Consider the following 40,502-nt stretch of genomic DNA (forward strand, 5'->3'; position numbering starts at 1 on the left):
GGCCGCCCCCGCCTCCGCCGTCGTCCCCGCCCCCACCTCCCCCCGTCCCACCGTCAGCCGCACCGGCAGCACCGCGATGACCTCCCTCGAACGCTGACCGGGACGCGCCCCGGGCCACGGCTCACGCCCCTGCCCGCGCCCCCGGCCCCGCGGCCCCGGCCGGAAACCCGCCCCGAACCGGCGCACACACCTGTGGCGCCGCCCACACCCTCGGTGTGATGGTTTTCGCATACGGCCCCGCACGGGCAGCCCCTAGGGTTGCGCGGGAAACGGCAGGGCAGGGCGTGTCTTGACCACCATGACGTTCGTCGCCGCCAGGCAGCTGAAGGGATTCCAGGATGTTCCGTAAGGTGCTGGTCGCCAACCGCGGAGAGATCGCGATCCGCGCGTTCCGGGCGGGCTACGAACTCGGCGCGCGCACCGTCGCCGTGTTCCCCCACGAGGACCGCAACTCGCTCCACCGGCTCAAGGCCGACGAGGCCTACGAGATCGGGGAGCCGGGGCACCCGGTGCGCGCCTACCTCTCCGTCGAGGAGATCGTGTCCGCCGCCCGCCGGGCCGGGGCGGACGCCGTCTACCCCGGCTACGGCTTCCTGTCCGAGAACCCGGAGCTGGCCCGCGCCTGCGAGGAGGCGGGCATCACCTTCGTCGGCCCCGCCACGGCCACGCTGGAGCTGACCGGCAACAAGGCGCGCGCGGTCGCCGCCGCCCGCGCGGCCGGCGTACCGGTGCTCGGTTCCTCCCAGCCCTCCACCGACGTGGACGAACTGGTGCGGGCCGCCGAGGAGATCGGCTTCCCCGTGTTCGTGAAGGCGGTCGCGGGCGGCGGCGGTCGCGGCATGCGCCGGGTCGAGGACCCCGCCCAGCTGCGCGAGTCCATCGAGGCCGCCTCCCGGGAGGCGGCGTCCGCGTTCGGCGACCCGACCGTGTTCCTGGAGCGGGCCGTGGTCGACCCGCGCCACATCGAGGTACAGATCCTCGCCGACGGCGAGGGCGATGTCGTCCACCTCTTCGAGCGCGACTGCTCGCTCCAGCGCCGCCACCAGAAGGTCATCGAGCTGGCGCCCGCCCCGAACCTCGACCCCGGGCTGCGCGAGCGGATCTGCGCCGACGCCGTACGCTTCGCCCGCGAGATCGGCTACCGCAACGCGGGCACCGTGGAGTTCCTGCTCGACCGGGACGGCAACCACGTCTTCATCGAGATGAACCCGCGCATCCAGGTCGAGCACACCGTCACCGAGGAGGTCACGGACGTCGACCTGGTCCAGGCACAGCTGCGGATCGCCGCCGGCGAGACCCTCGCCGACCTCGGCCTCGCCCAGGAGACGATCACCCTGCACGGGGCCGCGCTGCAGTGCCGTATCACCACCGAGGACCCCGCCAACGGCTTCCGGCCGGACACCGGCAGGATCAGCGCCTACCGCTCGCCGGGCGGCTCCGGCATCCGGCTCGACGGCGGAACCACCCACGCCGGTACGGAGATCAGCGCCCACTTCGACTCCATGCTGGTCAAACTCACCTGCCGGGGGAGGGACTTCAAGGCCGCCATCGGCCGCGCCCGGCGTGCCGTCGCCGAGTTCCGCATCCGCGGAGTGTCCACCAACATCCCCTTCCTCCAGGCGGTGCTGGACGACCCGGACTTCCAGGCCGGGCGGATCACCACCTCGTTCATCGAGGAGCGCCCGCACCTGCTCACGGCCCGCTCCTCCGCGGACCGCGGCACCAAGCTGCTCACCTACCTCGCCGATGTGACCGTGAACAAGCCGCACGGCGAACGGCCCGACCTCCTCGACCCGTCGACCAAGCTGCCGGTGCCGGCCGCCGCCGAGCCGCCCGCCGGATCGCGGCAGCTCCTCGTGGAGCTCGGCCCCGAGGGCTTCGCCCGGCGGCTGCGCGAGTCGCCGACGATCGGTGTCACCGACACCACCTTCCGCGACGCCCACCAGTCGCTGCTCGCCACCCGGGTGCGCACCAAGGACCTGCTGGCCGTCGCCCCCGTCGTCGCCCGCACCCTGCCCGAACTGCTGTCCCTGGAGTGCTGGGGCGGCGCCACCTACGACGTCGCCCTGCGCTTCCTCGCCGAGGACCCCTGGGAGCGGCTGGCCGCCCTGCGCGAGGCCGTGCCCAACATCTGCCTCCAGATGCTGCTGCGCGGCCGCAACACCGTGGGCTACACGCCGTACCCGACGGAGGTCACCGACGCCTTCGTGCAGGAGGCCGCCGCCACCGGCATCGACATCTTCCGCATCTTCGACGCCCTCAACGACGTCGGCCAGATGCGCCCCGCCATCGAGGCCGTGCGCGAGACCGGCACGGCGGTCGCCGAGGTCGCCCTCTGCTACACCGGCGACCTGAGCGACCCCGCGGAGCGGCTCTACACCCTCGACTACTACCTGCGGCTCGCCGAGCAGATCGTCGACGCCGGCGCCCATGTCCTCGCCATCAAGGACATGGCCGGACTGCTGCGCGCCCCGGCCGCCGCCACCCTGGTCTCGGCGCTGCGCCGCGAGTTCGACCTGCCCGTGCACCTGCACACCCACGACACCGCGGGCGGCCAGCTCGCCACCTACCTCGCCGCGATCCAGGCGGGCGCGGACGCGGTGGACGGCGCGGTCGCCTCGATGGCCGGGACGACCTCCCAGCCGTCGCTGTCCGCGATCGTGGCCGCCACCGACCACTCCGAGCGGCCCACCGGCCTCGACCTCCAGGCGGTCGGCGACCTGGAGCCGTACTGGGAGGGCGTGCGCCGGATCTACGCTCCGTTCGAGGCGGGCCTCGCCGCGCCGACCGGACGCGTCTACCACCACGAGATCCCCGGCGGCCAGCTGTCCAACCTGCGCACCCAGGCGGTCGCCCTCGGCCTCGGTGACCGCTTCGAGGACATCGAGGCGATGTACGCCGCCGCCGACCGCATCCTCGGGCACCTGGTCAAGGTCACCCCGTCCTCGAAGGTGGTCGGCGACCTCGCCCTGCACCTGGTGGGCGCCGGGGTCTCCCCCAAGGACTTCGAACAGACCCCCGAGAGGTTCGACATCCCCGACTCGGTGATCGGCTTCCTGCGCGGGGAACTGGGCACGCCGCCCGGCGGCTGGCCGGAGCCGTTCCGCACCAAGGCGCTCCAGGGCCGCGCGGCGGCCAAGCCGGTCCCCGAGCTGTCCACCGAGGACCGCGAGGGCCTGGCCAAGGACCGCAGGGCCACCCTCAACCGGCTGCTGTTCCCGGCGCCCACCAGGGAGTTCGAGGGCCACCGGCAGTCGTACGGCGACACGAGCGTCCTGGACAGCAAGGCGTTCTTCTACGGTCTGCGTCCGGGCAAGGAGTACGCCGTCGACCTGGAGCCCGGTGTGCGGCTGCTGATCGAGCTCCAGGCGATCGGCGAGGCCGACGAGCGCGGTATGCGCACGGTGATGTCCACGCTCAACGGCCAGCTGCGGCCCATCCAGGTGCGTGACCGGGCGGCCGCCTCGGACGTGCCGGTGACGGAGAAGGCCGACCGCTCGAACCCGGGCCATGTGGCCGCGCCGTTCGCCGGTGTGGTGACGCTCTCCGTGGCCGAGGGCGACGAGGTGGCGGCCGGCGTCACCGTCGCCACCATCGAGGCGATGAAGATGGAGGCCTCCATCACGGCTCCGAAGGCGGGCCGGGTGTCCCGGCTGGCCATCAACCGGATCCAGCAGGTGGAGGGCGGCGACCTGCTGGTCGAGATCGGCTGAGCCCGCGCGGAAGCGGCTGTGTCCGCACCGGACACGGCCGCTTCCGCGTCATCGGGTCATCAGTCGCGCGGGCTCGCGGGGCCGTCCCAGAGCGGGTACGACATCACGTGCTGGAACCCCTGCGGCCGCGCGCCGGTGTAGGTCAGGGTCAGCTGCGTGAAGCGCTCGAAGGAGGGGTGCTTCTTCCACTGCGTGCCGCCGCTGAGCCGGATGACCACCGGGTAGGGGTGGAAGGTGCCGGCCGCGCAGTACGGCTGGCAGTCGTTCACCCAGTTCGTGCCCGTGCCCGTGGCGCCGCCGGACCCCCAGGAGGTCCAGTGGAGCCCCTTGAGGCGGCTGTTGCCGTCACCGCAGGCCAGGATGAAGTCCGTGGGGCGCACATTGCGGTGGGAGAAGCAGTCCACCAGCACCCGGTTCCCCGCCCCGCCCCGCGCCGTCGCGGCCGGCGACGCGGTCGTGGTCGGCGGACTGGCCGAAGCCGTCGTCGTCCCCGCCGCCAGCAGAGCCGCTGCCGCCAGGGTCACCGCCGTTCCCACCACTGATCCGCGCATGGCCGCTCCCACCGTTCGTGCCGTGTCCGAGCAGGTCACATCGACGCTACGGCCACCTGGCGCATTCCACCAGTCGCGCAGGTCGCACCGCGTGTCACCCGGACGGACCGGTTCCGGACAGGCCCGTGGCCGGGGACGCGGCCGGCGTGACGAACACCGGACGCGTCCCCGGCCACGGGGGGTGGGGGCGGGCTCAGCAGGCGCCCTCGTCCTGCCAGGGACCCCAGGTGGAGGCGCCGGGCACCTCGTTCTGGGTCCACCACTTGGCCTTCCAGTTGTGCTGCGCGTACGACACCTCGGACCCGCCCGTGTACGCGGTGGACGAGTTCCACGCGGGCTCGCAGGAGACCGGGGTCGGCGTCGGGGTGGGGGTCGGAGTGCCGGTCGGCGGGGTGACGCCCGCGAACTTCACCGAGTACTTCGCGAAGTCCCAGTCGCTCTGCGCCACGCTCGAACAAGTCCCGGACGTACGGCCCCCGTTGTCCGGCGGGCTGCACTGCCGGTCGCGGTTGAGTGCCCAGAAGGTGAACCGGTCCATGTGGTGGCTGGTCGCGTAGTCCAGCACGGTCTGGAAGTCGCTCTGGCTGAAGATCTCGCCGGTGTCGCTGCGGCCGTTCATGCCGGAGAAGCCCTCGTGGGCGTAGGCGGTGGCCTCGTCCCAGCCGAAGGTGGACCGGAGGATCGAGTTGAAATTGGTCAGCGCGGCGGTCTGGCTCGCCGCGCCGCTGAAGCCGCCGTCGAAGGGCATGATGGAGAAGTTGTTCGGGATGAACCCCTGCGACTTCGCCTCCAGGAGCATCTGCTTGCCGAACCAGCCGGTGCCGTCCACCGTGCCGGCCGTGGTCACGGAGACGTACAGACCCGGATTGTTCTGCTGGAGGATCCTGGCCGCGCCGATCTCGTTCTTGATGGCCGCGGTGTTCTCGTACTCCGGCTCCTCCAGGTCGAAGTCGATGGCGTGCAGGCCGTACTTGGTGATCACCTGCTGGTACGCCGCCGCCGTGGACGCCGCGTCCGCGCAGGCCTGGCCGAGCTTGGTGCCGCCGTAGCCGCCGATGGAGACGGACACGTCGCCGCCCTTGGCGCGGATGGTGGAGATCGTCGACTGTACGGCGGTGTCCGAGGAGACGGGGGCCGTACCACCCCAGGTGGGGGAGCAGCCACCGCCGTTGGGGGCGAGCACGAAGGCCAGCTGGAACGCCTTGAGACCGGTGGCGTCCATGATGGCGGCCGGGTCGGGCGGGTCGTTGTCCAGCGGCATCAGATAGGGGGCGGCCGCGTACCAGCGGTTGCCCAGGGCGTCCTGGCCGGTGGCGCCCGAGGCGTTGGCCGCGACCAGGCCGGTGGTGCCCGCGGCGGTCAGTACGACGGCGGCCGCCGCGCTCAGACAGGCGTGAAGACGTCTCACTGCGTGCCTCCAGAGGGTGGGGAGAACCCGGGTGGGGGAGGAGCCCCCACCCTCCGGGAGCTGTTGCGGCCACGTCAACAAGTTGGCCTAGACCAACTTGCTCTTTGGACTAGACCATGCGATTGCTTTACCTTTTGTCGACCAATCGCAGACCGAAGCCCCGGTCCAGCGGCAGGCTCGCCGTGGTGATCGTCGTGACGTGGGTCGCCGGGTCGAACGACCAGGCGGAGGCCGGAAGCCGGCGCCCGTCCACCAGCACTTGGGCGGGCGCGGAACCGCCGTGCACGGTGAACCGGTACGTCCGGTCCGTCACCTTGCCCGTGTACGCGCCCTTGCTCGCGCCGACGGAGACGCTCGTGCCGTGCGGGTCCCGGTGCACGGAGACCCGCTGGGTGGCGGCGGCGCCCTTGGCGAAGTCGCGGGTCACGCCGTCGTCCTCGTACAGCGTGTAGTGGCTGGTGCCGTGGGCCGACGGGTACAGGTCCCAGTCCAGCTCGTGCCGGTCCCGGGTCTGCCAACTCGTGGTGCCCTTCGGCCACATGGGGACCACCGCGCCCTCGCGCACGAACAGCGGAAGCGTGTCCAGCGGCGCGTGGTAGCCGTTGACCGTGGTCGGGCCCTGGTAGGTGCGGCCCGTCCAGTAGTCGGTCCAGGTGCCCTTGGGCAGGTAGATGCCGTCACGGGTGTCGGAGTCCTGGTAGACCGGCGCGACCAGGAAGTCGGGGCCGGACAGGAACTCGTACTTGGCGTTCGCGCCCAGGGTGCCCGGGTCGTCCGGGTACTCCAGCCACAGCGGACGCACCGCGCCCACACCGCTCTTCGCCGCGCCGGCGGAGAGGGTGTACATGTACGGCAGCAGCCGCTCCTTCAGCTGGAGGTACTTGCGGTTGATGGAGGTGTACGGCTCGCCGTCCAGCCACGGCTGCTGGTCGGCGGGCTTCTTGGTGGTCAGGTCGGTGGCCCAGCCGTCCATGGTCATGATGGACGGCAGGAACGCCTTCCACTGGAGGTCGCGGGCGTACATCTTGGCGTCGTGGCGGTAGATGCTGCCCACGTCGCCCGTGTCGTAGGCGATGCCGGACATCGTCGCCCCGGCGTAGGTCGGGATCTGCCAGCGGATGTAGTCCCAGGACAGCTGCTGGTCGCCGCTCCACAGCACCCCGCAGCGCTGGGCGCCCGCCCAGGAGACGGGCAGCCAGACGAAGCCGCGCGCGTCGCTGTTGTCCTCGATGCCCTTCTTCGCCGCGTCGCAGGCGTCCAGCGCGAACCGGTAGCCGTCGCCGACCCAGGCCACGTCCAGCTTGGCCACCCGCTGGCCCGCCTTGACCTGGTCGGCCAGCTTGTCGATGCCGTCCTGCGTCCACAGGCCGAGCTGGGCGTGGTGGTCCCGCAGGCCCTGGGCGGTCTGCTGGAGGTCCTCGTAGCCGCAGCCGTAGCCGTCGTTGACCAGCATCCAGCCCAGCGGCATCTGGTGCTCGGTGTAGCCGTCGGCGACCTTCAGCGCGTCCAGGGTGTGCCGCTCGCCCCGGTTGGCGTTGTGCAGATAGCAGTCGGAGTCGCCGGGCTCCAGGCCGTAGACCGGGGGCATGAACGGCTTGCCCACCAGCTTCGTGTACTTGCCGATGACCTGCTTGGCGTCGCCGAGGAAGTAGTAGGCGTCCAGGCGCCGTTCCTGCTGTCCGGTGGTGACCGGCGCGCCGAAGGTGTACACGCCCGGGGCGAAGGTGTTACGGAAGACGCCGTAGCCCGCGCTGGAGAGGTAGAACGGCTGGGAGTTGTTGTAGCCGCCCTCGTCCCAGTCGAAGCTGTTGGACACGTACATCGTCCGCCCGCGGTGCGAGAAGCCGCCGTTCTGCTCGCCGCCGCCGAAGAACTGCTCGTGGGCGCCGCGGTCGAGGCTCTGCCGCATCCCGCCGGTGGACCACCGCAGCGGTTTGTCCTCCTGCCAGATCCGGGTGCGGTCGTCCGCCTTGTACAGACCGAACCGCAGCGGCTTCTTGTACACGCGCAGCACGGCGCCGGAGGCGCGTACACCGTAGTAGTCGCCCGCGTCGAAGGACGAGGTGTGCCGGTCCGCGGCAGGCTCCGCTCGCACGATCTCGGTGCCGGCCGGGTCGCTCAGCGAGCCCGACGGGTCAGCCTGGAGCCGGAGTTGACCACCGGTCAGGAAATCGGCGCGCGCCACGAGCCCGCCGGCCCTGATCGTGTAGCTGCCGTCGCGCCCGGAGAAGGACGTCAGGTCACCGGCGTCCTCGGTCGCGGGCAGGTACGCCGTGCCGGTGAAGGAGTTGTCGTGCACGTCGTACGGCACGACCACCACGTGGTAGGTCCCCGACGCGCGCGGGATCACGGTGGCCTCGGGGTCGGCGGTGCCCGCGCTGGAGGCCACCTGGGCGCCGTGGTCGTCGTACACGTACAGGTCGAAGTCGTCGGTGGGGTGCTCCCATCTGACGGCCAGCGGGACGCCGCCCTCGGGGTTGTCGTCCCAGTAGCCGGCCGGCACCGAGACGGCCAGGTCGAAGCGGTCGCAGACCTCGTTGCCGGGGTCGGTGCCGGGGGCGGGGCAGTCCCCGGGGCCGCCGCCGGTGCCCTTGGCGTAGACGGGGCTCTGCCAGCTGACACTGCTGTGGGCGGGGTCCAGCACGGCGCCGGTGGCGGCGGCCGCGGCGGGCGCCGGGACGACCAGCGCGGTGCCGGCCAGGGCGGTCACCAGCCCCAGCGGCACCCAGGCCGGCCACGGCACCCGATGTCGGAGTCTTCGCACGGCGGAACAGCTCCCCTCGCGTCGGTGCGGAGTACATGAGCTTGCGTGGAAGTGCTTGAAGAAGTGCTCATTCAAGCAACTTCACGCACGAAGACTCGAAGGAGGCACAGGTTCATGTCAATACCGCGGGCTGATCCGGGACGCCTCCCGGGAGGGCGCGGGCGCACACGGCGACGGGCCGGACCCCGCCCCCCGGCGCGGTCCGGCCCGTGCGGCCGCGAGGTCTCAGCCGGCCTGTCCGCGCAGCACGATCTGGGTCTGCGTGGTCTGCCCGACCAGCCGGTCCCGGTCGTCGCGCAGATCCGTCTGCACCACGATCAGCGTGCCGCCGAGGTGCAGTGGCCGGGCCGTGGCGTGGACGTGCCCCGAGGTGAGGGCCCGGAGGAAGTTGGTCTTGGACTCGACCGTGGAGGTGCCGGCCGCCCCCTTTGGCAGGTTGAGGTAGGCGCACACCGCGCCCACGCTGTCCGCCAGCGCCATCAGCGCCCCGCCGTGCAGCGCGCCGCCGGCCGTGCACGCCTCGGGTGACCAGGCGAGTGAGCCCACGGTGCGCTCTGCGGTGGCCTCCCGCAGCTCGATGCCGAGACCGGCCGCGAACGGCATGGTGGCCAGCAGCTCGGCGGGCTCGAAGTGGGACGTCATGACGTACCGCCTTTCATGAGGGCCAGGATGATCAGGAAGTCTGCCAGCCGATGTCCTCCGCCGTGGCGGAACGGGGGGTCCACGAGCGTGCGGCCGCCCCCGCGTCGCCCTGCGCGCCCTTGACAGGGTCCGTCGGTTTCGCCAGTTTTGAGCAGCGGCGCACGGCGGGGAGCGAGCGTCCACGGCGCGGCTGGAAGGCGGGGGAGCCGAGTGGAGATCACCGTCCACGGAACCGGTGAGCTGACACCCGGTCAGCTCCGGTCCTGGCACGAGGCGATGGACGGGTCGCCCGAGTTCGCCAACCCCTTCCTCGCCCCGGAGTTCGCCCTCGCCGTCGGCCGGCACCGGGGCGGGGCCCGGGTGGCCGTGCTGCGCGAGGGCGGGCGTGACGTCGGCTTCCTGCCCTACGAGCGGCGGCCGTTCGGCGTCGGCCGGGCGATCGGACTCGGGCTCTCCGACTGCCAGGCCCTGGTGCACCGGCCCGGAGTCACCTGGGACTCCGGGGAGTTGCTGCGGACCTGCGGGCTGAGCAGCTTCGAGTTCGATCATCTCGTCGCCGGACAGCGGCCGTTCGCGCCCTACGTCACCGGAACCTTCGCCTCCCCCGTCATCGACGTGCGGCCGGGCGACGGCGACTACGCCGCATGGCTGCGCGGCACCTACCCCCGGCAGGCCAAGACGACCCTGAAGAAGGAGCGCCGCCTGGGCCGGGACGTCGGCGAGGTGCGCTTCGTGTTCGACGAGCGGGACCCCGAGGTGCTGCGCACCCTCATGCGCTGGAAGTCCGCGCAGTACCGCAGGACCGGCCGCATGGACCGGTTCGCCCGGCCCTGGATCGTCGCCCTGGTCGAGGAGCTGTTCCGCCTCCGCGCGCAGCACTGCGCGGGTGTGCTGTCCGTCCTCTACGCCGGGGACCGCCCGGTCGCCGCCCACTTCGGGCCCCGGTCGGGCACGGTCCTGGCGGCCTGGTTCACCGCGTACGACCCCGGACTGCACCGCTACTCACCGGGGCTGATGATGCATCTGCGGACCGCCGAGGCCGCCGCCCGGCACGGGGTCGGCACGGTGGATCTCGGGCGCGGCGACAAGGAGTACAAGGACTGGCTGAAGACCCGCGAACTCCGGGTCGGGGAAGGCTTCTTGACCCGGCCGCACCCGGTGGCCCTCGCCCATCGCCTGTGGCGAGGGCCCGCGCGCGGTCTGCGCAACACCGTGCTGGCCCACCCCCGGCTGCGTGAACCCGCCGACCGGCTGCTGCGGACGGCGGGCGCCCTGCGTACCCGAGGGCAGGGCCCGGCGGGGCCCTGAGCCGAAGGGGTCCACGAGGGGCCGCCGGATATTACTGACACGTACGCGTCAAAAGTTTGCCAAGTGGCCCCACGCGGCGCGTGTGTGTGATCAGGTCTCCTGCGTCGGCAGAGTCGAACGCCTCATTCCTGGAGGTCTGGTGTCCGAACCATCCCGCAGACGACGGTGGTTCACCGTCTGTGCGATCACCGCGTCGGCGGCGCTCGTGGCGATACCCCCGTCGTCGGCCGCCGGCCGCTCGGCGAGCCCCTTCGGCGTCCGCACCCTCGACCAGCTCGCCAAGGCGCGGACGCACTCGGTGGGCGCCATGACGCCGCACCTGTCGGGGGACGACGACGGCGGCAACGAGGCGGACGAGATCGCCGAGGGAGCGGACCAGTTCGCCGAGGCCCGCACCTCGCCCGGCGTCGTCGCTCCGGGCGCCTACGGCGCCGCCTGGGGAGACCTGGGCAAACTCAAGAAGACCGGCGGCAGTTGGCACAACATCACCGACCTGCCGTACAACTCGGACGACCCTCGCTACCGCGACTACGACTCCAACTCGAGCGGCGGCTCGGGCAATGTCACCGGCCGCATGGCCGCCGTCGCCGCTGACGACGACGGTTACGTGTACGCGGGCAGCGCGGGCGGCGGCGTCTGGCGCTCGCGCACCGGCGGCGGCAGGTGGCAGCCCATCAGCGACAAGCTGCCCTCCCAGTCCACCGGAGCCCTCGCCCTCGACCCGCGTGGCAGGCTGTGGCTGGGCACCGGCGAGGCCACCACCAACGCCGACGCCTACCTCGGCAGCGGCGTCTACGTCCTCGCCCACCCGCACCACGGCACATTCTCCCAGCGCACCCGGGTCGGCGGCGACGAGCTGGAGAGCACCAGCATCCACGAGCTGCGCTTCGCCGGCGACACGGTGTGGGCGGCCACCAGCGAGGGCGTGTGGAGCCACTCCACCAGGCATCTGAAGGGCCCCTGGAAGCTGGAGTTCGCGCCCAACCCGGACTATCTGCCGAACGGTCCGAAGGCCCACGACCCGGACGCGGCGTACAAGAACATCGCCAACGACATCGCCATCGACCCCAAGGACCCCTCCAAGGTGGTCCTCGCGATCGGCTGGCGCAGCGGCGACGACTACAACGGCTTCTACACCAGGAGCGACGGCGCCTGGAAGCGGATCACCGACGGACTCGGCGACCTCCCGGCCGACCCGGACGACGTCGGCAACGTGACCTTCGCCCGCTCCGCCGACGGCTCCCGCTACTACGCCATCGACCAGTCGCCGCAGCAGCTCGAAACCAACCCGGACAGCGGTCTGGAGGGCATCTACGTCTCCAAGTCCGGTTCGCCGACCGGCCCCTGGACGAAGATCGCCGACTACAAGGGCCTGGCCGCCGACAACTCGGCGCTGGACTCGGCGGGTTACATGCCCGGGGTGCAGGCCTGGTACAACCAGTTCCTCGCCGTCGACCCGAAGAACCCGGAGCACCTGTACGCCGGCCTGGAGGAGGTCTACGAGACCGAGGACGGCGGCAGCACCTGGTCCACCGTCGGCCCGTACTGGAACTTCACCTTCTCCTGCTGGAACATCGACCCCTCCAAGCAGACCGGTGACTGCAACCCGACCACCCACTCCGACCAGCACGGCGTCGCCATCGGTACCTACCACGGCAAGCCGTACGTGTACGTCGGCAACGACGGCGGCATCTACAAGCGTCCGGTGAACGGCTCCCAGGACGCCGACGGCCACGCCACCGACTGGACCTCGCTGAACGACGGCACCATCGACGCCCTTCAGTACTACTCGGTGGGCATCGGCAAGGACCTCGACAACGGGGGCGTCTCCGTCACCGGCGGTCTCCAGGACAACGGCCAGTCCATCCTGCGCGGCGACGACAAGGTGATGGGCTCCAACTTCGGCGGCGACGGCGGCGACACCCTCACCGATCCCGCCAACGGGTGCGACATCGCCCAGGAGTACGTCTACCTCGCCATCCAGGTCACCCAGAACTGCGCGGTGAACGACGGCGGCTGGGTCGACGATCCGAGCAAGATCACGTCGTACTCGGTCGCCCCGCCCGACAACGCCACCGACGAGGCCCGCTTCATCGCCCCGCTCGCAGCCGACCTCAAGGACGGCGACACCTGGGTCGCGGGTGGCCGCCACGTCTGGGTGCAGCACCACGGTTACGCCATCCGCAGCGGCTCCGAGTGGACCAGCGCCCACGACCTCGGCGCGGGCCGTACCGCCACCGCCGTCGCCGCCTCCGGGGGCAAGGTCTACGCCGCCTGGTGCGGCCCCTGCAACAACCAGGGCTTCGCCCGCGGCATCGCCGTCGGCAACGCGGACGGCACCGGCTGGCACGACATCAACCTGCCCGTGGACGGCACGGTGCCCAACCGCTACCTCAGCGGCTTCGCCATCGACCCGCACGACGCCGACCACGTCTATCTGACGGTCAACGGCTTCTCCCGGCAGTGGACCGAGGGCCCCGGCGCCGGCGTCGGCCACGTGTTCGAGTCCATGGACGGCGGTACCACCTGGAAGGACATCTCCGGCAATCTGCCGGACGTGCCCACCGACTCCGCGCTGGTGACCGCGAACGGCGGCCTCGCCGTCGGCACCGACCTCGGCGTCGTCTACCGGGCGCCGGGCAGCACCACCTGGAAGCGCGCCGGCGACCTGCCGGCCGTCGCCGTGCTCCAGCTGAAGACCAGCCCCGACGGCCGCACGCTGTACGCCGCCACGCACGGCCGGGGCATCTACACCCTCAAGGTCGGCAAGCTGCGCTGACCGGGGCCGGGGGAGGGGCGGCCCGGCCGCCCCTCCCGCGCGCTAGGCGGAGGGCCCCGCGACGCTCCGCAGCGACACCGCCGGGGACGGCGCCGCAGTGGGACAGGCCTGCGTGGTCCGCGTCCACCAGTCGGCGCCGTCCTCGACGTACCGCAGCAGGATGCCCTCGCGGATCGCCCACGGGCAGACCACGGCCCGGCGCAGCCCCATCAGCTTCAGGGCCGTGTGCCCGACCACGGCACCGGCCAGGCTCTGCGCGGCACGCGGCGCGGAGATGCCGGGCAACTGGGCCCGCTCGGCGGCGGGCAGCGCTGCCAGGGTGTGCGTCGCCTCGCGCAGGTCCCGGCGCCGCAGCGCGCGCGGCTCGAACGGGCCGAACCGTCCCGGCGCGGCCCCGCACAGCCGGGCCAGCTGCTGGAACGTACGGGAGCTGACCGCCGCGGTGCGCGGTGACTCCCACCGGATCCGCGCCGCCACGTCCCGCAGTTCGTGCCGGATCCGGCGGCGCAGTTCCTTCAGCTCGCCCGCCCCGGGCGGGTCCTGGACGTCCAGGTACTCACGGGTCAGCCGGTTCGCGCCCAGCGGGAGCGAGGCCGCGAAGTCGGGCAGCCGGCCCCGCCCGAAGGCCACCTCCAGCGAGCCCCCGCCGATGTCGAGCAGCGCGAGCGGGCCCGCCTTCCAGCCGAGCCAGCGGCGGGCCGCGAGGAACGTCAGCTCGGCCTCGGTCTCACCCGGCAGGGTGCACATCCGGATCCCGGTCCCGGCCGCCACCCGCTCCAGCACCTCCGCCCGGTTCGGCGCGCCCCGGACCACCGCGGTGGCGAACGCCAGCGGGCCCGCGGCCTTCCAGCGCAGCGCCGTCTCGCCCGCCTCGGCCACCGCCCCCACCAGCCGCTCCACCGCCTCCTCGGCGATCGTGCCGTCCGCGGCGACCTGCTCGGACAGGCGCAGCTTCCACTTGACGGTGTGCACCGGCAGCGGAACACCCCCCTCCACATCCGCGATCACCAGTCGGACCGTGTTCGAACCCGCGTCCACCACGCTCACCCGCATGGCCGGGTCCGTACCCACTCCGCCCGCCGGAACGCCTGCCCCCGAGGGGCGGTCGCGCGCACACCGCGCCCTCGAGGTCGGCGCCCGGGGGCACACGGGCACCCACCGGCGCGCGACGGCGGGGTGCCCGCTCCTGTCCGGATCCGGGCCCCACCCGGCACCCCCGGTCCATGGCTGTACTTGGATGGTCGTCACCACTGTCGGCATGGGGAGCGGCACATGACCGGTACGGCAGCGACCAGAGTCCTGGTGATCGGCGGCGGCATCGCGGGCAGCGCCGCCGCCCTGGGCCTGCGCCGCGCGGGCTTCGACGTGCGCGTGTACGAGGCGCACTCCGGCGCGGACCAGGACGTCGGCGCCTTCCTCACCCTGGCCAGCACCGGCATGCGCGCCCTGGCCCAGCTGGACGCCACCCGGGCCGTGACGGCCATCGGTTTTCCGCTGACTTCACTGCGCCTGCTGGACGCGGAGGGCACCGAACTGGCCCACGTGCCGCTCGGCGAGGTCGCCGAACCCGATCTGCGCTACCGCTGTCTGCGCCGGGGCGAGCTGAACTCGGCTCTCCAGCGGGAGGTCTCGGGCCGCGGCGTCCGCCTCGTCCACGGCGCCCGGCTGACCTCGGTGACGGACGGCCCGTACGGGGTCACCGCGCGCTTCGGCGACGGCACCACCGCCACCGGCGACCTGCTCATCGGAGCCGACGGCCTGAACTCCGCCGTCCGCCGCGCCCTCACGCCCGGCATCCGGCCCGTCCACGCGGGACAGCGGGTCTTCTACGGCCGCACGCCCGGCGCCCCGGGCGCGGTCGGCGACGGTGTCATCACCATGGTGCGCGGCAGCGAGAGCGCCTTCGGATACGCGACGGCGCCGACGGGGGAGGCGTACTGGTTCGCCCGCGTCGGCGGCGACCCGCTGCCCGAGCGGGGGCCGGGCGCGCGAAATGCCGTACCGCGCGCGGAACTGCTGCCCCTGCTGCGCAAGGACGCCACGCCCGCCGCCGCACTCGTCGCGGCCTGCCCGGACCCCGTGATGGCCACCAACGCCACCGAGATGCCGCTCGGCGCCCGCTGGCACACCGGCAGGGTGCTGCTCATCGGCGACGCGGCCCACGCGGCCTCCCCGGCCACCGGGCGGGGCGCGTCGACGGCGCTGGAGGACGCGGTCGTCCTCGCCAAGGCGCTGCGCGATCTGCCGGACGCCGCCAAGGCGTTCGAGGCGTACGAGCGGCACCGGCGCCCGCGTGCGGAGCACAACATCATCGTCAGCGGCGGCATCTCCCGCGGCACCCGTGAACCCGCCCGCCCCGCCGGACCGGACCACCGCCCCGATCACCTGGACGAGGAGCTGATCCGCCAACTCGACTGGCACACAGCGCTGTCCGAGAGAGCCTGACCGGACGGCCCGCGCGCGAAAGTGCAAGAGGCGGCGCACGGGAGTCCATTGCCGGGACACCGTCGGGGGCTGATCGTTCCGTGGGACCGGTCCTTCGGCATCACCTCCGGCAACGAGGAGCATCCGTGCGACTGTTGAGCAGAGCGGGCGGCGCCGTGGCCGCGGCCGTCGCCCTCGTCCTGGGCGGCGCCACCGCGTCCCCGGCGTCCCCCGCCCCCGCCTACACCGTGACCGTGGGCAGCCCGGTGCCCTTCCCGTACCCGACGGACACCCCCGCGAGCCCCTTCCTCGACCGGGACGGCACCTTCCACTACCAGCAGTCCGCCGCCCTGTACGGCGCGAGTGACCCGCGCAGCTGGGACTTCTACACCGGCACCGACTTCGACACCGCCGTCTTCGACAGCGCGCTGAGCACCGCGGTGAACCCCGCCGACCCCGCCGACCGCAACGACGACACCACCCGTCGGTGCGACGAGAGCCCCACCGGCCGCGAGGCGAGCTACCCGCCGGCCGGTTCCGGCTACTCGCAGAAGAACTACTGCGACCTGTCCGGGGTGTGGATCGACCCCGACACCGGCGACTGGTACGGCCTGGTCCACAACGAGTTCACCCCCCAACCCTTCGGCGACGGGCTGCACTTCGACGCCGTCGACTACGCGGTCTCCACCGACCGGGGCCGCACCTGGACCATCGAGGACCACGTCATCACGTCCCCGTTCAGCACCGTGCGCGGGGACACGGCCGCCTTCCCGAACCAGACGTACGACTACGGCGACGGCGACCAGCGCCTGTTCGTGGACACCGCCTCCGGCTACTTCTACGTCTATTACGGCTCCCGGATCGTGGACAAGAAGGGCGGCTGGAAGGCCTTCTACGAGCACGTCGCCCGCGCCCCGATCGCCGCGAAGATGGCCCCCGGCTCCTGGCGCAAGTGGTACGACGGCGCATGGTCGCAGCCCGGCACCGGCGGCAAGGAGAGCGACATCGTCCCCGTCGACGCCGACCACCCCACCGGCCGCGTCCCCGCCGCCGACGAGTACGACCCGGCCAGCACCGGCACCACGGCCGAGCAGATCGCGGCCGGCAAGACGCCCCCGACCTCCCCGCTGTTCGTGATGAACATCGCCTACGACGCCTACCTGGGGCTGTACATCGGCGAACCGCAGGCCGTCGACCAGAGCGGGAACTCGCCGCAGCACCTCTACGCCACCGACGACCTCGCCACCCAGAAGTGGCACCTGATCGGCGACACCGGCGACTACACGAACGCCTCCTGGTACCGCTGGTTCCTCGACGGCGCGAACCGCACCGGCTCCTCGATCGTCGGCAGGACCGTCCGCTCGTACTGCGCCTACGGCTGCGCGCACGGTGCCGACGGCGAGTACGTCGACCTCACCCTCGACCCCGCCACGCCCGCGGCCCCGCCGGTGGCCGCCGGGCACCGCTACCGGATCGCCGCGGGCACCGGCCGCGTCCTCGCCCAGAACCCCGGCGCCGCCACCACCGCGGCGGTCCGGCCCACCCCCACCGCCCGCGCCACCTGGACCTTCCGGCCCACCGGCGACGGCGCCTACACGGTGACCAACACCGCCACCGGCGCCCTGCTGGGCGTCGACTCCACCAGGACCCGGGACCGTGCCTGGGGCACCCGGCCGACCGCCACCCGGCGACGGGGGAAGAGCCCGGCCGTCGGACAGCAGTGGTTCCTGGTCCGGGACGCCTCCCCGGCCGGCACCTGTCACCTCGTCAACCGCTACAGCGGCCTCGTCCTCGGCCTGTCCGCCGATCCCGGCCGCGGCGCGGAGACGGTCCCGCTGCGCACCTGGACCGACACCGGTCGCGGCGCCGTCGGCCGCGGCCGCACCGCCGCCGAGCAGACCCTCACGCTCATTCCGGCGAGGGGCTGAACTCCCAGGTACCGCAGGCAGGTTGTGCATAGGCTGCCCGCATGAACACCACCGACGGGGAATCCGACGCCCGCCTGGCCGTGACCGCGGTCCGGGCGGGCGCCGTCGTCGTACGCGACCTGTACGGCGACCGGCTCGCGCGCTACGCAAAGGGCGCGGGCGACTTCGCCACCGAGGCGGACCTCGCCGCCGAGCGGGCCATCCTGGACGTGCTGCGCACCGCCCGCCCGGACGACGCGGTCACCGGCGAGGAGAGCGGCAGCGGCGGCGCCGCCGGGGCCCGGCGCCGCTGGCTGGTCGACCCGCTGTGCGGCACCCTCAACTACGCGGTGCGGAACATGCTCGTCGGCGTCAACGTCGCGCTGCGGGTGGACGGCGAGACCACGGCGGCGGCCACCGCCGACCCGTTCACCGGCGAGGTGTTCTGGACCGACGGCACCCGGGCCCGGCTGAGCACCGGCGACGGGGACGAGGGGCTGACCCCGTCCGCCGCCTCCGCGCTGGTGGACGTCAACCTCGACCCGCCCTTCCCCAACGCCCCGGGTTTCCGGGCCCCGCTGCTGCTCGCCGACCCCGACTTCACCGAGTGTTATCGGCCCCGGGTGATCTCCAGCACCCTCGCCCTCGCCTGGGTCGCCGCGGGGCGCCGCGCCGCCTATGTCACCGACGGCCACCTCGTCGACAGCGTGCACTTCGCCGCCGGCATCGCCCTGTGCGAGGCCGCGGGCTGCACGGTCACCGGCCTGTACGGCGAGCCGCCGTTCACCGGCCGGGGCGGACTGGTCGCCGCCGCCGACCCCGGCACCCATGCCGCACTCCTCGCGATGGTTCGACGGCAGGCGCGAAAAGGGGCTTGACGTGACGCCCTGAGCGGCACGCGCCGAAAGGTCCGGCCCCGAAGGCTTGTGCGGCATCCGTCTCGCCACTTAAATCAAAACGTGAACTAAGTAGTGAGCGATCGATGTTCACCCACCGGTCTTCAGGGAGCCGCACATGAGATTCCGATCCGCGGGTGTCGCGCTGGCCGCCATGGCCGCGCTGATCACCCTGCCACTCGGCGCCGGCCGCGCCGCGGCGGCCGAGACCCCCCTGTCCCAGGGGAGGACGGCTACCGCCTCCTCCGAGGAGAACTACGGCACCACCGCGGCCGACGCCGTCGACGGCGACACGGGAACCCGCTGGTCCTCCGCCGCCACCGACGACCAGTGGCTCCAGGCCGACCTGGGCGCCACCGCCTCCGTCACCCGCGTCGTCCTCGACTGGGAGGCCGCGTACGCGAAGGACTACAAGGTCCAGATATCCGAGGACGCCGTCAACTGGACCGATCTGAAATCGGTCACCGGATCGGACGGCGGGACCGACACCCTCGACGTCTCGGGCCAGGGCCGCTACGTCCGGATGCTCGGCGTGCACCGCGCCACCCCATGGGGCTACTCCCTGTGGGAGTTCCAGGTCTACGGCAGCACGGACACCGCACAGCCCGGCTGCGGCCCGGCCGACGCCGCCCAGGGCAGGCCCGCCACCGCCTCCTCCACCGAGAACGCCGGCACCCCCGCCTCCGCCGCCTTCGACGGCGACACCGGCACCCGCTGGTCCAGCCAGGCGTCCGACCCGCAGTGGGTCCAGGTCGACCTCGGCTCGGTGCAGGACCTGTGCAAGGTGGACCTGAGCTGGGAGACCGCCTACGGCAAGGACTTCCAGATCCAGACCTCCACCGACGGCCGGAACTGGAGCACCCTCAAGAGCGTCACCGGCGCCACCGGCGGCACCGCGTCCTACGACGTCAGCGGCTCCGGCCGGTACGTACGCGTCTACGGCACCGCCCGCGGCACCGGCTACGGCTACTCCCTGTGGGAGGTCGCCGTGCACACCGGCACCACCGGCACGCCGCCCGTGCAGGGCGGCGGCGACCTCGGGCCGAACGTCATCGTCGTCGACCCCTCCACGCCGAACCTCCAGCAGAAGTTCGACGACGTCTTCGACCGGCAGGAATCCGCCCAGTTCGGCACCGGCCGCTACCAGTTCCTGCTCAAGCCCGGCACCTACGACGGCATCAACGCCCAGATCGGCTTCTACACCTCGGTCTCCGGACTCGGCCGCAACCCCGACGACACCCGGATCAACGGCGACGTCACCGTGGACGCGGGCTGGTTCAACGGCAACGCCACCCAGAACTTCTGGCGTTCGGCCGAGAACCTCGCCATCAAGCCCTCAGGCGGGGACGACCGCTGGGCCGTCGCCCAGGCCGCGCCCTTCCGCCGCATCCACGTCGAGGGCGGCCTCGACCTCGCCCCGAACGGCTACGGCTGGGCCTCCGGCGGCTACATCGCCGACTCGAAGATCGACGGCACGGTCGGCCCTTACTCCCAGCAGCAGTGGTACACCCGCGACAGCTCGGTCGGCGGCTGGACCAACGGTGTGTGGAACATGGCCTTCTCCGGTGTCCAGGGCGCGCCCGCCACCGACTTCGACAGCGGCCCGTACACCACCCTGGACCGCACGCCCGTCTCCCGCGAGAAGCCGTTCCTCTACCTGGACGGCTCCACGTACAAGGTGTTCGTCCCCGCCGAACGCACCGACGCCCGCGGTGTCTCCTGGCCGGACACACCCGGCACCTCCCTCCCGCTCGACCAGTTCTACGTCGTCAAGCCGGGCGCGACCGCGGCCACCATCGACGCGGCCCTCGCCCAGGGCCTCAACCTCCTGTTCACCCCGGGCGTCTACCACCTCGACAGGACCATCGACGTGAACCGCCCGAACACCGTCGTCCTCGGGCTCGGGCTCGCCACCCTGGTCCCGGACAACGGCGTCGACGCCATGCACGTCGCCGACGTCGACGGGGTCAGGCTGGCCGGACTCCTGATCGACGCCGGATCCGTCAACTCCGACACCCTCCTGCGCATCGGCGCCCCCGGTCCGAGCGCCGACCACTCCGCGAACCCCACCACCGTGCAGGACGTGTTCTTCCGGATCGGGGGCGCCGGACCCGGCCTCGCCACCAACTCGCTGGTGGTCGACAGCGACGACACGATCATCGACCACACCTGGATCTGGCGCGCCGACCACGGCAGCGGCGTCGGCTGGACCACCAACCGCGCGGACTACGGCCTGCGGGTCAACGGCGACGACGTCCTCGCCACCGGCCTGTTCGTCGAACACTTCAACAAGTACGACGTCTACTGGAGCGGAGAACGCGGCCGGACCATCTTCTTCCAGAACGAGAAGGCGTACGACGCCCCGAACGCCGCAGCCGTCACCCACGACGGCATCACCGGCTACGCGGCCTACAAGGTCGACGACTCGGTCACCACGCACGAGGCATGGGGCTTGGGCAGCTACTGCAACTACACCGCCGACCCCACGATCGTGCAGGCCCACGGCTTCCAGGTGCCGACGGGACCCGGCATCAAGCTGCACGACCTCCTGGTGATCTCCCTCGGCGGCAACGGCCAGTACGCCCACGTCGTCGACGACACCGGAGCGGCCACCTCGGGAACCAGCACCGTCCCCTCCAAGGTGACGTCCTTCCCGTGACCCGCCCCACCCCGGGAGCGGACCGGTCTCACCGGTCCGCTCCCGGGCTCCCGCGAACCAGACGTACCCTGCCGGACTGCGCCGACCCGGGGCACCCCCTAGGGTGTCGTACACGGGCGGCCGGCCGCCGCCCCGCCCCGGGTCAAGGCAGCGGCCCCGCCGAAGGAGTCCCCGGCGAGGAGACCTGACCCAGCCCGAGCGGTCCCCGGGACCGGACCAGCGCGTCCGGCGGGCCAGCTGCCCCGGCAACTCTACGGGAGACGGCCCGACTTCACCCCGGCCGGGAGATCCCCCGATTCCCGGTTCCGGACGCCCCGGCCCGGGGACCTCGGCGGACGGTCCGCTCGACCCGCCGCCGCATGTCCGGCCGGAACCACTCGGCCCACCGCGCCCCGCCGTCCCGGGCCCGACCCCCACGACCTGTGGTCGGCCGCGGGCGGTTCCCCCCGAAGGGGGCCACCCCGTCGGCGTACCCGGAGAGGCGGACCCCCTCCCGGCCGGGTGTGATGGTGCTGTCCCTCAGTCAACCAGTGAGGCAGTTTCATGCGCATTCGCAGCATCGCCACAACGGCCGTACTCGCAGGTGTCTTTGCGCTGGGCGGCACCGCCGGCGCCTTCGCGGCCGACCCCGACCCGACGACCGGCGTGGCCATGGACAGCCCGGGTGTCCTGTCCGGGGACGTCGTCCAGGTCCCGATCGACATTCCCGTCAACCTCTGCGGTGACTCCGTCGACATCATCGGACTGCTGAACCCGGCCGCCGGCAACACCTGCGTCAACCAGTGACGGCACGCCCGTGCGCCGGCCCTGTCCCGGGTCCGGCGCACGGGCACGTCAGACGGCGGTGCGGCACAGCAACAGGCAGATGTCGTCGTCGTGTTCGGAGTCCCGCAGCATCGGCTCCAACAGCGCGTCGGCCGCCGCGTCCAGCCGTTCCAGCTGCGCCACGCCGAGGGCGTCCAGGGCTCGCGCCAGCCGCTCTATGCCCGCGTCGATCCCCGCGGACCGGCGCTCCACCAGGCCGTCCGTGTAGAGCGCGAGCGTGGCCCCGTCCGGCAACTCCTCGCGGTGCTCCTCGTACTCGTAGGGCACCGGAACCCCGAGCACGCCCTGGTTGGTCTGGTGCAGCTCCTCGCGGTGGAACCGGACCAGCTCCTCCGCCTCGTCCAGACCCGCCAGTACGACGGCGGTGTCCTCGCCCGCGCCGAGCAGCGCCTCGGCGAGGTCCGCCTCGGCCAGGTCGTCCGGCCGGGGCAGGGGCCTGGGCGGGGGAGCGGGGCAGGCCAGCGTGTGCCGCCAGGGCCCGGAACCGTCCAGGGCGATGTGGAGGTCCTCGTCGGCGGTCACGGTCAGCCGCTGCCGCCGCCCCTCCCGGCAGGGCCGCAGCAGTGCGGTCAGCACGGCCAGGAATCGGGCGCGGTCCCGGGCCGGCACCCCCGCGTCCGCCGTGAGCCGCGCCAGCAGGGCACGGGCACGGGCCGCGTCGACGGGGCCGGTCAGGGTCCAGGTCTCGGAGATCTGGGTCATGGGCGCCGGTCCGGGGCCAGTACGGCGACGCCGGTGTCGTCGCGTGGGGGGCGGGCGGCACTGCCGGCGTCCCGCAGGACGGTCGCGGCCAGCACCGACGGATCGTGGGCGAGCAGCCGGGGGTCCTCGGGCGGGGTCCAGCGGCTGGGCAGCCCGTCACTGTGCGGCACGAGCAGACTGTCGCGGTGCCACGGCGCCCGGCGCGAGGGGACGTGCGCCGGGAAGTACGCCCCGACGATCCCCGGGTGCGACACCAGCGACGTCCACCCGTCCGGGGTGCGCAGCCGGGCGCCGATGTTGCCGGCCCCGGCGAAGCCGAGTTCCCCCTTCGCCGAGTCCACCTGGGCCACGGCGATCGCGGCCCCCGGGTGGGGCGCAGGGCGGTGTACAGCCGCCGCAGGATCTCCCGGGGCGGCGACTGCGCGGCCCGCCGCAGCTCCGTGACCGCCGCGCCGGACGCCTGCCCGGCCTCGGGCCCGTGCCCGAGCCCGTCCGCGAGCAGCAGCGTCACCAGCCCCGCGTGGCGCACGCACGCCCAGGCGTCACCGGAGGTCTCCGCCCGGTCGAGCGACACGACGACGCCGCCGGCCGAGGGCCCGCCGGGAGTACGCCCGCCCTCCGCGCGCTCCGGATCGATCCGTGCCGTCGCCACCGTGCCCCGGCCCGGGGCGCCGTACAGCCGGAAGACGTCGGCATTGCGCAGGCAGCTGCCCAGGCCCGCGCCGAGGGAGGAGCCGGCGGTGGTGCGGCCGTCGCGCAGGGCCGCGCTGACGTCGGCGATGCCCGGCCCGTGGTCCAGCGCGAACAGCCGTACCGAGGTCCCGGTGCCGGACGGCGGTGTCTCCAGGTTGACCACCAGGGTGCCGCCGCCCGCGTGCCGGAGCAGATTGGTGGCCAGCTCGGTGGCCACCAGTTCGCCGGCCGCCGTGCGCTCCGGCCCCAGTCCGGCCCCTGCGCACGCCTCGCGGACCGCCGTACGGGCGTCCGGCACGCGCGTGGAGTCGTGCACCGGTACCTCCCACACGCGGCTCATCCCAGCCCCGATCGCGAGGAGGGCACCTGGGACACCCAGGCGACGGCCGTGACGGTCGTACCCCGGCCCGGCTCGGTGTCCACGCTGAACTCCTGCACCAGCCGCCTGGCACCGCTGAGCCCGAGCCCGAGGCCGCCACCGGAGGTGTAGCCGTCGGTCATGGCCAGCTCCAGATCGTGGATCCCGGGGCCGCTGTCGACGAAGCGCATCCTCAGGCCGCGGGCGCGGCCGTCGTCCAGCGGCGTGATCTCCGCGTGCCCGCCACCGCCGTGCACCAGGGTGTTGCGGGCCAGCTCGCTCGCCGCCGTGACCAGTTTCGTCTGCTGCACCAGACCGAATCCGAGGGCCGCCGCGCACTGCCGCACCTGCTGCCGCGCCCAGGCCAGATCCGCGTCCGAACCGATCGGCACGCTGGTCGCGGACGCCTGGCCGGACGGCCGCATCAGCTGACGTGCCAACTCTCCGTTCCGCATGGCGAGTTCACGCCGACAGTCGACCCGGTGGCGACCGTCCCGGCGCGGACTCCGCTCCGATCCGGCGCGGGTGCCGGGTGGCCGACTACCCCGGATCGCGCGAGGGTCTCCCGGCTGTTGCGAATGTCACCCCTGTGGGTGCACATCCCGCACGTCCCGGACCGGTCGGCGGAACAGGGCCGTCCACAGGAACGGCTCCCCGAAGAGCGCGGAGCCCGGCGGCTGGGGCCGCATCGCGCGCAGCTCGATCTCCTCCAGCCCGGCGAAGACATGGCGCAGCGCCTCGGGAGTGTACGCGAGACCGCCGCCCAGACTCCCGGCGCGGTAGAGGTCCGCGTCCGAGAGCTCCGACCCCATCCGCCCGGCGGCGAAGCAGGTCAGCGAGAAGTGACCGCCGGGCGCCAGGAGGCGCTCCAGCAGGGCGAGATGGCTGATCCGGCGGTGCGGCGGCAGATGGTGGAAGCAGCCCGAGTCATGGATCAGCCGGTAGGGGCCCAGCGGGGCGTCGGCCGCGAGCGCGAACACGTCACCGTGCAGGAGACGGACGTCGAGGCCCGCCGCCCGCGCCCGCCGCCCGGCCAGGCCGAGTGCGGTGGGGGAGAGGTCGACGGCGTCCACCTCGAAGCCGCGCTCGGCGAGCAGCAGCGCGTTGCGGCCGAGCCCGCAGCCGAGGTCCAGCGCCCGCCCGGGTGCGATCAGACCGCGGTCCAGGTAGGACACCAGGCTCTCGTCCGGCTTCGCCGCGAAGAACGGGACGGGTCTGTCCGGGTCCGCGTAGAAGTCGTCCCACCAGCCGGCCGCCCCGCCCGTCCAGCGATCGGTCTCCGGCGCGAACAGCCCGTCCAGGAGCCGCAGTACGTCCTCCACTGTGCGAATGCCCCGGTCCATCCGGCCCTCCCTCCGATACGGAGAACCTAGGGACCTACGAGGCTCCGCACCAGGTCACCGGAGACGGGCCGAGGGCGTGGACGGGTGCCCCAGCAGGCGCCGGGGAGCGGGGCGGGGACTTCCACCGGGCCTTCGCCGTTCGCGGTCGACGCCCCCGGCCGGCACCCCTGGAAAGGTTGCTGAGGACGGGCCGGGGAGCACTTCTTCGACTGTTCCCACATGTCCCTCCTCCCACCCCGCCGCCTCTCCTCCTCAGCCCGAAGCGCCCGCGGGGGGCTCGCGCCTCGCGGGCACGGGATCCGGCTGCGGCTGCCGCTTTTCCACGGGCCGCCGACGGCGCAGCAGCAGTCGCCTGGCCGGGCACTCGACCGCCTCGTACAGCACCCAGGACAGCCCGAGCGAGACGGCGAACGCGGTGGCGGTGACGGCGAACCCGGCGAGGAGGCCGAAGTGGGGCTTGGTGCCCAGCAGATTGGTGGTGGCGCGCAGCACCAGCAGATGGATCATGTAGAAGGCGAACGACAGTTCGCCGAGCCGCACCAGACGCCGGTGCCGCCACAGCGACGGCTGCCCGTTCAGATCGGCGACGGCGGCCGCGGGGATGAGCAGGGCGAACCCGGTGAGGGTGCACACCGTGGCGGAGTAGCCGGGGGTGACCTGCGGTACCAGGAAGTAGCCGATGATCGCCAGCGCGAGGGACGCCTCCAGCCCCGGCCCGCGCCACCGGTCGAGCAGCACCAGCCGGGCGGTGACCGCGCCGAGCACGAACTCGGGCAGCCGGGCGGCGGGGAAGGTGTAGAGCGTGTACGTCCACCAGTGGTGTGCGTCCGACCAGGCCAGCACCAGCACCGATGCCGCCGACAGGGCGCCCAGCGCGGCCGACGCGCGGGCGCCGAGGCGGCGCAGCAGCACGATCAGCAGCGGGAAGGCGGCGTAGAAGAAGGCCTCGCAGGCGAGGGACCAGCTGACCGGGTTGAGCGTCTGCCACCAGGGGTGCCACCAGGAGTGCAGCAGCAGCGCGTTGGCGAGCGCCGGCTCCGGCGCGGGGTTGCCCTGGTGCGCCAGGGTGAGGGCCATCAGCAGCGCCACCGCGAGGGTGACGAGGTGCACCGGGTAGATCCGGGCGACGCGCCGCCGCCAGAAGGCGAGGGGCCGGTCACCGGGCCGGGCCGACCAGGTCAGGACGAAACCCGACAGCACGAAGAAGAACGACACGCCGGTGGCACCGGCACCGAATCCCCAGCCGACCAGATGGCCGGCGGTGCCGCCGAAGTAGCCGAAGTTGTTGACGTGCAGTCCGAACACCAGCAGCGCCGCCATCCACCGCAGCCCGGTCAGGGACGGCAGGGAGGGGTTGGCGGCGGGCGGAACACGGGTGTTCGCCGTGCCGGTCGGGGCGAGCGGCGTCGTCCGGAGCGCCCGGGTCGTCGCCGTGGTCATCGAATCACCTGCCGCTGAGGGTTGGCGTGGGCAATGAAGGGCACTGCTGCCCGCTGCTCCCCGTTCCATCACGTCACATGCGGAACATCACACAGATGCCGAACGAGGCAACCCCTCACGCGCCACGGACATCACCCCCCGGTGCACCCGTACGAGCGACATCGCCTCCACCGCTTGGCGGCGGCGCCGCTACGAGGCCAGGGGCGCGGCAAGGCGACCGGGTGGCCGGAAACCGTTCGCTCGACCGGCCCCGGCGATGCCGACGTGCCGTGCGCGTACGGGAGAAGGGGGCGCGGTTCCCTGAACCGTGCCCCCTACGAACGCCGGAGGTCAGTCGGTGTCCTGGTGGGCCACGTCGAGGTCCACCACGCAGGACCTGCCCTCGCCCAGGGTCACGTCCGCGAGGACGGGGCCGAAGCCGGAGGTGACGACGGTGTAGGCGCCGGGGGCCAGGTTCTGGAGGGTGTAGGTGCCGTCGGCTCCGGTCGCGGCCGAGGCGACCACCTCGCCCGAGGCGCCGAGCAGGGTGATGCGCGCGTCCGGGACCGGCCGGCCGGTGTGCTCGTGGCGCACCGTGCCGCGCACGTTGCCGAGGCCCGCGAGGGTGACGTCCGGTACGGCCGGACCGGCGCCGGCGTCGAGCCGCACGGCCCGCGGGTGATGCCCGGCGGCCGAGACGACCAGGGTGTACGACGAGGCTTCCCGAGGCGCCAGTTCGTACGTGCCGTCCTCACCGGTGCTGGCGCGGGCCCGCTGCCGGCCGGAACGGTCGACGAGGGTGAGGGCCGCCCGTGCGATGGGCCGGCCGGCGCTGTCGTACACCCCGCCGCGCAGCACCTCAGTGGGCGGGGTGGGCGTCGTCGCCGTGCTCTCCGCCCCGGCGGCCGGACCCGGGTCCGGTGCCGGGGACGGTGGGCCCGCCGGCACCGTCCCCGTCCGGCGGCCGCGGATCAGCGAGGCGCCCGCCGCCGCGAGGGACATCGCGATGGCGAGGGAGAACACCACGACCAGGCCGTCGTGGAACGGCTGGGAGATCAGGTGGGGGAAGAACTCGCGGCCGGTGAGATGCGCGGCGGCGGACGGGGACAGACGGCTCAGGATGTCCGGGCCGAGCAGGTGCTGGATGGGGTTGTAGCCGAGGAAGGCCGCGAACAGGACCCCGACCGGCGGCAGCTGGGACACCGTGTGCGCGGCGCCCGCGGGCACGCCCTGGGCCGTCAGGCCGGTGGTGAGGGTGTCGGGGAGGGTCCCGGCGAGCCCCGCGACCATGAGCGAGAAGAACACGCCCATGGACAGCACCATGCCCGCGTTCTGGAAGGTGGCGCGCATGCCGGAGGCCGCGCCGCGGGCGTCGGCCGGCACGCTGGACATGATGATCGCCGTGTTGGGGGCGGCGAACAGACCACCGCCGAGCCCGTTGAGGAAGATCAGCGCGGCGAACACCCAGTACGAGAAGTCGCTCGGCAGGACCAGCAGCCCGGCGAACGACACCGCCATCACCAGGAAGCCGCACGCCGCGAACAGCCGCGCCCCGAACTTGTCCGACAGGGCTCCGGACAGCGGCCCGGCGAGCAGGAAGCCGATGGTGAGCGGGAGCATGTAGATGCCCGCCCACAGGGGCGTGTCGGCGTAGTCGTACCCGTGCAGCGGCAGCCAGATGCCCTGGAGCCAGATGATCAGCATGAACTGGAGCCCGCCGCGGGCGATCGCGCCGAGCAGGGTGGCGGCGTTGCCGCCGGCGAAGGCCGCGTCGCGGAACAGCCGCAGCGGGAACATCGGTTCCGGGACCTTGGCCTCCACGAGGCAGAAGACCACGAGCATCACGGCGCCGCCGATCAGGCCCGCCAGCACCCAGGGGTTGGTCCAGCCCATGGTGTGGCCGCCGTACGGCTGGATGCCGTAGGTGATCCCCGCGAGCAGCGCGGTCAGGCCGATGGCGAAGGTGACGTTGCCCCACCAGTCCATCCGCCCCGGCCTGCGGATGCCGGTCTCGTGCAGCGACTTGTACGCCCACACCGTGCCGATCAGGCCGATGGGCACGTTGACCCAGAAGATCGAGCGCCAGTTCCAGGTGACCAGCACACCGCCGAGCACCAGGCCGAGGAACGAACCGGCGATGCCGGCCACCATGTTGACGCCGAGCGCCATACCGCGCTGGCGTGCCGGGAACGCGTCGGTGAGGATCGCCGCCGAGTTGGCCATCAGCATCGAACCGCCGACGGCCTGCACGATGCGCCAGCCGATCAGCCAGAGCGCGCCGCCGCCGCCGTGGAAGGGGTCGAGCGAGAGGATCACCGAGGTGATCGTGAAGATGAGGAAGCCCGCGTTGTAGATGCGGACCCGGCCCATCATGTCACCGAGCCTGCCGAGCGCCACGACCAGCACCGCCGTGACGAGCATGTAGCCCATCAGCATCCACAGCAGGTAGCTGACGTTGGCGGGCTCCAGCGGGTCCAGGCGGATGCCGGTGAAGATGCCGGGCAGCGAGATCAGCACGATCGAGCTGTTGATCGTGGCGATCAGCATGCCCACCGTGGTGTTGGTCAGTGCCACCCACTTGTAGCCGGGATGGTCCGCGCCGATCCATCCGCGTCCGCGGTGCTGCCCGGCGCCGGAGGCGCCGGGTATGCGGTCGGTCTCCCTGGACGTCATCGGTCGCTCCCGGTGTCGGGCCGTTCGGGCCGTTCGGGCTGGAGGGCGGGCTGGACGGGCTGGGCTGTCCGGGTGCTCCCGGCGGCGTCGCTGAGCATGCGCCGCACGAGCGGGGCGACGACGCGCATGGCCTCGGCGAGCGCGCGCCTGTCGTCGTCCGCAAGGCCGGCCATCAGGTCGGCCAGGCGTGCGTCGCGCGAGCGCCGGCGGGCGGCGAGCACCGCCCGTCCGGCGTCCGTGACGGCGATCAGCGCCACCCGGCCGTCCACCGCGTCACCGACGCGCATGACCAGGTCCTGGCGTTCCAGCCGCTGCACCAACTGGGTCATGGACGGCTGGGCCACGCCCTCCGCCGCCGCGAGGAGGGTGAGCCGGACCGGGCCCTCGCGTTCCAGCCGCGCCAGGGTGGAGGCCGCGGTGAAACTGAGGTCCCGGTGATCCGTCACGACCCTGATCACGGCGGATGCCGTCTCCGCCAGTGACTGTGCGGTCCGCTGCACGTCCGCATCTCTGTGAGAGTGATCCACACTCTTTAAGTATCACCCGCCTATATAGGAACCCTATGAAAATCTTCGTAAGGATTTTCGCGCCGGGCCGGGCGAGGTCGGGCGGCACAGTCGGAGGGGACCGGACATGCCGGTGCCGGGACGGAGGGATCCGTCCCGGCACCGGTGTTCCAAGGCTGGAGCGTGCGCGGAAAGCGGTCAGCTGACCGTGACCCGGAAGACCGGCGACGCCGTGCTGCCGCTGACCATGCGCAGGTCGTTCTTGCCCTTCAGGCCCAGCTCGACGCGCAGCGCGTAGGACCCGCCGCTGTTGACGGGCGTGGACGCCGGCAGGGTGACCCACTTGCCGTGCTGCTTCTGCTGGAGCGTCACCTTGGTGCCCGCCTTGATGCCGGTGGTCTTGCCGGTGACCCGGAACAGCGTCCAGGCGCGCACCGAGGACACCGACGGCGTGGCCGTGATGGCGGGCTTGGCGGCCGCGGCCGAACGGGCGCCGGCGGGAGCCGCGGTGTGCGCGGCCGGGGTGGCGGCCATCGCGGTGCCCGCGAGGGCGAGGGAGGCCGCGCCCAGGACGCCGACGACGGCAACGCGCAGGGAACGCCGCTTCGTGACCATCATGAATCTGTCCTTTTCTGTGGTGAGTTCAACTGTTCACGCCAAAGGAGAGGAACATGCCGATTGGCGCGGTCACTTGGAACGACGTCACCACGAGTGCGGGCGTTCACTGACGTTTTGTCCCCGTCTTGTAACAGCCGGTCCGGCGTCACTCACGGGGTCCGATCTTCCTCCCGTCGGCGTTTTGGACGCTGATGGCCCGCATCGGGCAGATGTCGGCCGCGTCCAGGGCGCGTTCGTCGCCCTCCGGGATGTGCTCGCGCACCGGACGCGAGCGGTCGCCGTCGAGGGCGAACAGGTCCGGCGCGGTCCCGGCGCACATGCCCGAGCCCATGCACTCGCCGGGGTCCACACTGAGTCGCCAGCTCATCGCCGCCTCACCAGCCCACCGGCATGACGCGGGGCCCGCGTACCAGCATCTCGGTCTTCCAGGTGATGTCGCCCGCGATGTGCAGCCGGGGGAAGCGGGCCACCAACGCCCCGATGGCCTCCTGGAGTTCGAGCCGGGCGAGCGGCGCGCCGAGGCAGTGGTGCACGCCGTGGCCGAAGCCGAGGTGCGCGTTGCCGCCGCGGGTGATGTCGAGCGCCCCGGCCTCGGTGAAGCGCAGCGCGTCCCGGTTGGCCGCCCCGATGGCGACCAGCACCGGCTCCCCGGCCCGCACCAGGGTGCCGCCGACCTCGACGTCCTCCCTGGCGTACCGGGCCTGCCCGGCCCCGCTGCCCAGCGGGACGAACCGCAGCAGCTCCTCGATCGCCTCTGTGATCAGCGTCGGCTCCGCACGCAGCCGCGCCAGCGCCTGCGGGTGATCGAGCAGGGTGAGCACGAAGTTGGGGATCTGGGTGGCGGTGGTCTCGTGACCGGCCACGAGGATGCCGACGCACAGGTCGACCAGTTCCAGCTCCGACAGCCGGTCGCCGTGGTCGCGCGCCTCGATCAGTGCCGTCATCAGGTCGTCCCGGGGTCCGGCTCGATGTACGGCGATCAAATCGGCCATGTAGGAACGGAGTTCCTCGCGGTTACGGTCGAACTCCTCGGCCGTCAGTGAGCTGGTGGACAGGGCCGCGTCGCTCCACGCGCGGAACTGCGGGCGGTCCCGCTCCGGTACCCCGAGCAGGCGGCAGATCACCGCGACCGGGATGGGCAGCGCGTAGCTGTCGACCAGGTCGACGGGCGGGCCCGCCGCCTCCATCGCGTCCAGCAGGGATGTCGTCAACTCCCTGATCTGGGGCCGGAGTTTCTCGACCTGGCGAACGGTGAACGCCTTCGCCACCAGCGAGCGCAGCCGGGTGTGGTCGGGCGGGTCCATGCTGAGGATCCCGCTGTCCCGACGGCCCTCGGAGGCCCGCGGCTCGTCGTGTTCGAGACTCAGCGCACGGCTGAACCGCTGGTCGCCGAGGACCAGCCGGGCGTCCGCGTACCGGGTGGCGAGCCAGGCCGGCTCGCCGTACTGCATCCGCACGCGCAGCAGCCCGGGGGTGTCACGGGCGCGCTCGTACGCCTCGGACAGATCCAGGTCCTGGCCGGAGTTGAAGGGGTAGGCGAGGGGTGCGTGGTCCGTTGCCGTCACAGCTGTCTCCCTTGTGTAAGCACACGCTTACAACGCTAGGAGCTGCGCACCGGGCGCGCAACGACGCTAATCGGCCGTTACTCTGCGGGTCCTCGGCAGACGCGCGTCGGGCGCGGGGCGGCAAAGGAGCAGCGGGTGGACGGCGGCGAGTACACGCGGGACCAGCACCGGAGCGCCGGGGGCGCCCTGGAGGGGGAGTCGCCGCAGCGTCCGCGCGATGCCCGGGAGACCCGCGCGCGCATCCTGCGGGCCGCCGGAGCGGTCTTCGCCGGGCGGGGTTACGAGGCGGCGACCGTCCGGGACATCGCCGCCCGCGCCGGGGTGAACCAGGCGCTGATATTCCGCTACTTCGGCTCGAAGAAGGCCCTGCTCACCGAGGTGATGGCTCAGGACGGCAAGGAGCAGGTGAGCACCACGCCCCCCGAGCTGCTGTTCGAGACCGCGCTGCGCGGCGTCCTCGCGGAGGGCGGCGGTGCCGAGGCGGACCGGCTGGCCGTCTACCTCCGCTCCATCGGCAGCGCCGACGCCGCCCCCGAGACGGTGCGCGCCCTCGGCGAGGAGTACGCCACCGCGCTCGCCGCCCTCTCCGGGGCCGAGGACGGCACCCTGCGCGCCCAGCTCGCCATGGCCTGGCTGCTCGGCATCGGCCTGATGCGCGTCGTCGTACGCCAGGAACCCCTGGCCACCGCCGAACCGGACGCGGTCTGCGCGCATGTCCTCGCGGCACTGGACCGGCTGCTCCCGGTGCTGCCCGGTGGGGAGCCGGGGCGGGGAACGGGGCAGGAGCGGCCCGGCGGGCGGCCGTAGGCCGGGCCGGCGACGCGCGCGGGCGCGGCCCGGTCCGCCCCGGCTCAGCCGGCCTCCGCCGTCCTCGCGCCGGCCCCCGTGAGATACGCGCCGAGCACCCGGTTCAGCCGCGGTTCCACCTCCACCACCGCGTGGCCGAGCCGGGGATCGCTCGTGTACAGCTCGCGCAGGCGCGGGCCGGGCGTGGCCATCTGCCACAGGGCGCCGGCGAGGCTGGTCGCCGTGGCGATCGCGTCGACGCTCCGCAACTCGTCGAGGCCGAGAAGCCGGCCCAGTTCGCCGCCGATCAGCTCGACCTCCTTCAGGGTGGCGAGCTTGAAGGAGCGCACCGACTCGATCGACACGTTCCGCTCCAGGTTCAGCGGTGCCTGCGCCAGCAGGTCGCAGAACAGGGGCCGTGCCGCCAGCGAGCCCGCGAGGGCGGCCGCGACCTCCGCGGCCGTCGCCTCGGTCCGTCGTCCCAGGTCGGCGCGGAGTTCGGCGGACCACTCCCGCCAGCCCTCGGCGGTCAGCGCGAGGAAGATCTGCTCCCGCGTCTCGAAATAGCGCAGCAACGCGGACTTGTGCACGCCCACGGCCGAGGCGATGTCCGTGAGGGTGACGTCCCGCACCCCTCGTGCCCGGCCGAGTGTCCGGGCGGCGTCCAGGATCGCGGCTTCCCGCGCCTGTTTGGCCTCGGCGCTGCGCGCACGCTGAAAGGCAGGCTCACTCATGCGGGACATCATAGAAAGAGTTAACACAACGGTGTTGCGTTAATAAGAGAACGGTGTTGTACTAATGACATGAGTGCACAGGAATCCCAGGTCTGGTTCATCACCGGTTCGTCGCGCGGCTTCGGCCGCGCCCTGGTCGACGCCGCGCTGGAGGCCGGTGACCGGGTCGTCGCCACCGCTCGCCGTCCCGAGGCCCTCGCGGCGGACCTCGCCGGGTACGGCGACCGCGTACTGCCCCTCGCCCTGGACGTCACCGATCCGGACGCGGCACGGGCGGCCGTCGAGGCGGCCGTCGCCCGCTTCGGGCGCCTCGACGTGCTCGTGAACAACGCGGGGTACGCGAACGTGTCGCCCGTCGAGACGGGTGCGGACGGCGACTTCCGGGCCCAGTTCGAGACCAATTTCTGGGGCGTCTACCACGTCACCAAGGCCGCGCTCCCCGTTCTGCGCCGGCAGGGAGCGGGCACCGTCGTGCAGTTCTCCTCGATCGGCGGCCGGGTCGGCGGCTCGCCGGGCATCGCGTCGTACCAGGCGGCCAAGTTCGCCGTGGACGGCTTCAGCCGGGTGCTGGCCGCGGAGACCGCGCCCTTCGGCGTACGGGTGATGGTGGTCGAGCCGAGCGGCTTCGCCACCGACTGGGCCGGCTCCTCGATGACCGTCCACGACGTCCCCGACGCCTACGACGCGACGGTGGGCGCGATGAACCGGCTGATGCGGCAGAACACGGCCGGCGCGGCCGGGGACCCGCGCCGCGCCGCGGAGATCATCGTCCGCACGGTACGGCGCGGCGAGGTCCCGGGCCACCTCCCGCTCGGGGTGAACGCCGCGACCATGGCTCTGGACCACGCCCACCGCCGGCTCGCCGAGGCGAGCGCCTGGGCGGAGGTGAGCCGTTCGGCCGACTTCGGCGAGCCCTACCCCGTCCCGCTCCCGTCGCAGGCGGCCGGGTGAGCCCGGGGCCGGTCCCGCCCGGGGCGGATCACTTGCCGAGGAGCATCCCCGCCCCGCTGACGTAGACATGGATCCCGTCCTTCTCCACCGCGACGCGCTGGAGCCGCAGGTCGCCGGAGGGCGGGGCCGGGATCCGGAAGGCGAGTCGGAACCGGTCGGCGATCTGCGGGCGGGTCAGCCTGGTCAGGGAGGTCAGCATGGAGAGGTCGACCCCGAGCCGCTTGAGCACCTCGGGGTGGGCGAGCGCCAGGTCCACGAGGTTCACCCGGGTCAGCCGGTGCGGGAAGCGCGGCGCCCCGGTGAGCCGGTGGAGCTTGTCCTCGTCGTGCAGCGCGGCGTTCACGGTGCCCTCCGGCACGCCCATGCGACGCACGATCTCCGGCACGCCCAGCTGTGCCTTGACCTCGTCCGCCTCCCGGGTGACCCGGCGCGCGGCGGCGCGGGTCAGGTGCAGCCCCTCGGTACGGCCGGTACCGGGCCGGTAGGTGGCGAGGTCGCCGATGTCCAGCCGCATCCCGTCCACCGAGGTGCTGATGCCGCGGTCCCCGTCACGCCGGACGCGGGCATCGGCACGCACCCGCACGTCGTGCCCGGCCAGCCGCAGTGAGCCCGGCGCCCTGATCCGGGCGGGGCCCTGGGCGCCGAACGCCACCTGGGAGGCGCCCAGTTCACGGTCCATGTCGGCGAAGGAGAGCAGTATCTGGCCGTGCATCCGCCGAGCGAGGGCTCCCCGTACGGCCGTCGGTCCGTCGCCGTCGATGCGTATGTCGCGTGCGGTGGCGGTGACCTGCGTCAGGGTGACCCGGTCGGCCGGCACGTCCGGGACCGTGACCTGCACCGAGTCCAGCCGCTGGGAGAGCAGTTGGGTCAGGAACGGGAAGCCGCCGATCCGTACCTCGGGCGCGGCGGTCAGGTGCAGCCGGTCCTTGAGGCGGTCGGCGGCCTGCCGCTCGACGTAGAGCAGGGCCCATCGGTCGGCCAGGGTGAGGAGGCAGGCGAAGGTGAGCACCCAGACGGTCAGCCTGAGCATGGTGGGCAGTCCGGTGGCCCGGTCGCGGCGGCGGCCGCGGCGCCTGTGGTTGGGGGGTGCCCAGGACTCGTCGGTGTCGTCGTCCTGCTGCTCAGGGGCATCGTGCACGCGGAGGAAGTCGTCCGGTGGGCCCTCCTGCGGGCGGTCCGCCGGATCGTCCGCGAGTGCGGCCAGCTCGTCGTACGGACTTCGCGCGGGCGGAACCCGGTCAGGGCCGGGTCCGTCGGAGTGAGCGGTGTGATGCGTCGATGTGTGGGGGGTACGCATCGGCAGATTTGATCACATAACCCCACCGGGCTCGCAACCTTGACGAGATGCCGGCCCGGCAATGGCCCGATTCGCACGCGCTATCGAGTCACTGGCAACTCGCCTGTGCTCGGCCGCCGTTGGACACGTGCGGCGACGGGGCCGTGAAGCACGGAAAGGATGACCTCCATGACGGCAAGGGACACCGGGCGTTTCGTGGACAGGACCGCGGTGGTGACCGGCGGCAGCAGGGGGATCGGGGCGGCGGTGGCCAGGCGCCTGGCGGCCGAGGGGGCGGCCGTCGTCATCGGCTACCGGAGCAACCGCGCGGCGGCCGACGCGCTGGTCTCCGCGATCGAGGCGGACGGCGGCAAGGCCCTCGCCCTCGGCGCGGACGTGGCCGACCCGGGCCGGAGCGAGGCGCTGATCGAGCGCGCGGTCGCGGAGTTCGGCCGGCTGGACGTGCTGGCCTCCTGCGCCGGCATCGAGCACTTCGGAGCCCTGGAGGATCTCACCCCGGCCGACTTCGACCGCGTCTTCGCCGTGAACACCCGCGGCCAGCTGTTCGCGGCCAAGCACGCCGCCGCCCGGATGGGGGAGGGCGGCCGGATCGTGCTCACCTCCTCGGTCAGCGCGTCCCGCGCGGTCTTCGAGCACACCCTGTACGCCGCGTCCAAGGCCGCCGTGGAGTCCATGGTCCTCAACCTCTCCGCCGAACTGGGGCAGCGCGGCATCACCATCAACGCCATCGCCCCCGGCGGCACCGCCACAGACATGGCCACCGAGAACTCGGCCGGATACCAGCACCCCCGGCTGCGCGGCGAGATGCCGCTCGGGCAGTGGCTGTCCGTGCACGGCGCGCTCGGCCGGCTGGCCACGCCGGAGGAGATCGCCGCGGGCTACGCCTACCTGGCCAGCGACGACGCCGCGTACATGACCGGCCGCACGCTCCCCGTGGACGGCGGGTTCTTCTGAGCCGCGCCGGACGGCCGTCCGAGGGGGGCGACCGCGACGACCCGGTGGGCGCCGGACGACCGCGGCCCCGGGGCCGCCGGTCAGGACTGCCCGGAGCGCACCGGATCGTCGGACGTCTCCCGCGGCCGCCCCCCGCCCCCGGAGCGCTTCCGCCGGTCCCGCCGCCAGTCGAACGTGGCGAGCGCGAGGGACGCCACCATGCCGATGAGCCCCGCGCCCAGTGCCACGACGACGGCGGCACGGTAGTCCTGGTGCCGCCCGAGCACCAGGTAGAAGAGACCGGGCAGCGCGGCCGTACCCACCGCCGCGCCGAGCCGCTGCCCGGTCTGGAGCGCGCCGCCCGCCGCGCCCGCCATGCGGACCGGCACGTCCCGCAGCGTCATCGTGAAGTTGGGCGAGACCACGAAGCCACCGCCGATGCCGCCGACGAGCAGCACCGGCGCGGCGACCCAGGGGGCGATGCCGAGGTCCACGTAGCGCAGCAGCAGCGCCGTGCCGCCCAGGCCGAGGATCACACCCGCCAGCCCGCACACGGTGAGCAGCCGGCCCAGCCGCTCGACCATCCGCCCCGCGACCACGGCAGCGAACGCCGAGCCCACGGCGAACGGGGTCACGGCGAGCCCTGAGCGCAGCGGGGAGAAGCCGAGACCGTGCTGGTAGAAGAGCGCGAAGACCAGCCACACCCCGCTGAAGCCGATGAAGTACAGCGTGCCGACGCCCGCGCCGACCGCGTAGCCGCGCACGGTGCTGAACAGCCGCGGATCGAGCAGCGGCTGATCGCCCTTCGCCACCAGGCGCCGCTGCCACTGGGCGAAGACGAGGAGCACGGCGACACCGACCGGGAACAGCCACCACAACCGGTCGATCCCGCCGGAGTCCGCCTGGACCAGCGGGTACATCAGCGCGAGCACACCGAGGCCGAGGAGCACGACACCGGTGCCGTCCACCCGGCCCCGCCCGGACCCCTGGACGCGGGGCAGCAGCCTGCGCCCGAGCAGCACGGCGAGGATGCCGATGGGCACATTGACGTAGAAGATCCACCGCCAGCCGTCGGCACCGGAGGCCAACGCCAGGATGACACCGCCGGTGATGGGTCCGACGGCGGAGGAGATGCCGACGGTCGCGCCGAAGAAGCCGAAGGCCCGGCCGCGTTCCGCACCCCGGAACAGCTGCTGGATGAGCGCGGAGTTCTGGGGCGCCATGAAGCCGGCCGCGAGACCCTGCGCGAGGCGGGCCACCACCAGCAGCGTGATGTCCGGGGCCGCCCCGCAGGCCGCGCTGAACAGCACGAAGGCGCTGAGCGCGAGCAGGAATATGCGGCGCCGGTCCAGGGCGTCGCCGAGCCGCCCGGCGGTGACGAGGGCGAGGGCGAAGCTGAGCGCGTATCCGGACACCACCCACTGCACCTGGGCGGGGGAGGCCCCCAGATCGCGCTGGACCGTGGGCAGGGCGACCGCCACGATCGTGACGTCCAGCAGGCTCATGAACCCGGCCACGAGCGTCACCCACAGGGCCCGCCACCGGCGCGGATCCGGCTGGTAGCCGGTGTCCTGAGCCCCCTGGCCGCGGCCGCCCGCCGCCGACGTCGACGTAGTCACCTGGGCTCCTCTCCGCTGGGGCCCCGCCTGAAGGATTCAGGTTCCCCCGCCGGGGCACGTGCACACACCTATAGCTGCAACCGCAAAGGGTCCGGGGAAAGTCCGTCCGGGCGCGCGTTCGCGACGGCACCGGCAAGATCCCGGGTGTCAGTGGCGGCTGCGAGGCTTGGACCATGAACGGCGACGACGAGCAGCTGCTGCGCGGCCGGGTCTACGGCCACGACCACGACGACCCCGGCCCGCGCCCCGACCGCAGGTATGCCCAGCTGGTCGGCGGACCCCTGGACGGCCTGCTCCTGGACATCACCGACCGGCCCTGCCACGCCCCCGCGACGGGCGTTCCGCTGCGCACCGAACTGGGGCGGTTCGGCGCCGGCGGCCGGGCCGTGTACAGCCCGCGCCCCGGTGACCGCACCCACCTCGACTGGAGCGGCGACATCCCCTGAGGACCACCGGACCGGAGCTCCATCCACTCAGAGTAGCCGAGTGAGCGCCCTACGGAGCGGTTGGTTTGAGCGTGCGAGATCTGTACATGCGTTGGCTTGTGCAATGTGACCGGCGAAAGGAACACCGCGATGACGGCGACTGACCATGAGAACCCGGTGGATCCGGCGGATCCCGCCGCGGTCAGGCGCCATCGGACACTCTTTCGCGCCATCGAGAAACGGCGCCACCCGAAGCTGCGGCGCAGCGACATCACGGTGACCGACGAACCGGCCGTCAAACGCGCCACGAAGGCGGCCGCCCTCGGCAACGCGATGGAGTGGTACGACTTCGGTATCTACAGCTATCTGGCCGCGACCCTGGGGAAGGTCTTCTTCCCCTCGGGCAGTCACACCGCCCAGTTGCTGAGCACCTTCGCCACCTTCGCGGTGGCCTTCCTGGTGCGGCCCGTCGGCGGCATGGTCCTCGGGCCGCTCGGCGACAAGATCGGCCGCAAGACGATCCTCGCCCTCACCATGATCATGATGGCGATCGGTACCTTCGCCATCGGCCTGATCCCCTCGCACGCCACGATCGGCGTCTGGGCCCCCGCCCTGCTGATCTTCTTCCGCCTGGTGCAGGGCTTCTCGACCGGCGGGGAGTACGGCGGCGCCTCCACCTTCATCGCGGAGTACGCGCCCGACAAACGGCGCGGATACTTCGGCAGCTTCCTGGAGTTCGGCACGCTCGCCGGGTACGTCGGGGCGTCCGGCCTCGTCGTCGCCCTGACCAGCCTGCTCAGCGACGACCAGATGCTGCACTGGGGCTGGCGCGTCCCCTTCCTGGTCGCGGCCCCGCTCGGATTCATCGGTCTGTACCTGCGGCTCAAGCTGGACGAGACGCCCGCCTTCCAGAAGCTGGAGGGCGGCCAGGCCACGGCCACCGAGGCCGCCGACGCGGTCGAGACCTCGGCCGCCGCCGACCTCGGCAAGATCTTCACCCGCTACTGGCGGCCGCTGCTGCTGTGCGTCGCCCTCGTGGCGGCGTACAACATCACCGACTACATGCTGCTGTCGTACATGCCGACCTATCTCTCCGACGAGCTCGGCTACGACACCAACCACGGGCTGCTGATCCTGCTCATCGTGATGGTCCTCCAGATGTGCGTCATCAACCAGGTCGGCCGCCTCTCGGACCGATTCGGCCGCAAACCGCTGCTGATGGCGGGAATGCTCGGCTTCCTGGTCCTGTCCGTGCCGTCGTTCCTGCTCATCCGGCAGGGCGACATCGTCCTGATCACCCTGGGCCTGCTGCTGATGGGCCTGTCCCTGGTGGCCATGCTCGGCACGATGTCGGCGGCCCTCCCGGCGATCTTCCCGACGCATGTCCGCTACGGCTCCCTCTCGGTCGCCTACAACTTCTCCGCCTCGCTCTTCGGCGGCACCACCCCGCTGGTGATCACGGCCCTGATCGGCGTCTTCCACACCAATCTGGTGCCGGCCTTCTACGCCGTGGGCGCGGCGGCCGTAGGCGTCATCGCCGTCCTGTGCATGACGGAGACGGCGAACAAGCCGCTGGACGGCTCCCCGCCGTCCGTGGAGTCGGAGGCAGAGGCCGTCGAACTGGTCAGGGCCCAGTCACCCGACCCGAAGTTCTGACCGCCCCACGACTCCCGGACCGCCGGGCGCCTCGCCGCGCCCGGCGGTCCCGCGCGCGGCGCGAGCCGCGTGGCCTCGGCGTCGCGCCATACCGGGGAGAGGACCCGCCGTCCGCCGTACGGACCTTCTGGTCAGAGGCTGCGCAGGCGGGCCAGTGTGGCGTCCAGGTCGGCTTTGCGGGGCCGGTTGTGGGGCAGTTTGCCGAGCATGGCGGCCATGCCGCAGGTGTTGGTGACGGCGGAGAACACCAGGCCGCCCGCGATGCCCGCGGACAGCAGCCTGAAGGCGGGGTGGACGGCCTCGCCGAGGGCGAGGCCGAGCAGGACGAGGGAGCCGGCGGTGAGGCGG

General features: G+C 72.6%; 31 protein-coding genes and 1 pseudogene. 13 read left to right on the plus strand and 19 right to left on the minus strand.

Translation table 11 applies throughout. From position 1 onward, the window contains the following. Window positions 1–338: 338 nt before the first annotated feature. The gene (locus tag VT52_RS31885; RefSeq protein ID WP_046428133.1) at window positions 339–3,713 is read left to right on the plus strand and encodes a pyruvate carboxylase; all 3,375 of its coding nucleotides are present in this window, start codon (window positions 339–341) and stop codon (window positions 3,711–3,713) included. 59 nt (window positions 3,714–3,772) lie between these two features. On the opposite strand, the gene VT52_RS31890 is transcribed toward VT52_RS31885, so the two are convergent. The 4 genes from VT52_RS31890 to VT52_RS31905 form a co-directional block, all read right to left on the minus strand. Further along, window positions 3,773–4,264 (minus strand): hypothetical protein, encoded by a 492-nt coding sequence (locus tag VT52_RS31890; protein ID WP_046428131.1) that lies wholly within the window; start codon window positions 4,262–4,264, stop codon window positions 3,773–3,775. A gap of 193 nt (window positions 4,265–4,457) precedes the next feature. Next, window positions 4,458–5,672 (minus strand): carbohydrate-binding protein, encoded by a 1,215-nt coding sequence (locus tag VT52_RS31895; protein ID WP_079175412.1) that lies wholly within the window; start codon window positions 5,670–5,672, stop codon window positions 4,458–4,460. A 127-nt stretch (window positions 5,673–5,799) separates the two neighbouring features. Beyond that, window positions 5,800–7,971 (minus strand): glycoside hydrolase family 31 protein, encoded by a 2,172-nt coding sequence (locus VT52_RS31900; RefSeq protein ID WP_420856320.1) that lies wholly within the window; start codon window positions 7,969–7,971, stop codon window positions 5,800–5,802. A 690-nt stretch (window positions 7,972–8,661) separates the two neighbouring features. Further along, a complete protein-coding gene (locus VT52_RS31905; RefSeq protein ID WP_046428128.1) occupies window positions 8,662–9,078 on the minus strand; it encodes a PaaI family thioesterase in 417 nt (138 codons plus the stop codon). Between the two features lie 210 nt (window positions 9,079–9,288). On the opposite strand from VT52_RS31905, the gene VT52_RS31910 reads away from it, so the two are divergent. Further along, window positions 9,289–10,386, plus strand: a complete 1,098-nt coding sequence (locus tag VT52_RS31910) for a GNAT family N-acetyltransferase (protein ID WP_046428127.1) — start codon at window positions 9,289–9,291, stop codon at window positions 10,384–10,386. A 139-nt stretch (window positions 10,387–10,525) separates the two neighbouring features. Beyond that, window positions 10,526–13,165, plus strand: a complete 2,640-nt coding sequence (locus tag VT52_RS31915) for a beta propeller repeat protein (protein ID WP_046428124.1) — start codon at window positions 10,526–10,528, stop codon at window positions 13,163–13,165. A gap of 42 nt (window positions 13,166–13,207) precedes the next feature. Here VT52_RS31915 and VT52_RS31920 read toward each other — a convergent pair whose 3' ends face one another. Beyond that, the gene (locus VT52_RS31920; protein WP_046428120.1) at window positions 13,208–14,218 is read right to left on the minus strand and encodes a Ppx/GppA family phosphatase; all 1,011 of its coding nucleotides are present in this window, start codon (window positions 14,216–14,218) and stop codon (window positions 13,208–13,210) included. 219 nt (window positions 14,219–14,437) lie between these two features. Between VT52_RS31920 and VT52_RS31925 the strand changes: the two genes are divergently transcribed. The 5 genes from VT52_RS31925 to VT52_RS31945 all read left to right on the plus strand — a co-directional run bounded on the left by VT52_RS31925 (window position 14,438) and on the right by VT52_RS31945 (window position 21,837). Further along, complete coding sequence (locus VT52_RS31925) at window positions 14,438–15,610, plus strand: FAD-dependent oxidoreductase (RefSeq protein ID WP_046428117.1); 1,173 nt, start codon at window positions 14,438–14,440, stop codon at window positions 15,608–15,610. Window positions 15,611–15,735: 125 nt separating this feature from the next. Further along, complete coding sequence (locus tag VT52_RS31930; RefSeq protein ID WP_079175413.1) at window positions 15,736–17,517, plus strand: RICIN domain-containing protein; 1,782 nt, start codon at window positions 15,736–15,738, stop codon at window positions 17,515–17,517. A 41-nt stretch (window positions 17,518–17,558) separates the two neighbouring features. Beyond that, on the plus strand, window positions 17,559–18,374 hold the full coding sequence (locus VT52_RS31935) for an inositol monophosphatase family protein (RefSeq protein ID WP_046428115.1): 816 nt from the start codon (window positions 17,559–17,561) through the stop codon (window positions 18,372–18,374). Window positions 18,375–18,510: 136 nt separating this feature from the next. After that, a complete protein-coding gene (locus VT52_RS31940; protein WP_046428112.1) occupies window positions 18,511–21,051 on the plus strand; it encodes a discoidin domain-containing protein in 2,541 nt (846 codons plus the stop codon). Between the two features lie 549 nt (window positions 21,052–21,600). Further along, entirely contained in the window at window positions 21,601–21,837 is a 237-nt protein-coding gene (locus VT52_RS31945; protein WP_420856321.1) for a chaplin family protein, read from the plus strand. A gap of 48 nt (window positions 21,838–21,885) precedes the next feature. On the opposite strand, the gene VT52_RS31950 is transcribed toward VT52_RS31945, so the two are convergent. From VT52_RS31950 to VT52_RS31995, 10 genes and pseudogenes are all read right to left on the minus strand, one after another. After that, window positions 21,886–22,578, minus strand: a complete 693-nt coding sequence (locus tag VT52_RS31950) for a SpoIIE family protein phosphatase (protein WP_046428106.1) — start codon at window positions 22,576–22,578, stop codon at window positions 21,886–21,888. Then, window positions 22,575–23,611 (minus strand): annotated as a pseudogene (locus tag VT52_RS31955) (SpoIIE family protein phosphatase). Before VT52_RS31955 ends, VT52_RS31950 begins: the two are co-directional and overlap by 4 nt. Further along, window positions 23,608–24,054 (minus strand): anti-sigma regulatory factor, encoded by a 447-nt coding sequence (locus VT52_RS31960; RefSeq protein ID WP_046428103.1) that lies wholly within the window; start codon window positions 24,052–24,054, stop codon window positions 23,608–23,610. Before VT52_RS31960 ends, VT52_RS31955 begins: the two are co-directional and overlap by 4 nt. A gap of 156 nt (window positions 24,055–24,210) precedes the next feature. After that, a complete protein-coding gene (locus tag VT52_RS31965; protein ID WP_046428100.1) occupies window positions 24,211–24,972 on the minus strand; it encodes a class I SAM-dependent methyltransferase in 762 nt (253 codons plus the stop codon). 252 nt (window positions 24,973–25,224) lie between these two features. Continuing rightward, a complete protein-coding gene (locus tag VT52_RS31970; RefSeq protein WP_046428097.1) occupies window positions 25,225–26,412 on the minus strand; it encodes an acyltransferase family protein in 1,188 nt (395 codons plus the stop codon). 330 nt (window positions 26,413–26,742) lie between these two features. Then, window positions 26,743–28,938, minus strand: a complete 2,196-nt coding sequence (locus tag VT52_RS31975) for an MFS transporter (RefSeq protein WP_420856322.1) — start codon at window positions 28,936–28,938, stop codon at window positions 26,743–26,745. Window positions 28,939–29,060: 122 nt separating this feature from the next. After that, a complete protein-coding gene (locus VT52_RS31980; protein ID WP_046428094.1) occupies window positions 29,061–29,564 on the minus strand; it encodes a MarR family winged helix-turn-helix transcriptional regulator in 504 nt (167 codons plus the stop codon). Window positions 29,565–29,768: 204 nt separating this feature from the next. Next, complete coding sequence (locus tag VT52_RS31985) at window positions 29,769–30,188, minus strand: hypothetical protein (protein WP_046428092.1); 420 nt, start codon at window positions 30,186–30,188, stop codon at window positions 29,769–29,771. Window positions 30,189–30,333: 145 nt separating this feature from the next. Beyond that, window positions 30,334–30,555 (minus strand): ferredoxin, encoded by a 222-nt coding sequence (locus tag VT52_RS31990; protein ID WP_046428090.1) that lies wholly within the window; start codon window positions 30,553–30,555, stop codon window positions 30,334–30,336. Window positions 30,556–30,562: 7 nt separating this feature from the next. After that, complete coding sequence (locus tag VT52_RS31995) at window positions 30,563–31,753, minus strand: cytochrome P450 (protein ID WP_046428086.1); 1,191 nt, start codon at window positions 31,751–31,753, stop codon at window positions 30,563–30,565. Window positions 31,754–31,888: 135 nt separating this feature from the next. Here VT52_RS31995 and VT52_RS32000 point away from each other — a divergent pair, with 135 nt between their 5' ends. After that, entirely contained in the window at window positions 31,889–32,560 is a 672-nt protein-coding gene (locus VT52_RS32000) for a TetR/AcrR family transcriptional regulator (RefSeq protein WP_338059211.1), read from the plus strand. A gap of 44 nt (window positions 32,561–32,604) precedes the next feature. On the opposite strand, the gene VT52_RS32005 is transcribed toward VT52_RS32000, so the two are convergent. After that, window positions 32,605–33,273: a TetR/AcrR family transcriptional regulator gene (locus tag VT52_RS32005; RefSeq protein WP_046428084.1), complete on the minus strand. Its 669-nt coding sequence runs from the start codon at window positions 33,271–33,273 to the stop codon at window positions 32,605–32,607. A gap of 69 nt (window positions 33,274–33,342) precedes the next feature. On the opposite strand from VT52_RS32005, the gene VT52_RS32010 reads away from it, so the two are divergent. Continuing rightward, on the plus strand, window positions 33,343–34,224 hold the full coding sequence (locus VT52_RS32010) for an SDR family NAD(P)-dependent oxidoreductase (protein ID WP_046428083.1): 882 nt from the start codon (window positions 33,343–33,345) through the stop codon (window positions 34,222–34,224). A 28-nt stretch (window positions 34,225–34,252) separates the two neighbouring features. Here the strand turns inward: VT52_RS32010 and VT52_RS32015 are convergent, their stop codons facing one another. Next, entirely contained in the window at window positions 34,253–35,362 is a 1,110-nt protein-coding gene (locus VT52_RS32015; RefSeq protein WP_240509960.1) for an LmeA family phospholipid-binding protein, read from the minus strand. A 327-nt stretch (window positions 35,363–35,689) separates the two neighbouring features. Here VT52_RS32015 and VT52_RS32020 point away from each other — a divergent pair, with 327 nt between their 5' ends. Next, window positions 35,690–36,475, plus strand: coding sequence for an SDR family NAD(P)-dependent oxidoreductase (locus VT52_RS32020; RefSeq protein WP_046428135.1), 786 nt, complete (start codon window positions 35,690–35,692; stop codon window positions 36,473–36,475). Between the two features lie 80 nt (window positions 36,476–36,555). Here VT52_RS32020 and VT52_RS32025 read toward each other — a convergent pair whose 3' ends face one another. Further along, complete coding sequence (locus VT52_RS32025) at window positions 36,556–38,073, minus strand: MFS transporter (RefSeq protein WP_046428079.1); 1,518 nt, start codon at window positions 38,071–38,073, stop codon at window positions 36,556–36,558. A 173-nt stretch (window positions 38,074–38,246) separates the two neighbouring features. Between VT52_RS32025 and VT52_RS32030 the strand changes: the two genes are divergently transcribed. Then, window positions 38,247–38,519 (plus strand): hypothetical protein, encoded by a 273-nt coding sequence (locus VT52_RS32030; protein WP_046428076.1) that lies wholly within the window; start codon window positions 38,247–38,249, stop codon window positions 38,517–38,519. 129 nt (window positions 38,520–38,648) lie between these two features. Beyond that, entirely contained in the window at window positions 38,649–40,154 is a 1,506-nt protein-coding gene (locus VT52_RS32035; protein ID WP_046428073.1) for an MFS transporter, read from the plus strand. Between the two features lie 131 nt (window positions 40,155–40,285). Here the strand turns inward: VT52_RS32035 and VT52_RS32040 are convergent. Then, a partial coding sequence (locus VT52_RS32040) for a YgaP family membrane protein (protein ID WP_143070878.1) occupies window positions 40,286–40,502 on the minus strand: 217 nt, incomplete at its 5' end.

The sequence above is a fragment of the Streptomyces malaysiense genome (assembly GCF_000980885.2).
GTDB classification, from domain to species: Bacteria; Actinomycetota; Actinomycetes; order Streptomycetales; family Streptomycetaceae; genus Streptomyces; species Streptomyces malaysiense.

Coding starts and splice junctions, on each gene's coding strand:
- VT52_RS31885 (WP_046428133.1), top strand. CDS start 339: ATGTTCCGTAAGGTGCTGGTCGCCAACCGCGGAGAGATCGCGATCCGC.
- VT52_RS31890 (WP_046428131.1), bottom strand. CDS start 4,264: ATGCGCGGATCAGTGGTGGGAACGGCGGTGACCCTGGCGGCAGCGGCT.
- VT52_RS31905 (WP_046428128.1), bottom strand. CDS start 9,078: ATGACGTCCCACTTCGAGCCCGCCGAGCTGCTGGCCACCATGCCGTTC.
- VT52_RS31920 (WP_046428120.1), bottom strand. CDS start 14,218: ATGCGGGTGAGCGTGGTGGACGCGGGTTCGAACACGGTCCGACTGGTG.
- VT52_RS31925 (WP_046428117.1), top strand. CDS start 14,438: ATGACCGGTACGGCAGCGACCAGAGTCCTGGTGATCGGCGGCGGCATC.
- VT52_RS31935 (WP_046428115.1), top strand. CDS start 17,559: ATGAACACCACCGACGGGGAATCCGACGCCCGCCTGGCCGTGACCGCG.
- VT52_RS31940 (WP_046428112.1), top strand. CDS start 18,511: ATGAGATTCCGATCCGCGGGTGTCGCGCTGGCCGCCATGGCCGCGCTG.
- VT52_RS31950 (WP_046428106.1), bottom strand. CDS start 22,578: ATGACCCAGATCTCCGAGACCTGGACCCTGACCGGCCCCGTCGACGCG.
- VT52_RS31960 (WP_046428103.1), bottom strand. CDS start 24,054: ATGCGGCCGTCCGGCCAGGCGTCCGCGACCAGCGTGCCGATCGGTTCG.
- VT52_RS31965 (WP_046428100.1), bottom strand. CDS start 24,972: ATGGACCGGGGCATTCGCACAGTGGAGGACGTACTGCGGCTCCTGGAC.
- VT52_RS31970 (WP_046428097.1), bottom strand. CDS start 26,412: ATGACCACGGCGACGACCCGGGCGCTCCGGACGACGCCGCTCGCCCCG.
- VT52_RS31975 (WP_420856322.1), bottom strand. CDS start 28,938: ATGCTGATCGCCACGATCAACAGCTCGATCGTGCTGATCTCGCTGCCC.
- VT52_RS31985 (WP_046428092.1), bottom strand. CDS start 30,188: ATGATGGTCACGAAGCGGCGTTCCCTGCGCGTTGCCGTCGTCGGCGTC.
- VT52_RS31990 (WP_046428090.1), bottom strand. CDS start 30,555: ATGAGCTGGCGACTCAGTGTGGACCCCGGCGAGTGCATGGGCTCGGGC.
- VT52_RS32005 (WP_046428084.1), bottom strand. CDS start 33,273: ATGAGTGAGCCTGCCTTTCAGCGTGCGCGCAGCGCCGAGGCCAAACAG.
- VT52_RS32010 (WP_046428083.1), top strand. CDS start 33,343: ATGAGTGCACAGGAATCCCAGGTCTGGTTCATCACCGGTTCGTCGCGC.
- VT52_RS32020 (WP_046428135.1), top strand. CDS start 35,690: ATGACGGCAAGGGACACCGGGCGTTTCGTGGACAGGACCGCGGTGGTG.
- VT52_RS32030 (WP_046428076.1), top strand. CDS start 38,247: ATGAACGGCGACGACGAGCAGCTGCTGCGCGGCCGGGTCTACGGCCAC.
- VT52_RS32035 (WP_046428073.1), top strand. CDS start 38,649: ATGACGGCGACTGACCATGAGAACCCGGTGGATCCGGCGGATCCCGCC.